At 70.7% G+C, this 55417-nt stretch carries 56 protein-coding genes and 1 pseudogene (2 of these 57 only partly in view); 28 read left to right on the top strand and 29 right to left on the bottom strand.

Going from position 1 to position 55417, the window contains the following annotated elements:
- From ABZ906_RS25180 to ABZ906_RS25165, 4 genes are all read right to left on the bottom strand, one after another.
- Positions 1–228: the 5' portion of a trypco2 family protein gene (locus ABZ906_RS25180; RefSeq protein WP_361386169.1), read on the bottom strand. The gene continues 72 nt to the left of window position 1, outside the view; the window shows 228 of its 300 coding nt (coding positions 1–228); it begins with the start codon at positions 226–228; the stop codon falls past the left edge of the window.
- A 103-nt stretch (positions 229–331) separates the two neighbouring features.
- The gene (locus tag ABZ906_RS25175; protein ID WP_361181818.1) at positions 332–739 is read right to left on the bottom strand and encodes a rodlin; all 408 of its coding nucleotides are present in this window, start codon (positions 737–739) and stop codon (positions 332–334) included.
- Between the two features lie 113 nt (positions 740–852).
- Complete coding sequence (locus tag ABZ906_RS25170) at positions 853–1758, bottom strand: LCP family protein (protein WP_361386166.1); 906 nt, start codon at positions 1756–1758, stop codon at positions 853–855.
- 629 nt (positions 1759–2387) lie between these two features.
- A complete protein-coding gene (locus ABZ906_RS25165; RefSeq protein WP_361386163.1) occupies positions 2388–2798 on the bottom strand; it encodes a rodlin in 411 nt (136 codons plus the stop codon).
- A 205-nt stretch (positions 2799–3003) separates the two neighbouring features.
- On the opposite strand from ABZ906_RS25165, the gene ABZ906_RS25160 reads away from it, so the two are divergent.
- From ABZ906_RS25160 to ABZ906_RS25150, 3 genes are all read left to right on the top strand, one after another.
- Positions 3004–3414: a rodlin gene (locus tag ABZ906_RS25160; RefSeq protein WP_361181824.1), complete on the top strand. Its 411-nt coding sequence runs from the start codon at positions 3004–3006 to the stop codon at positions 3412–3414.
- 275 nt (positions 3415–3689) lie between these two features.
- The gene (locus tag ABZ906_RS25155) at positions 3690–3881 is read left to right on the top strand and encodes a chaplin (protein ID WP_361182474.1); all 192 of its coding nucleotides are present in this window, start codon (positions 3690–3692) and stop codon (positions 3879–3881) included.
- Positions 3882–3998: 117 nt separating this feature from the next.
- Positions 3999–4883, top strand: a complete 885-nt coding sequence (locus ABZ906_RS25150) for a chaplin (protein ID WP_361386160.1) — start codon at positions 3999–4001, stop codon at positions 4881–4883.
- A 246-nt stretch (positions 4884–5129) separates the two neighbouring features.
- On the opposite strand, the gene ABZ906_RS25145 is transcribed toward ABZ906_RS25150, so the two are convergent.
- Both ABZ906_RS25145 and ABZ906_RS25140 read right to left on the bottom strand, forming a co-directional pair.
- Positions 5130–6398: an NAD(P)-binding domain-containing protein gene (locus ABZ906_RS25145; RefSeq protein ID WP_361386157.1), complete on the bottom strand. Its 1269-nt coding sequence runs from the start codon at positions 6396–6398 to the stop codon at positions 5130–5132.
- A complete protein-coding gene (locus ABZ906_RS25140) occupies positions 6391–7671 on the bottom strand; it encodes an ATP-grasp domain-containing protein (RefSeq protein WP_361386154.1) in 1281 nt (426 codons plus the stop codon). The genes ABZ906_RS25145 and ABZ906_RS25140 overlap by 8 nt, the downstream gene beginning before the upstream one ends.
- Before the next feature lie 142 nt (positions 7672–7813).
- Here ABZ906_RS25140 and ABZ906_RS25135 point away from each other — a divergent pair, with 142 nt between their 5' ends.
- Positions 7814–9082 carry a glycosyl hydrolase gene (locus tag ABZ906_RS25135; RefSeq protein WP_361386151.1) on the top strand — a complete coding sequence of 423 codons (1269 nt, stop codon included), beginning with the start codon at positions 7814–7816 and terminating at the stop codon, positions 9080–9082.
- A gap of 26 nt (positions 9083–9108) precedes the next feature.
- Here ABZ906_RS25135 and ABZ906_RS25130 read toward each other — a convergent pair whose 3' ends face one another.
- From ABZ906_RS25130 to ABZ906_RS25095, 8 genes are all read right to left on the bottom strand, one after another.
- Positions 9109–10221 carry a GNAT family N-acetyltransferase gene (locus ABZ906_RS25130; protein ID WP_361386148.1) on the bottom strand — a complete coding sequence of 371 codons (1113 nt, stop codon included), beginning with the start codon at positions 10219–10221 and terminating at the stop codon, positions 9109–9111.
- Between the two features lie 5 nt (positions 10222–10226).
- Positions 10227–10895, bottom strand: coding sequence for a lipopolysaccharide biosynthesis protein (locus tag ABZ906_RS25125; protein ID WP_361181834.1), 669 nt, complete (start codon positions 10893–10895; stop codon positions 10227–10229).
- Positions 10895–12046, bottom strand: a complete 1152-nt coding sequence (locus ABZ906_RS25120) for a glycosyltransferase (protein ID WP_361386146.1) — start codon at positions 12044–12046, stop codon at positions 10895–10897. The genes ABZ906_RS25125 and ABZ906_RS25120 overlap by 1 nt, the downstream gene beginning before the upstream one ends.
- Complete coding sequence (locus ABZ906_RS25115) at positions 12043–12756, bottom strand: polysaccharide deacetylase family protein (RefSeq protein WP_361386779.1); 714 nt, start codon at positions 12754–12756, stop codon at positions 12043–12045. Before ABZ906_RS25115 ends, ABZ906_RS25120 begins: the two co-directional genes overlap by 4 nt.
- A gap of 61 nt (positions 12757–12817) precedes the next feature.
- Positions 12818–14536, bottom strand: a complete 1719-nt coding sequence (murJ, locus tag ABZ906_RS25110; protein ID WP_361386143.1) for a murein biosynthesis integral membrane protein MurJ — start codon at positions 14534–14536, stop codon at positions 12818–12820.
- Positions 14533–15798, bottom strand: a complete 1266-nt coding sequence (locus ABZ906_RS25105) for an O-antigen ligase family protein (RefSeq protein WP_361386776.1) — start codon at positions 15796–15798, stop codon at positions 14533–14535. The genes murJ and ABZ906_RS25105 overlap by 4 nt, the downstream gene beginning before the upstream one ends.
- A gap of 98 nt (positions 15799–15896) precedes the next feature.
- Positions 15897–17381 carry a sugar transferase gene (locus ABZ906_RS25100; RefSeq protein WP_361386140.1) on the bottom strand — a complete coding sequence of 495 codons (1485 nt, stop codon included), beginning with the start codon at positions 17379–17381 and terminating at the stop codon, positions 15897–15899.
- Positions 17378–18532, bottom strand: a complete 1155-nt coding sequence (locus tag ABZ906_RS25095) for a glycosyltransferase (RefSeq protein WP_361386137.1) — start codon at positions 18530–18532, stop codon at positions 17378–17380. The genes ABZ906_RS25100 and ABZ906_RS25095 overlap by 4 nt, the downstream gene beginning before the upstream one ends.
- Before the next feature lie 383 nt (positions 18533–18915).
- Here ABZ906_RS25095 and ABZ906_RS25090 point away from each other — a divergent pair, with 383 nt between their 5' ends.
- The 7 genes from ABZ906_RS25090 to ABZ906_RS25060 all read left to right on the top strand — a co-directional run bounded on the left by ABZ906_RS25090 (position 18916) and on the right by ABZ906_RS25060 (position 23507).
- A complete protein-coding gene (locus tag ABZ906_RS25090) occupies positions 18916–19155 on the top strand; it encodes a chaplin (protein WP_361181842.1) in 240 nt (79 codons plus the stop codon).
- Positions 19156–19345: 190 nt separating this feature from the next.
- Positions 19346–19996: a hypothetical protein gene (locus ABZ906_RS25085; RefSeq protein ID WP_361386135.1), complete on the top strand. Its 651-nt coding sequence runs from the start codon at positions 19346–19348 to the stop codon at positions 19994–19996.
- Positions 19997–20265: 269 nt separating this feature from the next.
- Positions 20266–20547: a hypothetical protein gene (locus ABZ906_RS25080; RefSeq protein WP_361181846.1), complete on the top strand. Its 282-nt coding sequence runs from the start codon at positions 20266–20268 to the stop codon at positions 20545–20547.
- Between the two features lie 286 nt (positions 20548–20833).
- Positions 20834–21337 (top strand): DUF5949 family protein, encoded by a 504-nt coding sequence (locus tag ABZ906_RS25075; RefSeq protein ID WP_361386132.1) that lies wholly within the window; start codon positions 20834–20836, stop codon positions 21335–21337.
- A 134-nt stretch (positions 21338–21471) separates the two neighbouring features.
- Positions 21472–22122 carry a vitamin K epoxide reductase family protein gene (locus ABZ906_RS25070; RefSeq protein WP_361386128.1) on the top strand — a complete coding sequence of 217 codons (651 nt, stop codon included), beginning with the start codon at positions 21472–21474 and terminating at the stop codon, positions 22120–22122.
- Positions 22123–22176: 54 nt separating this feature from the next.
- Positions 22177–22596, top strand: a complete 420-nt coding sequence (locus ABZ906_RS25065; protein ID WP_361386125.1) for a tyrosinase cofactor — start codon at positions 22177–22179, stop codon at positions 22594–22596.
- Between the two features lie 38 nt (positions 22597–22634).
- A complete protein-coding gene (locus ABZ906_RS25060) occupies positions 22635–23507 on the top strand; it encodes a tyrosinase family protein (RefSeq protein WP_361386122.1) in 873 nt (290 codons plus the stop codon).
- A gap of 68 nt (positions 23508–23575) precedes the next feature.
- Here the strand turns inward: ABZ906_RS25060 and ABZ906_RS25055 are convergent, their stop codons facing one another.
- The gene (locus ABZ906_RS25055; RefSeq protein WP_361181853.1) at positions 23576–23875 is read right to left on the bottom strand and encodes a chaplin; all 300 of its coding nucleotides are present in this window, start codon (positions 23873–23875) and stop codon (positions 23576–23578) included.
- Positions 23876–24034: 159 nt separating this feature from the next.
- On the opposite strand from ABZ906_RS25055, the gene ABZ906_RS25050 reads away from it, so the two are divergent.
- Positions 24035–24304, top strand: coding sequence for a hypothetical protein (locus ABZ906_RS25050; RefSeq protein ID WP_361181854.1), 270 nt, complete (start codon positions 24035–24037; stop codon positions 24302–24304).
- Between the two features lie 392 nt (positions 24305–24696).
- On the top strand, positions 24697–26811 hold the full coding sequence (gene fusA, locus ABZ906_RS25045; protein WP_361386119.1) for an elongation factor G: 2115 nt from the start codon (positions 24697–24699) through the stop codon (positions 26809–26811).
- Between the two features lie 36 nt (positions 26812–26847).
- Here the strand turns inward: fusA and ABZ906_RS25040 are convergent, their stop codons facing one another.
- Both ABZ906_RS25040 and ABZ906_RS25035 read right to left on the bottom strand, forming a co-directional pair.
- Positions 26848–27504 (bottom strand): response regulator transcription factor, encoded by a 657-nt coding sequence (locus tag ABZ906_RS25040; protein ID WP_361386116.1) that lies wholly within the window; start codon positions 27502–27504, stop codon positions 26848–26850.
- Positions 27501–28778, bottom strand: coding sequence for a histidine kinase (locus ABZ906_RS25035; protein ID WP_361386113.1), 1278 nt, complete (start codon positions 28776–28778; stop codon positions 27501–27503). The genes ABZ906_RS25040 and ABZ906_RS25035 overlap by 4 nt, the downstream gene beginning before the upstream one ends.
- Positions 28779–28979: 201 nt before the next feature.
- Between ABZ906_RS25035 and ABZ906_RS25030 the strand changes: the two genes are divergently transcribed.
- Complete coding sequence (locus tag ABZ906_RS25030) at positions 28980–30080, top strand: ABC transporter ATP-binding protein (protein ID WP_361386110.1); 1101 nt, start codon at positions 28980–28982, stop codon at positions 30078–30080.
- Entirely contained in the window at positions 30077–31123 is a 1047-nt protein-coding gene (locus ABZ906_RS25025) for a transmembrane transport protein (RefSeq protein WP_361386107.1), read from the top strand. Before ABZ906_RS25030 ends, ABZ906_RS25025 begins: the two co-directional genes overlap by 4 nt.
- A 63-nt stretch (positions 31124–31186) precedes the next feature.
- Here the strand turns inward: ABZ906_RS25025 and ABZ906_RS25020 are convergent, their stop codons facing one another.
- The 4 genes from ABZ906_RS25020 to ABZ906_RS25005 form a co-directional block, all read right to left on the bottom strand.
- A complete protein-coding gene (locus tag ABZ906_RS25020) occupies positions 31187–31870 on the bottom strand; it encodes a response regulator transcription factor (protein WP_361386773.1) in 684 nt (227 codons plus the stop codon).
- A gap of 26 nt (positions 31871–31896) precedes the next feature.
- The gene (locus ABZ906_RS25015) at positions 31897–33033 is read right to left on the bottom strand and encodes a histidine kinase (protein ID WP_361386770.1); all 1137 of its coding nucleotides are present in this window, start codon (positions 33031–33033) and stop codon (positions 31897–31899) included.
- A 35-nt stretch (positions 33034–33068) separates the two neighbouring features.
- The gene (locus tag ABZ906_RS25010; RefSeq protein ID WP_361386767.1) at positions 33069–33902 is read right to left on the bottom strand and encodes a CPBP family intramembrane glutamic endopeptidase; all 834 of its coding nucleotides are present in this window, start codon (positions 33900–33902) and stop codon (positions 33069–33071) included.
- A gap of 172 nt (positions 33903–34074) precedes the next feature.
- Complete coding sequence (locus tag ABZ906_RS25005) at positions 34075–34845, bottom strand: alpha/beta hydrolase (protein WP_361386104.1); 771 nt, start codon at positions 34843–34845, stop codon at positions 34075–34077.
- A gap of 490 nt (positions 34846–35335) precedes the next feature.
- On the opposite strand from ABZ906_RS25005, the gene ABZ906_RS25000 reads away from it, so the two are divergent.
- Together ABZ906_RS25000 and ABZ906_RS24995 are read left to right on the top strand one after the other, a co-directional pair.
- Positions 35336–35611 carry a hypothetical protein gene (locus tag ABZ906_RS25000; RefSeq protein WP_093723595.1) on the top strand — a complete coding sequence of 92 codons (276 nt, stop codon included), beginning with the start codon at positions 35336–35338 and terminating at the stop codon, positions 35609–35611.
- The gene (locus tag ABZ906_RS24995) at positions 35608–36015 is read left to right on the top strand and encodes a PIN domain-containing protein (RefSeq protein WP_361386100.1); all 408 of its coding nucleotides are present in this window, start codon (positions 35608–35610) and stop codon (positions 36013–36015) included. The genes ABZ906_RS25000 and ABZ906_RS24995 overlap by 4 nt, the downstream gene beginning before the upstream one ends.
- Positions 36016–36124: 109 nt before the next feature.
- On the opposite strand, the gene ABZ906_RS24990 is transcribed toward ABZ906_RS24995, so the two are convergent.
- Both ABZ906_RS24990 and ychF read right to left on the bottom strand, forming a co-directional pair.
- On the bottom strand, positions 36125–36409 hold the full coding sequence (locus ABZ906_RS24990) for a hypothetical protein (RefSeq protein ID WP_361386097.1): 285 nt from the start codon (positions 36407–36409) through the stop codon (positions 36125–36127).
- Between the two features lie 207 nt (positions 36410–36616).
- Positions 36617–37705 (bottom strand): redox-regulated ATPase YchF, encoded by a 1089-nt coding sequence (gene ychF / locus ABZ906_RS24985; RefSeq protein WP_361181864.1) that lies wholly within the window; start codon positions 37703–37705, stop codon positions 36617–36619.
- Between the two features lie 197 nt (positions 37706–37902).
- Between ychF and ABZ906_RS24980 the strand changes: the two genes are divergently transcribed.
- Positions 37903–38586, top strand: coding sequence for a DUF6542 domain-containing protein (locus ABZ906_RS24980; RefSeq protein ID WP_361386094.1), 684 nt, complete (start codon positions 37903–37905; stop codon positions 38584–38586).
- 63 nt (positions 38587–38649) lie between these two features.
- On the opposite strand, the gene ppgK is transcribed toward ABZ906_RS24980, so the two are convergent.
- Positions 38650–39405: a polyphosphate--glucose phosphotransferase gene (gene ppgK / locus ABZ906_RS24975; protein ID WP_361386091.1), complete on the bottom strand. Its 756-nt coding sequence runs from the start codon at positions 39403–39405 to the stop codon at positions 38650–38652.
- 36 nt (positions 39406–39441) lie between these two features.
- The gene (locus ABZ906_RS24970; protein ID WP_361386088.1) at positions 39442–40434 is read right to left on the bottom strand and encodes a 4-hydroxy-3-methylbut-2-enyl diphosphate reductase; all 993 of its coding nucleotides are present in this window, start codon (positions 40432–40434) and stop codon (positions 39442–39444) included.
- Between the two features lie 76 nt (positions 40435–40510).
- Between ABZ906_RS24970 and ABZ906_RS24965 the strand changes: the two genes are divergently transcribed.
- The 4 genes from ABZ906_RS24965 to ABZ906_RS24950 all read left to right on the top strand — a co-directional run bounded on the left by ABZ906_RS24965 (position 40511) and on the right by ABZ906_RS24950 (position 44423).
- On the top strand, positions 40511–41905 hold the full coding sequence (locus ABZ906_RS24965; protein WP_361386085.1) for an APC family permease: 1395 nt from the start codon (positions 40511–40513) through the stop codon (positions 41903–41905).
- Between the two features lie 153 nt (positions 41906–42058).
- Positions 42059–43270, top strand: a complete 1212-nt coding sequence (xseA, locus tag ABZ906_RS24960) for an exodeoxyribonuclease VII large subunit (protein WP_361181874.1) — start codon at positions 42059–42061, stop codon at positions 43268–43270.
- A gap of 150 nt (positions 43271–43420) precedes the next feature.
- Entirely contained in the window at positions 43421–43681 is a 261-nt protein-coding gene (locus tag ABZ906_RS24955; RefSeq protein WP_361386082.1) for an exodeoxyribonuclease VII small subunit, read from the top strand.
- A gap of 151 nt (positions 43682–43832) precedes the next feature.
- Positions 43833–44423 (top strand): malonic semialdehyde reductase, encoded by a 591-nt coding sequence (locus ABZ906_RS24950; protein WP_361181876.1) that lies wholly within the window; start codon positions 43833–43835, stop codon positions 44421–44423.
- 103 nt (positions 44424–44526) lie between these two features.
- Here the strand turns inward: ABZ906_RS24950 and ABZ906_RS24945 are convergent, their stop codons facing one another.
- Positions 44527–45045: a DUF4245 domain-containing protein gene (locus ABZ906_RS24945; protein WP_361181878.1), complete on the bottom strand. Its 519-nt coding sequence runs from the start codon at positions 45043–45045 to the stop codon at positions 44527–44529.
- A gap of 162 nt (positions 45046–45207) precedes the next feature.
- On the opposite strand from ABZ906_RS24945, the gene glpX reads away from it, so the two are divergent.
- Positions 45208–46245, top strand: coding sequence for a class II fructose-bisphosphatase (gene glpX, locus ABZ906_RS24940; RefSeq protein WP_361386079.1), 1038 nt, complete (start codon positions 45208–45210; stop codon positions 46243–46245).
- Between the two features lie 77 nt (positions 46246–46322).
- Here the strand turns inward: glpX and ABZ906_RS24935 are convergent, their stop codons facing one another.
- Together ABZ906_RS24935 and ABZ906_RS24930 are read right to left on the bottom strand one after the other, a co-directional pair.
- Positions 46323–46703 carry a WhiB family transcriptional regulator gene (locus ABZ906_RS24935; RefSeq protein WP_190086352.1) on the bottom strand — a complete coding sequence of 127 codons (381 nt, stop codon included), beginning with the start codon at positions 46701–46703 and terminating at the stop codon, positions 46323–46325.
- A 155-nt stretch (positions 46704–46858) separates the two neighbouring features.
- Complete coding sequence (locus tag ABZ906_RS24930) at positions 46859–47545, bottom strand: DUF1707 domain-containing protein (RefSeq protein ID WP_361181882.1); 687 nt, start codon at positions 47543–47545, stop codon at positions 46859–46861.
- A 190-nt stretch (positions 47546–47735) separates the two neighbouring features.
- Between ABZ906_RS24930 and ABZ906_RS24925 the strand changes: the two genes are divergently transcribed.
- Complete coding sequence (locus tag ABZ906_RS24925; protein ID WP_361386076.1) at positions 47736–49403, top strand: fumarate hydratase; 1668 nt, start codon at positions 47736–47738, stop codon at positions 49401–49403.
- A 69-nt stretch (positions 49404–49472) separates the two neighbouring features.
- Here ABZ906_RS24925 and ABZ906_RS24920 read toward each other — a convergent pair.
- A pseudogene (locus tag ABZ906_RS24920) lies at positions 49473–51035 on the bottom strand (ricin-type beta-trefoil lectin domain protein).
- Between the two features lie 122 nt (positions 51036–51157).
- Here ABZ906_RS24920 and ABZ906_RS24915 point away from each other — a divergent pair.
- From ABZ906_RS24915 to ABZ906_RS24900, 4 genes are all read left to right on the top strand, one after another.
- On the top strand, positions 51158–52570 hold the full coding sequence (locus ABZ906_RS24915) for a class II fumarate hydratase (protein ID WP_361386073.1): 1413 nt from the start codon (positions 51158–51160) through the stop codon (positions 52568–52570).
- 80 nt (positions 52571–52650) lie between these two features.
- Positions 52651–53337 (top strand): DUF402 domain-containing protein, encoded by a 687-nt coding sequence (locus tag ABZ906_RS24910; protein WP_361386070.1) that lies wholly within the window; start codon positions 52651–52653, stop codon positions 53335–53337.
- Positions 53338–53464: 127 nt separating this feature from the next.
- Positions 53465–54157 carry a class I SAM-dependent methyltransferase gene (locus ABZ906_RS24905; RefSeq protein WP_361181889.1) on the top strand — a complete coding sequence of 231 codons (693 nt, stop codon included), beginning with the start codon at positions 53465–53467 and terminating at the stop codon, positions 54155–54157.
- A 55-nt stretch (positions 54158–54212) separates the two neighbouring features.
- A protein-coding gene (locus ABZ906_RS24900) for a SpoIIE family protein phosphatase (protein WP_361181890.1) crosses the window boundary here: on the top strand, positions 54213–55417 show its 5' portion. 898 nt of this gene lie beyond the right edge of the window; 1205 of the gene's 2103 nt are visible here — the first part of the coding sequence; the start codon lies at positions 54213–54215; the stop codon falls past the right edge of the window.

Raw genomic sequence — 55417 nt, 5'->3', positions numbered from 1 at the left:
GCTGAGGGTGACGCGATGGGTGGTGCTGGCCGTCCGCTGGCCGGAGGCGCCTGCCTCGACGACCCAGAAGCGGATCCTGCCGTCCGCGGCCTCGGACCGCTGCACGGCGAACTCGGCCTCCAGTTGTACGGGACCCAGTTCGAAGCGCAGTTCCTCGTCCTGTGCCGCGGCCATGGCGGCGGCGAGTTCCCCGCGTAACTGCGCGATCATCTCGGCGAGTTCAATCACGCCGAGCCTCTACCCCGGGCGTGTCGCCTCCACACTGCGGAGGCGACACGGGGGCAGACCGAAGGGGCCGGCCGGCACGACGACGGCCGGCCCCTGCCGGGTCCTACTGGTTGGCCGTGCCGTTGCCCGACAGGACCGGGATGTCGGAGAGGATGTGCGACAGCGGCTCGTCGCCCTTGGCCTGCGTCGAGTTCTCGGTGCACTGCTGGTTCTGCGGGGCCGAGAGGATCGGGATGTCCTGGACGGCGATCGGCACCAGGCCGACGAGGGAGCCGACGTTCGCCTTGACCGGGAGGCCGACGCAGGGCTTGTTCAGGGTGCCCTGGACGAGGGTGAGCTGGGGGCTCTGGTTGCCCTTGGTGGCGGAGTTGCCGAACGCCGTCTCGGCGCCGTTGCCGCTCAGGGACGTGGTGCCCGAGTCGTCGCCGATCGCCAGGGCCTGGGGGGCCATACCGGCGGAGATTCCGGCGACGGAGGCGGCAATGGCCGCGGATGCCAGGAGCTTCTTCATTTTGATTCCCTTCAAAGAGCGGGCTCCATTGGCAGAGCCGGCGTGATGATCAACTGCCTGATCCGGGGATGGTTTCGACCTATGACCCGGTCGGCCTAGTAATCAGACGGCCGTCAACGGCACTCCAGGGTGTTGCCGCGAACGGTCACCGGGCTGCTGAAGCTCGGCGGATCACTCAGCCTGGCCGTCGAGTTGGGGGGCGTCAGGGGCCGGTCCCGGTTGAGGGCGCCGAAGACTTTCCCGGCCTTGGCCCTGTCCCATTCGAGGGCGCCGTTCAGCGAGCTGCTGAAGCCCTTGACCGGCACCGTGGTGAACTCCATGGACGACGACGGGATCCGCCCCAGATCCCCTGCGAGCGCCAGGAGTTGCCGCGTACTGAAGCCCCGGTCGGCCTGCGCTGCGCCGACCAGCGACCGGCTCAGCCGCGCCGCCCTGAGCGGGTCGGCCAGGACGTTCTTGCCGACCACGCTGCGCAAGGCGCCGACCAGGAAGCGCTGCTGGCGCTGGATCCGCCCGAAGTCGGCGCTGTTGTCCACGTGACGGGAGCGGACGTACTGCAACGACCGTCCGCCGCCGAGCCGGTGGGTGCCGGGCGCGAGGTTCAGCTTCGTCGTCTTGTCCCTGAGGGCGCGCGGCGTACAGACCTCCACGCCCCCGACCGTGTCCACGCTGTCCATGAAGCGCCGGAAGTCGAGCTGGAGGTACCGGTCGATGCGGACGCCGGTCATGCCCTCGACCGTACGTACGGACAGTGCGGGGCCGCCTTGCGCATAGGCGCCGTTGATCTTCCCCGGATGCGCCGGGCGCACCACCCCCGTGGATTCATCACGGTGGGCGGGGATCTCCGCGTACGAATCGCGGGGGAGGCTGACCACGCTGACGTGTTTTCTCGACTCGGAGACGTGGACCAGCATGAGCGTGTCCGTGCAGTCGCAGGCGATGCCGCCCGCGCGGTATTTCCGCTTCTCCTCCTGTGTGATGGTGTCACGGCCGTCCGTGCCCATCAGAAGGATATTCATACCTCTTCCCTCGTCCGGCCGATTCTTCATATGGCCGAATACGTCGACGCGTTGGACGGAAAGCGGCAACGCCGTCGCGTTTCCCATTCCGGCGGCGGCGACGACCAGAAGAACCCCGGGAACGGCGAGACGCAGCCTTCGTGCACGCCGGGATCCGGTCGGTGGGGAGAGGTGAGTGCGCAAGCTGATCTCCGCTGCGGGGGAACCGGGACGGAGAAAAGCTAAAGCGCCCGGCGGCAACGCGGGCGCGGCATCTTCGTGGCGCGCGCGAACAACAACTCGTTCGACCTAAGCCGTTCGGTTTCGCCGGATTGCGCAACTGGAACAGATCGCTCGACACACGCCCGTCGATGGCGAGGGAATATGGCTGACTTCAAGCAGCAATGGAGGCGTCAGGGCCTCATCCCCGTGAGCAGAAGTTCTCCGGAGCGCCGCGTCGAGGACCCCATCTACACGTCGTTGCTGGATTCCTGGGCACAGCAGGGAAAGACCGTTCCGGGCCGCCCCGATCAGGAATGGCAGGCCCTCATGTCACGCGATCCCTGGCCACGGGGCTGACGGCCGGACGCGGTTGCGCACGACAGCGGGCCGCCGGGGTACGGCGGCCCGCTGCGCGGTGCTCAGGGAGATCAGTCGTTGTTCGTGCCGTTGCCCGACAGGACCGGGATGTCGGAGAGGATGTGCGACAGCGGCTCGTCGCCCTTGGCCTGCGTGGAGTTCTCCACGCACTGCTGGTTCTGCGGGGCCGACAGGATCGGGATGTCCTGGACCGAGATCGGCACCAGGCCGACGAGGGAGCCGACGTTCGCCTTGGCCGGGAGGCCGATGCAGGGCTTGTTGAGCGAGCCCTGGATGAGCGCCATCTGCGGGCTCATGTTGCCGTACGTGGCGGAGTTGCCGTACGCCTGCTTGGCGCCGTTGCCGCTGAGCGACGTGGTGCCGTGGTCGTCGCCGATGGCGCTCGCCGAACCGGCTGCGGCGGCCGACATGCCGACGACGGAGACGGCAACCGCGGCTGCAGCCATACCCTTCTTGATCACAACTAATTCCCTTCTGGAGAAACCCCGTTCGCCGGAGCGCTCTGATTAACTCCACGCCCACCGCATAGTTGCTCCGCTTCACTCTGATGGCCCAATGAGAGCCCGATGGACGCCCAACCGAGTGAAGCCCCGAAACCCGGACCCGGACAGACGAGTTGGACCGGGGGCAGTGACTCGAGCGTCTGCCAGAAAAGGAACACGCAAAATGATGAAGAAGGCTATGGCCTCGGCGGCAGTTGCCGTTTCCGTCGTCGGCATGTCCGCGGCCGCGGCCGGTTCGGCGAGCGCCATCGGTGACGACCACGGCACCACCTCCCTGAGCGGCAACGGCGCCGAGCAGGCCTACGGCAACTCGTCGACGCACGGCAACATGAGCCCCCAGCTCTCGCTGGTCCAGGGCTCGCTGAACAAGCCCTGCATCGGCCTGCCGGCCAAGGCGAACGTCGGTTCGCTCGTCGGCCTGGTGCCGATCGCCGTCCAGGACATCCCGATCCTCTCGGCGCCGCAGAACCAGCAGTGCACCGAGAACTCGACGCAGGCCAAGGGCGACGAGCCGCTGTCGCACATCCTGAACGACATCCCGGTCCTGGCCGGGAACGGTCAGTCCAACGGCTGATCTGCCGGTGTGAGGCCGCTCGGGCTGTCTGCCTTCCCCAAGGCCTGGCAGCCCGGGCTGCTCCATTTCTCGGCTGCGGTAATTCGGGTGAATTTCCCGAACGGGAGAAGTCAGTGGTTTCTTCCGCATCTTTAACTCGTTTGCAGGTTGCAGGTCATGGTGCGAGACGTAAACAGAAGTTCTCGCTCGGTTTCGACTGCCAGATCGGCATGACCACAGAGAAGGGAACATCTGTGAAGCACAAGAAGAGCGCAACGATCGTCGCTGGTGTCGTGATGGCCATGGGCGTGGCGGCTCCCGCCTTCGCCGACGCGGGCGCCGAGGGTGCGGCCGTCGGGTCCCCCGGCGTCCTCTCCGGCAACCAGGCCCAGGTTCCGGTCCACGTTCCGGTCAACGTCTGCGGCAACACCGTTGACGTCATCGGTCTGCTGAACCCGGCGTTCGGCAACACCTGCGCCAACACCTGATAGCGCTCAGCCACCAGGCTGTTCATGGCCGGCCTTGGACCGTCACGTCGAGTCCAAGGCCGGCTTTCCACTGCTCAGAGGAAGACAACTAGATTGCGACAGGTCATTGGTAAAGGGATGCTCGCGACTGCGGCCGCCGCGACCAGCATCCTCTCCCTGTCCGGCTCGAACGCGTTCGCCGTGGACGGGAACGGGGTGGCGGCGGGTTCGCCCGGAGTCTTGTCGGGCAACAGCGTGCAGGCCCCCGTGGGCGTCCCGGTGAACGCCTGCGGCAACACCGCGGACGTCGTCGGTGCGGCCAACCCGTCGTTCGGCAACAACTGCGCGAACAACGAGGCTTCGGCGCACGAGCACGCGAGCGCTCCGGCACGGGTGCCCGCGCAGCAGCGGACGTCCGACAAGACGGAGCACCGCCCCGCCGGCTACGGCTCGCCCGATGATGATGCCCGGGCTCCTGCCCCCGCCCCGGCCCCGGCCCCGCACACGCACCAGGACACCCACCCGGGCAAGCACACGGGCACCCACTCCGTGGCCCACGGTGATGCCGTGGGGTCGCCCGGCGTCGGTACGGGCAACAACGCCAAGGCTCCCGTGGACGTGCCGGTCAACGCCTGCGGCAACACCGTTGACGTGATCGGCCTGCTGAACCCGGCCATGGGCAACGGCTGCGCCGAAGGGACGTCCACGCCGGCGTTCCCGGAGGACGAGGCACCTCCCGCCGGGCCCGAGGCGCCGCCCGCGGGGCACGAGACGCCTCCCCGGGCCGCCGAGCCGCCCGCCGACCGCGCCGTCACCGGGCCGAAGCACGCCGCCGACGCACCGCGTCACGTCGCGTCCTCGACCTCGGGGCGGGCACCCTCCGCCGACCACTCGGCGCCGCTGCCTCAGCTCGCCGCGACCGGAAGCAACGAGGACCTGCTCGCCGCGGCCGCCGCAAGCGCCGCCCTGCTGATCGGCGGCGGGATCCTCTACCGCCGCGGACGCGCCTCGTCGGGCCTCTAGTACGCCCGGAAACGCCGCTGGCGGGGAAGAGACTCCCAAGGGTCTCTTCCCCGCCAGTTCGGCAGGAGGGCCGGCCCGCGGTGGGGGTGTTGCCGACCTACGGCGAAGACGCCGACGGCTGGCGGAGGGCAACCAGGCCCGTCCCATGCCACCGAGTCCACCACTTCGCCCCCGCATCCGAAGAACCGATTCACCCGTTCGCCGACGGCATCACCTGATCGGGTCCCCGGCGGGCGGCATCCCCGTTCAGCGCTTGACGGCGCCCATGAGAGAGCGGCGGTTCCCCTCGCCGACCGGCACCGGGAGCACGGAGTCCGCGGGCCCGCGCCGCAGGCTCCGGCGCACCCCCCGTACCAGCCTGGCGGCCGTGTAGGACGCCCCGTGCACGAAGCGCATGGCCGGGCCGAAGCTGGACGCCGTCACCAGTCCGGCGAGGAACAGACCGGGGTACGAGGACTCGAACTCCCCGGAGACACAGGGCTCGTCGGCCGCGTTCACCGCGAGGCCGCCGCGCATCTCCGGGTCCAGCAGTCCCAGGCGTGCGCCGGTGGCCCTGAAGCCGGTGGCCGCGATGACGTGGTCGGTCTCGAAGTCCGGTCCGCCGCTCGCGTCGCCGACGGTCGCGAGCCGCACCCGGCCCGCCTCGGCCGACGCCGTGACCACCTCGTGGCCGAGCAGCACCTCCACGCCTGACTCGACCCTCTCGCGCACCCACCAGGCTCCCGCGGGGCCGAGCGCCGACGCCGAGATGCGGGCGCGCGTGGCCTCGGGAAGCCGCCGGAAGCCGCCGGGTACCTCGGCGTAGAACCAGTTGCGCCACCCGCAGCCCAGGCCGCTGTGCGGAGCGCGGGCGGACTCCCGCCACGGCCGCTTCCACGCCGGGGGCACGGTGTTCCAGTTCAGCCGGTGCGACCGGGCGAGCACCCGCACCCGCGTCCCCTGTTCGGCGAGGAGCGCGGCGGTCTCCAGGGCGGCCTGGCCGCCGCCGATCACGGTGACGTCCTTGTCGCGGAAGCGGTCCAGGTTCCGGTGGTGGCTGCTGTGCGAGGCGTGCTGCTTGCCGAGCCCGTGCAGGACGGAGGGGATCTCGACGAAGGGGATCACCCCGACGGCCAGGGCCACCTTGCGGCCGCGGATGGCCTGACCGTCCTCGGTGATCACCTCGAACCCTCCGGGGCAGGGGGCGACCGAGTCCACCATCCGCTGGTCGACGTCCGGCACGGCGTGCTGCGCGAACCACAGGCCGTACGAGGCGAAGGTCTCCACGGAGATCGGTTCGCCGTGCCTGGCCTCCATGCCGTTGCGCTTGCAGTACTCCGCGAGGCCGTAGCGGCCGCGGGGGTCGGAGAGGTTCGACGCCCAGGGTTCCGACTTCAGGAACATGCCCGGCGGCATGTGGTCGCGCCAGGATGCCATGGGCCTGCCGAAGATACGTACGTCCAGTCCGGCGCCGGCGGCGTGCGACGCGATGGACAGGCCGTAGGGACCGGCTCCGACAACCAACAGGTCATACATCAGCAACTGCTCGCTCTCTCTTCGTCGTTACGGGCGTCGCCGGCGCGGGGGGAGCCGACGGGCGCGCCTTCCGCCGCAACCGGCCGAGGAGCCGTCGTGTCACATGGCGGCACCACAGCACCCACATGGCGAGGGCGGGCGCCATGTCGTCCCTGGCGTGCCAGGCCAGCTCGCGGCGCCGAACCGCGGTGGATGCCGGGCCCGGCGTCATGACGGCGCGCAGCGCGGTCAGCGGCGAGTAGTTCTCCACGACGAACGCCCGGCCCGGCAGGACGGCGCCGGCCGGCAGCGGCCGGTGTGTCATGTCCAGGTGCTGGGCGCGCACCACGTCGAGGTCGGCGCCGTCGGCGAAGAGGCGGAACTGGGCGCCCGGCCGGGGGTTGAAGTCGAGCAGGCAGTGCTCGCCCGTCGCGGCGTCCACCCGGAAGTCGAGGTCGAAGATGCCGCGGTAGCCCAGCGTGTCGACCAGTCTGTCCACGCAGGACCGCAGGCCCGGATCGGGCGCCCACTCGCCCACCGCCGTCAGGCCCGCCCCGCGCGGCCAGGAGCGGTGCTTGCGGCCGGAGCCGCCGCTGCGCACGGCGCCCTTCCGGTCGACGTATCCGTGGACGAACCAGTCACGGCCGGGGCCGCCGGGCAGGTACGCCTGCAACAGCAGGCCGCTGCCCGCCTCCTCGCACCGCCCGTAGAGCTCAAGGGCCTCCCGCACCGACCGCACCAGGACCGTGCTGCGCAGGCCCGTCCCGCCGGGTACGAGCCACGGACGGCTCCACTTCGCCACCACGGGGAGCCCCAACCTGCGTACCGCGTCGGCCGCTTGGGCCGTGGACCGGGGCAGCAGCGTGACCGGGTGCGGAATGCCGGCCGACGCGCACAGCCGGGCCAGCGTCGCCTTGTCGGCCACCCGCTCCGCGAGTCCGCCCGCCTGGTCCGGCAGGAGATAGGTGGCGGCCAGTTCCTTCTGCAGGCGCCCGATCGCGAGTGCTCCCGCGTCGTCCATCGGAATGAGCACGGACGGCCGGGACACCCGGTGGGAGATGCGGCGCAGTACGGCGGCGATTTCCTGGAGAGAGGCGCCGGGCGGGGGCGGCGGGTGGGTCTGGTGCAGATATCTGGATCTGCGGACCGGGCTTCTCGCGGAATCGGCTGCCGCTACATGTACCTCCACTCCCGCACGGCCAAGCGACCGAACGGCTCCGAGCGTGCCGTGATGAAAGGGGTTCCGGTCGATCCGCAGCAGAACCGCGGGGACCCGGGTATCGAGAGTCAGCACTGCCGAATTCTCTCAATTCGCTCCTCCATGCGGGCGAAGGGCACGCCCGGAGGATTAGCGGCTCGATTGGCACATCAGGCATATATATGACTGAGTGTCAGTGGACGGAGGACCGGCATCAGGAACAGCACGAGGAGCGGCCATGGCTTTGCTAAGACGCCGGATCAGCAATAAACGGCTGGCATTCGCCGCCGGGGGAATCGTCGTGTCGGCGGCGCTCGCCGTGGGGCCCGGCTACGCCTGGGGTGCGGGCCAGGACCCCGAACCGCCGGCCGGCCCGTCCGTCGCGCCGACGACGGCGCCCACCCCCTCCCCGTCCGCGGCCACCCCGGACGGCACAGCCACCCCGGCGCCCCCGGACGGCACAGCCACTCCGGCACCCACGGACGGCACCGCCGCCCCGGCCGCCCGGAAGCCCGCGTTCGGCGCCTACCTCACCTACGGGCCCGACGGCGTACGGCGCATGGCCGAGCTCAGCAAATGGCTGGGCGGCGCCGAGCTTCGCGTGGGGCACACCTACCTGCCGGGCGACCGGTGGAGCAACATCGAGGGGGCACCGGACTTCCTGGAGAGCTGGGCCAAGTGGCGGCGCGCGCAGGACGACCGGATGTTCGTCCTCAACGTCCCCATGATGGAGCGCAACGAGGACCACGTCGGCGACGACGAGGTCCGCGCACTGCTCCGCCGTGGCGCCGCCGGCGAATTCGACCAGCATTACCGCGCCCTCGCCGAACGGCTCGTGAAACTCGACGTTCCCGATACGGTCCTGGTGCTCGGCTGGGAAATGAACGGCACCACCTACACCCATCGGTGCGGTCCCGACCCGGAGGCCTGGAAAACATACTGGAAACGCATCATCACGACGATGCGTTCGGTGCCGGGCCAGAAGTTCAAGTTCGATTTCACGCCGAACAGGGGCCGGGACGCCATTCCCTGGACGGAGTGCTATCCGGGCGACGACGTCGTGGACATCGTCGGCATGGACTCCTACGACCAGCCGACGGGCACGGATTTCGACCGGCAGGTCAGCGAGCCGTACGGCCTGAAGCAGCACGTGGAATTCGCGAAGGCCCACGGCAAGGAGATCTCCTATCCGGAGTGGGGCCTCTTCCGCAACGGCGACAACGAGGAGTACATGCGGAAGATGCTCGCCTGGATGGACGAGCACAAACCGCTCTACAACACCGTCACCGACTACTGCCCGCACGGCGTGTGGCAGTGCGAGGACAACCCCAAGTCGTCCAAGGCCTACCGGACCGCGCTCTCTGGCCGGACGGGCACCGAGCCCGCTCCAGAGCCGACCGCGCCCGAGACACCGCCGAACTGCTCCCCGCTGAACCTCGGCGAGTGGGCCGAGAAGTGGCTGGGCGGCAAGCTGTGCATGAGCGTCGACTGGCACAAGTACAAGTAGCCCCGGTCAGGTACAAGCAGCACCCGTCAGGACCGCTCCCGGCGTTCCCGGCGTTCCCGCTGCTTGCGCAGGAACTCCTTGCCCCGGCTGCGGGCGCCCGCGTCCCACGCGGCGGCCCGCAGCACGGGGGCGGTGCGTCTGCGGGCAAGGAGCAGCCGGTGGTTGGTGACCGTCTCGGGCCGCCAGTGGTGCTTGTACGGTTCGTTGCCGCGCAGCAGGCTCAGGACCCGGCTCCGGTCGCCCTCGGCGTGCTCCGTGCACGCGTTCAGGAGCATCGTCGCCACGTCCACCTTGCGCTCGCGCAGCCGGGGGTGCGCTCCGTACAGATAGCCGCCGACGAGGTGCGGCGAGAGCAGGGTCAGATCGGCGGCCACCACGTCGTCGTCGAGCCGGAACTCGGTGACCACCGCGTCGCCCGCCCTGACCATGAGCCCCACCGACCTGATCAGGTGCTCGGAGAACCGGGGCTGGAGGTGCTCGGACGTCACCTTCCGGCCCTGCCACTGGAGTTGGTGCAGGTGCAGCAGCGTGCGCACCGACGCGTCCACCTCGTCGTGCCGGACGACCCGCCGCTGGACGCCCAGCGCGTCCAGCTTGCGGATCTTGGCGCGCGCCCGCTGGGCCCGTGGCGCGGGCAGCCTGCCGAGCAGCTCCTCCATGGACGCGGCGGGCAGCTCAAGGCAGAGCGAGTCCGTCAGGCGCAGGCGGGGTCCGCGCCAGCGTTCGTAGATGCGCTCGACGGCGGCTCCCGACCGGACCTCGCGGAAGTCGATCAGGGCGCCGCGCGCGAGCTGCGACAGGCCTTCGGCCAGCGCCCGGGCGGCCTCGTCGGCGCAGTCGTCGTCGAGCAGTACGTCGGTGAAGTCGGAGATCGCGCCGCCGAGGGGCACGAGCGCGGGGAGCGGGACGTGGACGCGCATCAGCGGCGCCGCCGCGACGAGTTCGCCGCCCCGGCGCACGAGGACCACGCGGAGCCGCCCGCGGGTGCCGTAGGAGAGCCACCAGGAGTGCAGCCACGCGTGGCTCTGGAACGGCGTCGCCGTCCGGCACCGGCGGTGCAACCGGGCCCACTCCGTGGCGAGGCCCTCGAACTGCGTCTCGTCGGTGCAGAGTTCGGCGGTCAGGGAGCTGTCGGCCACCCCCGTCACCTCTCCCGGTCGACGTCGGCGGACTGCGCGGGGCCGGGCACAGTGGCCGCCGCCGCGTCGTCGTCCTGGCCGCGCCGGGGTCGTACGAGAAGGGTGAGCCCGCCGAGCAGGCCTCCCGCGCAGGCGCCCACCAGGGTGGTCATGCCCGCCGAAGCCGACGCGGGCTCCTGGGGCTTGACCGCGCGCGAGAGCTGGAGGAGGCGCACCTGCGTGCTCTCCTTGGTGTGGTTCGCGTTGCTGGTCAGGGAGCGCGAGACCGCGTTGGCGATGTCGGCCGCCTTGCCCGGCTGGGCCGCGGACGCCGAGATGGAGATCATCGGGGCGTCGGGCGAGGTGGCCGCCTGCACGCTCTCGCGCAGCGTCCGCGGCGAGACGCCCGACTCCACCTGGGCGTCGCCGAGCACCGCGAGCTGCGTGGCGACCCGGCCGTACGCCGTGGCGAAGCCGAGGGCGGCGGTGGGGTCGGAGTCCTTCTGCGGGACCGCGATCACGTAACTCGTCGCGGTGTACTCGGGTGTCTTCACCGCGCCGTAGATGCCGCCGGTCAGGGCGCCGACGGCGGCGCCCGCGGGCAGGATCCACCAGACGGGCAGTCGCTTGACGCGGGCAAGGACCGGGGCGGGGAGACCGGACGGGCGCAGCCGCCTGCTGAGGGTTTCGGTCATCAGGAACTCACTCTCGGGGTCGAGCCGGAGGCAGCTGCCTCGTAGACGTGCATCAGCTGTGCCGCGCTGCGGGTGATGCCGTAGCGGTGCGCGGCCGGCGGGGCGAGGCGCGGCCGTGCCCCCGCGGCCCGGATCCGCAGCAGCGCCCGCGCGAAGGAGTCCGGGTCGCCGGTGACGCGCTCGGCGCCCGCGGTCTCGTCCCGCGGCAGGTCCTCGACGGCGGGGCACCGGACGTAGAGCACCGGAAGACCGGCGGCGAGGCCTTCCACCACGGCGAGGCCGAACGCCTCCTCGGGCGAGGGCGAAGCGAGGACGTCCATGGCGGACAGGAGCGCCGGAAGATCGGTCCCGCCCGCGGACGGGTGGGTCTCGCCCTCGGAGAGATAGGGCCGCTCCCCGGCGAAGACCACCCGGTCCGCCGTGCCGAGCCGCGCGGCGCTCGCCCGCAGCCCCGCCTCCTCTGGCCCGCCGCCGACCAGCAGCAGGCGTACGTCCCCCGGCAGCGCGGCCACCGCGTGCAGCAGGACGTCGAAGCGTTTGCCGGGGGCCAGGCGCCCGACCCCTCCCACGACGAACGCCTCGTCGGGGAGCCCGAGGCGGCGGCGGGCGGCGGTGCGGGCCGGCGGGTCGAAGCGGAACCGCTCCACCTCGATGCCGTTGGGTACGACGTGAATACGCTGCCGGGGCACTCCCCACCGGCTGAGCCGCTCGGCGACGGACGGGGACACCGCGACCGTGGCCCGGCCCAGGCGCTCCCCCGTCAGGTACAGCGCGCGGACGCCCGGCGTCAGCGGCCGCCCCTCCATCTGCGATTCGCCGAGGGAGTGTTCGGTGGCGACGACGGCGCGCGTCCCGGCGAGCCGGGCGGCGATGCGTCCGTAGAGGCAGGCGCGGTACAGGTGCGTGTGCACGAGGTCGTACCGCCCGGCGCGGATGAACTTCGTGAGGCGGGGCACCGCGCCGAGGTCGCGGTTGCCGGACATGCCGAGGTGGACGACGCGCACGCCGTCCGCCGTCAGGCCTTCGGCGACCGGGCCCGGGTTGGTGAGGGTCACGACGTCGCAGGTGGCGGGCAGATGGCGCAGGAGGAGGCGCAGTTGCTGCTCGGCGCCGCCGACTCCGAGGCCGGTGATGATGTGCAGGGCTCTCATCCGGCCACCGCCGGTTCGCGGACCGCACGGCGGCGCAGCCGGTTGAGCCGGAGCTTCAGCCGGAGCCGCAGGGCGGTGTCCCGCTGCCCGATGTGGAAGCGGGGCAGGGCGTGGACGCCGGTCAGCCCGCCCGGCGAGATCGCGCAGGCGTAGCGGTAGCCGGCCGCTCGTACGGTGTCGACGACGCGCTGGTCCACGGTGCCGTACGGATAGCAGAAGCCCTCCACCTCGCGGCCGATGAGGTCGGACAGGGCGACCCGGCTGCCGCTGGTCTCCTGCCACAGCAGCCGGTCGTCCGCCCGGGTGAGGTCGACGTGCGTCAGTCCGTGCGAGGCGACCTCCACCCCCTCGGCGGCGGCACGGCGGATGCCGTCGGCGCCGAGCAGCGGTTTGCGCGGGCCCAGCGGGTCCCAGGCGTTGTCGCCCGCGAGGCGGCCCGGCAGCACGAAGAGGGTGGCGCCGAAGTCGTAGCGGTGCAGGAGCGGCAGGGCGTGGTCGACGAAGTCGGCGTACCCGTCGTCGAAGGTCAGGCCGACCAGGCCGCGCCCCTCGCCGCGGGCCCGCGCCGTGAGGAGCCGGGACATGCTCACCCCGCGCAGGCCCCGGCGTCTGAGCAGCCGCAGTTGGGCCGCGAGGCGTTCGGGCGTGACGGTGATCTCGTACGGGTCGTCCGCGCAGTCGTCCACGGAGTGGTACATCGCCACCCACATCGGGGGCTGCGGCAGCCAGGGGCGTGTGTGCCGCGAGCGGTGGGTCTCGCCGGGTGCTGTGTCAACGGACATGCGTGAGCTTTCGTGTGACGGATGAGACGGCGGATGTGACGCGGGGTGCGAGGGACCGGCGGACGGGTTCGAAGGACTGTGCCTTCAGGGCCCAGAGCACGAGGACGAAGACGGCCACGACGGCCGGTGACCCGGTGGCGAGGGCGACGAGCGGCGAGCCGAAGAGCCCGGCGACGGCCCAGCCGACCGCGGTGGCGCACACCGCGGCGGCGACCGGCTTGGCCAGTTCGCCCACCACCTTGCGGACCCGGATCGGCACATTGCGCGGTCCCATCCCGCGCAGCAGCACACAGGCGGTGACGCTGATCCCGGCCGCGTTGGCGAGCGCGATGCCGCGCACGCCCCACAGGTCCACCGTCCAGCTGCCGATCCCGGCTGTCGCGGCGATCCCGGCCGCCATCGCGCCGAGGGGGAACCAGGTGGGGCGCCCGGCGGAGAAGTAGGAGCGCACGAGCGCCCCCACCAGCGTGTGGCCCAGGAGTCCCAGGGCGTACACGCGCATCACGGCCGCGGTGGCTTCGGTGTCCCGCACCGTGAACGCGCCGCGCTGGAAGAGGAGTTGGATGAGCTGGGGGGCGCAGGCGATCACCAGAGCGGTGCCCAGGAGGACCACGCAGCCCGCAAGGCCCAGGTCACGCTCGACACGCGACCTGGCCCGTTTGACGTCCCCTTCGGCCAGGGCACGGGCGACGACAGGGAGCGTGACCGTGCACAGCATCAGGGAGAGGATCATCGGCACCTGCGCGACTTTCTGCGCGTAGTTGAGGTGCGAGATGGCCCCCGAGGGCAGCGACGACGCCAGGAAACGCTCGATGAGCACCTGCGACTGGCGGCACAGCGCGAAGAGCAGCACGGTGGCGATGAGGGCGGTGCTCATCAGCGCCGGGGCCGACGGGCCCTTCTCCTCGTCGTGCGGCAGACCGGCCGTGTCCCGGGTGAGCTGCCGCCACAGCGAGGGCGCCTGGACGAGCACCATGAATACGCCGCCGACCGCGACGCCCATGGCCGCTGCCCGTACGCCGTAGCGGGGGGCGAGGACGAACACCGCGGTGATGATGCCGATGTTGTAGAAGACGTAGATGGCGGCGGGCGCCACGAACCGGCGGTGGGCGCGCAGGGCCGCGCTGCAGTACCCGGCGAGGCCGAAGGTGAAGACGCAGGTGGCGGTGAGCAGCGTGCAGTCGACGGCGAGCCGCGGATCGGGCAGGCCCGGCGCGAGGACCTCCACGACCACCGGCGCACCGGCCATCAGGATCAGCGCGACGACCCCGGACGCCAGCATCAGGCGCGGCAGGGACGCGGCCACCAGGGCGCGGACCGGGTCGCGGCGCGCGCCCGTGCCGCGGCGGGCGAGCGCCATACTGAAGGCGGGGACGAGGGCGAACGCGAGGCCGTCCTCGATGAGCAGCGTGGTGGCCACCTCGGGCACGGTCCACGCGACGAGGAAGGCGTCGGTCTCGGAGCCCGCCCCGAAGAAGTGGGCGAGCGCCTGGTCGCGCACGAGCCCGAGCACCGATCCGGCCACCGTGAGGACGGCGGTGACCAGGGCGGCCTTGGCGAGGAAGCCGTTGGAGGGGTCGGAGCCCCCGGCGGGTGCGGCCTCGGTGGCGGCGGGCGCGGGCACCTTGTCCGCCGTGCCCGCGTCCGCCGTGCCCGTGCCCGTGCCCGCGTCCGCGTCCGGGTCCGCCGGATGAGTCGTCGGGGTCATCGCGGGACCTCCCCCGGCACGGGCGCGCGAAGGGCACGGTCGGACAGCGCCCACCAGGCCACGAGCCCGAGAGCCACGGCCATGAGCACCGTCGACGGCCCGCCGATGTCGGCGTACGAGAAGTCCACGAGCTGCCACACCAGGAGACCGCACGCGACGAGCGCGCAGTCCGTGCCCGCTCCCCCGCGCACCCGGGCGAGGCGCCGCAGGCCGAGCAGCAGGAACGCCGCCCAGCTGCCCACCAGCGTGCACAGGCCGAGCAGCCCCTGCTCGCCGAGCACGAGCAGATACATGTTGTGCGGGGAGAGCAGCGGCTGGCGGCTGAACCCCACGCCCGCGCCCGCGGTGTCGCTTGCCGAGGAGAGGGCCAGCGAGGCGTGGCTGTCGCGGTGGTCGGGGAAGGCCTTGAGACCGACGCCGGACACCGGCTCGTCCTTCCACATGTCCACGGCAGCCGCCCACATGGTGTACCGGTCGGTGACCGACTGGTCGGGAGCGTCGGTCACCTGCGTGATGCTGCTGATCCGCTCCTGGAGCAGCTGCGTGCCGATCCCGAAGCCGCCCACCAGGACCACGGCCGCGGCGGCCGCCGCGGCCAGGGCCCGCAGCGCGCGCCGCACCCCCGCGAGCCCCAGCTGGGCGCCGCACGCCACGACGGTGGCGATCCAGGCGCCGCGGCTGAAGGAGAGCGCGAGCGGGACGACGAGCAGCAGCGCGCACACGAGCGCCGCCTGACGCTGCCTCGGGGATGCCGGGCCGAGGGCGAGCGCGAGGGCGCACACCACTCCGTACGACACCACGGTCGCCATTCCCATGACGTCCGTCGGGCCGAAGGTCCCCACGGCCCGGACGTCCGAGCCCATATAGCTGGCGCCGGTCCCCGTGACGTACTGGTGGACGCCGATCGAGCCCTGGAAGAGGGCGAGCGCGATGAGCGACCACGCCACCAGGCGGAAGTCGCGGCGGTCGCGGACGAGGAGCAGGACCGCGGCCGGTACGAGGACGAAGATCTGCAGATAGCGCACCAGGCCGGTGGCCCCCGCGGACGCGGTGCTCGCGCCGACCGCCGCGACCGCGATGCCGACGACCGGCAGACCGAGTACGACGGCGGCGGTACGCGTCAGCGGCCGCCGCGCCCCGCGCACGGTGCGGGCCACGCACCAGAGCACCACGAGGGCGGAGACGGCGTCGGCGGCCGTGCCGCCCGCGGAGCCGTTCTCGCCCGGCGGCGCGGGCAGCGCGAGCAGGGCCACCAGGGCCATGACGGGCAGTACGGGTCTCGCGCCGCGGAGCGCCGACGCGAGCGCGGCGGCCGGTGAGCCGGGCGGAACGAGCGTGATCGGGGCACCGTTCACCGGCGTCAGCTCCCCGTCGGGCGTACGAGCGACGCGGCGGTGCGCAGCAGGATGCAGAGGTCCTGCCAGATCGACCAGCTGTCGATGTAGGCGTTGTCGAACCGGCACCGGTCCTCGATCGAGGTGTCGCCCCGCAGGCCCTGGATCTGGGCGAGCCCGGTGATGCCGGTCGGCATGCGGTGGCGCTCGCCGTAGCCGTCGTACTGCTGGCTGAACTGGGCCACGAAATAGGGGCGTTCGGGGCGCGGTCCGACCAGGCTCATGTCGCCGCGGAAGACGTTCCACAGCTGCGGCAGCTCGTCGAGCGACGAGCGGCGCAGGAACTGGCAGAAGCGGCTCATGTGCTGCTCGCCCGCGACGGTCCACCGGGTCGCGGACTCGTGCGGGTCCGCGGGTCGGTGCGTGCGGAACTTCAGCAGCGTGAACGGCCGCCCGTCCCTGCCGATGCGCTCCTGCCTGAAGATCACGCCGGGGCCGTCGGTGGCCCGCAGGACGGCGGCGCAGGCGAGGAGCACGGGACTGATGAGCAGCAGCAGGATGCCCGAGGCCACCAGGTCGAGGGCGCGCTTGCTGACGCTGAAGTGCCTGCGCCCCGCGGGCAGGAGCTGCCGGCAGGGGAACCCGGCGAGCAGCCACGACCTGGACCGGCGCCCCGGCGCGTCATAGCCCGGCGGCTGCGTCGCGTCGACCGCCCATACGTCGAGCCCCGAGCCGCTCAGCGTGCGCAGCCAGCCGATCTGTTCCGGTCCCGGCACGGGTCCGACGACCAGGACGGTGCGCACGGAGTTCTGGATGACCGCGCGGCGCAGCTCTTCGAGCGTGGAGAGCACCGGCAGTTCGGCCCCCTCCGTCTCCGTGCGCTCGGCGGGCGCGTCCCCCACGATGCCCACGGGCCGCACCCCGGCCTGCGGATGCCGCAGGACCGCCTCGGCCACGCGCCGGGCGACGGCGCCGGGGCCGACCACCAGGGCGGGGCGGGGCTGGCGCAGCGTCGCCCGGCGCGCCCACCAGTACAGGGCGCCGCGGCCCGCGCCGCCAAGGCCGCTCTGCAGTGCCGCCGCCGCGCACACGGTGGTCAGGGAGATCGGGGTCAGGGCGGGCAGGCTCGCGGCCACGAGTCCCGCGGCGCACCAGCCGAGCACGGCCTGCCAGGCCAGCGACGGGAGTTCGTCGAGGGCGCGGGGCACGGCGATCGGGCGGTAGAGACCGGCGCGCGTGTTCAGGACGCTCACACAGACGAGGAGCAGGACCATCAGCAGGGGGTGGCGCTGCGGACCGGTGAGCAGCACGGTGCCGAGCAGGGCGGCGCCGCAGTCCACGGCGAACAGGGCGAAGGCCGCCGGTGAGCGGCGTGCCGATGTCCCCCGGCCGAGGCTCGTTCTGCGCCCCCGCCCGGCCCTGCGCGGAGGGATGACCGAGGCGGTGGCCCTGGCATGGTCGGTCGCCCGTGGCTGCGCGGCAGCGGTGGCGACGGTTCGTTCCGCACTCACGGGTTGCTGGACTCCCTGCACTTGATGGGCCCCACGCCCAGTAGCTCGCGGTACACGGCCGCGACTGCGTCCGCGGTGTGCCGCACATCGTGGGTGTTCAGAACGTGGCGGTGCGCCGCGCGGCCGAGGGATTCCCGGAGCGGCGGATCGCCGAGGAGACCGAGGACGGCCCGTGCCAGTGCCCGCGGATCCTCCGCGGGGACGAGGCCGTGCGGCACGAGTTCCGGCGGCAGGCTCTCGCGCGCGCCGTCCACATCGGTGACCACCACGGGACGCGCGCACGCCATCGCCTCGAGCGGTACGAGTGCCATGCCCTCCCAGCGGGAGGGCAGGACCACGAGGTCGGCCGCGCGGTACCAGGGGGCGGCGTCCCGTACGTCTCCGGCGAACAGCACGGAGTCGGGCGCCCGGTCGCGGAGCCCGGCCGCGTCGGGCCCGTCGCCGACGAGCACGAGACGGGCGAGCGGCATCCGTTCGGCGACCCCGGCCCAGGCCCGCAGCAGGACGTCCTGCCCCTTCTGCCGGCACAGCCGCCCCACGCACACCACCAGCGGCCCCTGCTCCGGCAGCCCGAGGGCGGTGCGCGCGGCCTGCGCCGCCACCGGCCGGAAGCGCTCGACGTCCACCCCGTTGGGGATGACGGACCAGGGGGCGTCGATCCCGGCCCGCTGTCCGGTGCGCCGCTCCGCCTCGCTGACGCAGATCACGTGCGTGGCCCAGCGCGCCCCGTAGCGCTCCCAGCGCAGGGCGAGTCTCGCGGTCACGCCGCCGACGGCCTCGAAGGACCACGCGTGCGGCTGGAAGACCGTGGGGACCCTGCCGCGCAGGGCGAGCCGGGCGGCGAGCCCGGCCTTGGCGCTGTGCGCGTGCACGACGTCGGGCCGCAGCCCGTCGATGATGCGGGCGAGGCGCCGCACCTCGTCCGGCAGGCCGGGGCCCGGGGACCGGGCGGCCGCCCACGGGCGGATGCCGAGGCCCGTGCCGCGCACGGCGTCCGGCAGGCCGCCGCGGTCCGGACAGGCCACCTCGACCCGCATCCCGGCGGACAGCTGGGACGTCACCAGGTCGGTGACCACGCGGGCCACTCCGCCGTCGACGGGCTGGGCGACATGGAGGACGCTCATCCGATGGTCAGTTGATGACAGTTGCATGCACGGCGCCTTGCTCAGGGCCCGGGGAATGACGCATGACCGGCGTTGGCCTTTCGTGAAAGGTCCGCACCAGGAGGGAGATATGAAATGCGACAGTCACACTCGGCTCGTAACTTCCTCGCACTTGTTCTTTCAAATGCCTTCAGGAGGTTCGCCACACTAGCCGTTTTCTCTATTTTTCCAGGAAGGCTGACAAGTGTGTCGGAAACGTGAAGTGCGTAACGCCCCGGGCCGTCCGGGAGCACGGCCGAGGGGCCATCGGGTAAACCCCGCGCCAGCAGATCACCCGTATGGGCCCACAACCCTTGTGGGCGAACTCCGTTGATCCAGGGGCCGGGCACACCGCCCTGCCGATGCACCAACTGACCAAGGAGCAACTCTCCATGTCGCGTACCGCGAAGGCCCTCGCCCTCTCCACCGTTGCCGTGGCCGCCATGGCCGGCAGCGCCGGCATCGCCGCCGCCGACGCCGGCGCCCAGGGGGCCGCCACCAACTCCCCCGGCGTCATCTCGGGCAACGCCGTCCAGGTCCCGATCCACATCCCGGTCAACGCCTGCGGCAACACCGTCAACGTCATCGGTCTGCTGAACCCGGCGTTCGGCAACACCTGCGTCAACGCCTGACATACCGGCAGCACGCGTTCAGCGACGGCCGTTCTCCCCCGGATCTTCCCCGGGGAGGACGGCCGTCCTGCGTTCCCGCGCGTCCCCCGAACGGCCCTCGCGCCCCCGAATGGCAGTCGCTCGGTTGCGGTCGGTGTCCGCCGCTTTCACGGTGAACACAAGATCCGACGCATCACCGAAGGGAACATCCATGCACGCCCTGCCCGTACGGCGTATCGCGACGTCCGTCCTCTGTGCCTCGCTCCTCATCGGGACGGCCGGCCCCGTCGTCGCAGCCGAGAGCGACACTCCGCACGGCACCACCAGAGAGGCCCGCGCGCCGGTCCCCGGAGCCGAGGCGCTGATGACCCGGGTCACGTCCATGAGCGACGCGGGCCGCGTGATCACCCCCGTCACCGACCTGCTCTCCGCGGTCCTGAAGGCCGACAAGGGGCAGCTGCCCGCCGCGGAGGCCGCGAAGCTCGCCGCCCCGGTGAAGGAGGCCGTCGACAAGGCCGCGGCCCAGGCGCCCAAGAGCCCGGCCGTCCCCGCGACTCCGGCGGTCCCCGAGGCTGCCGTCCCCGAGACTCCGGCCGTCCCCGAGGCCCAGACGCTCCCGAAGACCCCGGCGCTCCCCAAGTCCCTCCCGGCCCCGGACGACCTCGCGGCGGACCCGAAGTCCGACGCCCTGAAGGCCCTGCAGACCTCGGTCGACGCCCTGGTCAAGGCGGCCACCGGCGGCGACCCCACCAAGGTGGCCGCCGCGGTCCAGCCCGTGCTCACCAGCGTCACCGGCCTCGTCACCTCGATGATGGGCGCCGTCCCCGCCGCCAAGCTGCCGACCGGGGCCCCGGCGCTGTAGTCGCCATCGCCGCCCCGGTCCCAGGCCCCGGTAAAAGGCCCGTCGCGCCGTCCTCAAGGACCGGCACGGCGGGCCTTTTTACGTCCGTATCACCGGCCATCTCATACGAGAACCCGTGTCCATCTCATACGAGAATGAGACACCGCCTTCGTTCGGGTGGGTTCCGGGAATTTCCTCCGCACAGAGTTTCCGCCGCACAGAGCGCTCGTTACCCATGGCGAAGTGAAAATCCCCTCAGGCGACCGTCCGTCGCCGCAGAAAGGAACACGATGAAGCCCCTGAAGGCTGCAGCCGTCGTCGCCGGGTCCATGGTCATCGCTGGTGTCGCCGCACCCGCCTTTGCCTCCGACCTCACGCCCACCAGCCTGAACGGTGCACTGGACACGATCGCCGGCCAGACGGCGAACCTCGACGCGGCCCCGCTGGCCACGAACGCCCTCGACACCGAGAACAAGGACTCGGTCGTCAACGCCGTTTCCAACGCCGCGAAGGACCTGCACGCGGGCGGCGGCGCCGGCAAGCTGCTCGGTGGGCTTCCCGTCTCGCAGTAAAGCCTTCTTCTCTTCACCGCAGGAGTACTGCCGCGAGCACACGGCACGTGGCAGCGAGGGCCGGTTCGGCGGAATGCGTCCGCGGAACCGGCCCTCGGTCTTTTCCGGCCGGAGCCTCGAACTCTTCCGGCCGGAGTCCCAAATGCCGGTGCGCCCGCGCCAGTTCGACTCGGGCGTCCCGTAATTCGACCGGCGCGTGCCCCGATCGTGTGATCGCGCGCCCGAACTCACCCAGTCAAGTGACAGACCGGCTCGTGACACCGGAACGCATCGATACGGTTTCGGGATGACCTCGACATCGAGCGAAAACCGCACTTTCCGAGCCGCCGATCTGGGCACCCTCACCGTGGTCGCCTGGAGTGGTGAAAACCCCGAAGACGAACAGGACATGCCTTTCCTGCTCGCCTATTCGCTGGGCGACGGCGAAGGCGGTCCGGAGGCAGCGACCGAAGCCATCGAGCTCCTGCTGCGCAACACAGGACTCCCCATCGGCGGCCCCGTCGTGGAGGGTTCCCGCACCCCGTCTCTGCCCGTCACCCTCCTCGTCGAGGCGGGCCAGGCCGTACTGAACATGCCCTACCTCAACGCCAAGTGCGTCCCGCCGCCGGAGTGGCTCGCCGCGGTGGCCGAGCGGGGCCACGCCTATTTCATGTTCACCACGCGCCCCTGGCCCGAGGCCAAGCCCGGGGTTCCCCTCGACGAGGAGGCCCTCGCGGCCTTCGTGGGCGCCGAGGAGACCATGACCAACGCCGCGCACTGCACGCTCACCGCGAAGAGCCTGCGGGGCTGAACAGCCGCCGACAGGGCCTGCGGACGACGGGGCATGCGACCGGCCGTCCGCAGGTCCTGCCGTGCCGGGAGACGCACGACTATCGCAAAAGGGTGCCGGGCCCACCGCCCGCGCACCCGGTGAGGACCGCAGCGATGCGCACCAAGACACCCCTGCCCGAAGCCCGCAAGCCCGAGTCCCCTTCGGAGCGCGTGAACCCGCCGTCCGGCGCCACGGGCGGGAGCCGTGCGTTCGCGCTGCTTCTGGTGATCACGGGGGCGGCGGGGCTGCTGGCGGCGTGGGTGATCACGCTGGACAAGTTCAAGCTGCTCGAGGACCCGGACTTCACGCCGGGGTGCAGCCTCAACCCGGTCGTGTCCTGCGGCAACATCATGAAGAGCGAGCAGGCCTCCGTCTTCGGCTTCCCGAACCCGATGCTGGGCATCGCCGCCTACGCCGTCGTCATGTGCATCGGGATGAGCCTCCTGGGCCGGGCCCGCTTCCCGCGCTGGTACTGGCTCACGCTGAACGCCGGCACGCTGTTCGGGGTGGGGTTCTGCACCTGGCTGCAGTACCAGTCGCTGTACGAGATCAACTCGCTGTGCCTGTGGTGCTGCCTGGCCTGGGTCGCCACGATCGTCATGTTCTGGTACGTGACCTCGTTCAACGTCCGCAACGGCTTGTTGCCCGCGCCGTCCTGGCTGCGCACGTTCTTCTCCGAGTTCACCTGGGTGCTCCCGGTCCTGCACGTCGGCATCATCGGGATGCTCATCCTCACGCGCTGGTGGGACTTCTGGACCAGCTGACGGCGCCGGGCAAGGCCGGTCGACGACTCGTATCGAACTCCCGGGGAGGCAGCGGTGGGCAACGCGACGGCGGACGAAAGGCCGGGCGAGGGGCGGTTCACGCGCCGGGTCACGATGCGCGGGCTCATCGCGTTCGGTGCCGCGGCGGTGACGGCGCCCGCGGCCCTTCTCTGGTCGACCCGGCAGGCGGCCGGTGACCGTACGACGACCGACGACCTCGGCGAAGGCGCGTTCGACGAGGTGTACGAGGGACGGCACATCCGCGGGTCCAGAGCGTCCGCGGGCCATCAACACGACGGCCCTGCCTGGGAGATCACCGTCGACGGCCGTCCGCTCCACCTCATGCGGCGCGCCGACGGCGGCTATCTGAGCATGATCGACCACTACCAGTCGTATCCGACGCCCCTCATCGCCACCCGCAGAGCAGTGGACGAACTCGGCCGCGGTCAGCGGCTGCGCCGCGACAACGCCTGACCACTGCCCCGCACATCGCACCGGAGGAGCGACCCGAAGTGGTCCACACGCGCAAGAACCAGGCCCGGCTCACCCGCACGGAGAAGCGCCGCTTCGTCAACGCACTGCTCGAACTCAAGCGCAAGGGCGAGTACGACGAGTTCGTCCGCACGCACATCGAGCACTACGTCTCCGACGGGGAGGCCGGTCTGCGGGTGGCCCACATGACGCCCTCCTTCCTGCCCTGGCACCGCAGGTTCCTCCTGGAGTTCGAGCGGGCCCTGCAACGGGTGGACTCCTCGGTGTCCGTCCCGTACTGGGACTGGACGGCGGACAGGAAGCCGGGCGCCTCGCTCTGGGGCAGCGGCCTCATGGGCGGCAACGGGCGGCGCTCGGACCGGAAGGTCATGACCGGTCCGTTCGCCCGCGGGAACGGGCACTGGACCATCAAGGAAGGGGCGAGCGGCGGTGACTTCCTGATGCGCGACTTCGGCCGCCCCGCCAACCCGATCGAGCTGCCCACCAAGGCGGAACTCGCCCGGGCCATGCGCGACCCCGTCTACGACACACCGCCCTGGGACTCCACCTCCGCCAAGGGCTACCGCAACAAGCTGGAGGGATGGACGTCCGGCACCGGCAACGACAGGTGGCGCAACCACAACCGCGTCCACCGCTGGGTCGGCGGGCACATGCTCGGCGGCGCGTCGGTCAACGACCCCGTCTTCTGGCTGAACCACGCCTTCGTCGACCTGCTGTGGGACCGCTGGCAGGAACGGCATCCCCGCTCAGCGCCCTATCTGCCCGACGCGCGGCCGGACGCGGACAACGCGCCGCTGCACGGTCGCGTCGCCGCCCTCCACGAGCCGATGCCGCCGTGGGGCGTGACACCGGCCGAGCTGATCAGCCATCGCGGCATCTACCGGTACGGGTGACGGCCCGCCGCCGCGCACGGAAAAGCCCCCGGCGGTCACGGACCGCCGGGGGCTTTCGCAGGTGGGACTCAGCCGCCGTAGCCGGCCGGGCTACCGGGGTTGCCGTGGTGGCCGCCGTGGTGGTTGCCGTCGCTGTTGACGCAGGTGTTGCCGAACGCCGGGTTCAGCAGCCCGATGACGTCCACAGTGTTGCCGCACAGGTTGACCGGGACGTGGACCGGGACCTGGACGAGGTTGCCGGAAAGGACGCCGGGCGAGCCGACGGCCGCACCCTCGGCGCCCGCGTCCGCCATGGCCATTCCGGTGCCACTGAGCACCACGGCGCCGGTGCCGAGGGCAACAGCGGCTGCCTTCGCGATGCGAGACATCACGTTCTCCTTTGAATTGACGACTACCGCCGCACGTACGCGGCCGTACTGTCCCTTCAACGGCGCCACGGTCGCCAGGTAACGGCACTGATCGGTACATCATTGGTGAAATCGTCTGGAAGACCGTGTCCCGTGCTGTTCCGAACCGTTGCGCAGCACATGATCTCAACACGACGCATGGCCGCCGCCTTCGCTCTCGCCGTCGGTGCCACCGCCCTGGCCGCCCCCGCCGCGAGCGCCGCCATCTCCCCCACCGACATGGTCGACTCGCTCGCGATGAGCGGGATCCCCGAGGAGCAGCAGGACGAACTGCCGACCGTGACCAGCCAGCTCAACGGGCTGAACGAGCTCCAGGAGCTGAACCAGCTGCACCAGCTGACCGACATGGCCGCACCGGTCATGGGGCTGCTGCCCGCGATCCAGCCGTAGCCGCACACGCGCCGGACGCGTACGCGTCCGCGGACACGTACGCGCCGCGGACACATACGCGCGAAGAGACAGGGCCGGACCCCCGGGGGTCCGGCCCTGCTTTTATTCCGATGACCGCGCCCGGTACGGCTCACTAGACTCGCCCCGCAGTCTTCGATCAGTCAGCCGAAACGAGGGGAGCCGGGCCATGCGTCACCGCACAGCAGTCCGTGCTCCCCGGTCGCGGTTCGACGTGATCCTGGTGTCTTCGCGCGTGCGGTGGCGGCTGCGCGGCCGTCACTGATCCTCCGCGGCAAACGCCGGACCGTACGCACTCACTCGCCGGTCCCTTCTCGAGCCACGCCCGGACATCGCGCTGCCCCGCCCCGCATCACACCGAAAGGCCCCGGGCCGTGCGCACCAACACCCGACACCTGTCCGCCCGTTCGTCCGTCTTCTCCGCCGAAGTCCGCAATCTCGGCATCCTCGCCCACGTCGACGCGGGGAAGACCACGGTCACCGAACGGATCCTGTTCCTGACCGGCGCCACCCACAAGAGAGGTGAGGTCCATGACGGCACGACCGTCACCGACTTCGACACGCAGGAACGCGACCGCGGGATCACCATCTTCGCCGCTGCCGTCAGCTGCACCTGGGACGGCCACCGGATCAACCTGATCGACACGCCCGGTCACGTCGACTTCGCCGACGAGGTCGAGCGCTCGCTGCGGGTGCTCGACGGCGCGGTGGCGGTGTTCGACGCCGTCGCCGGGGTCGAACCGCAGAGCGAGTCGGTGTGGCGGCAGGCCGACCGGTACGGCGTGCCGCGGATCGCGTTCGTCAACAAGCTGGACCGTGCGGGCGCCGATCTCGACACGGCGGTCGCGTCGATACGGGAGCGCCTGCACACGGTTCCGCTGGTGGTGCAGCTGCCGATCGGGCAGGAGGACGAGTTCACCGGCGTCGTGGACCTGCTGGGCATGCGTGCCCTGGTCTGGAACGCGGTCAGTGGCACGCACTTGGGTGGCACGCACTCGGATGACGCGTACTCGGGTGACGCGTACGAAGTGGTCCCGATACCCGGGGCCCTGCGCGAGGAGGCGCTGCGGCGGCGGCACACGCTGGAGGAGACGGTGGCCGAGCTGCATGCCGCGGCCATGGAGGAGTACTGCGCCACGTCGGCGCTCTCCACCCCGGCCCTGGTCTCGGCGCTGCGCGACCTCACGCTCGGCGGCGAGGGCACGGTGGTCCTGTGCGGGTCCGCCTACCGCAACCGGGGCATCGAGCCGCTCCTTGAGGCCGTCGTGTCCTATCTGCCGTCACCGGTGGACGTCCCCGCGGTGCGCGGAACCGCGGGCGACACCGTGCAGGAGCGCCCGGCCGACCCGGCGGCGCCGTTCGCCGGGCTCGCCTTCAAGGTGAACGCGACGGCGACGGGACGCCTCACGTATCTGCGCGTGTATTCGGGAACGATCACGAAGGGAGACACGGTGATGGACGCCGGTACGGGCCGCACCGAACGGATCGGCCGGATCCTGCGCGTGCAGGCCGACCGCCACGCGGAACTCGACCGGGCGGCCGCCGGGGACATCGTGGCCGTGGTGGGCCTGAAGACGGCCCGCGCGGGCACGACGCTGTGCTCCCCCGCGGCACCCCTGGTGCTCGAACCGCCCGCGGTGGCGGCATCGGTGGTCTCGGTGGCGGTGGAGGCCCACAGGACCGTGGACACCGGCCGGCTGTCGTCGGCCCTTGCACGCCTGGTCGAGGAGGACCCTTCGCTGGCGGTACGGGTTGACCGCGAGACGGGTCAGACGGTCCTGTCCGGCATGGGCGAACTGCATCTGGAGGTCGCCGTGGAGAAGGTCCGCCGTGCCCACGGCATCGAGATCGACGTGGGCCGACCGCAGGTGTCGTACCGCGAGACGGTCGTCCGGGGAGTGTCGGGTCTGGTCTACCGGCACGTGAAGCAGGACGGCGGCGCGGGGCAGTTCGCGCATGTGGTCGTCGACGTCGAGCCACTGGAGGAAAACACGTTCGCTTTCACCTCCACGGTCACCGGGGGCCGCGTTCCGCAGGAGTACGTCCGCGCGGTGGAGGCCGGTTGCCGCGACGCGCTCGCCGAGGGTCCGCTCGGTGGCCATCCGGTGACGGGTCTGCGGGTGACGCTGACCGATGGGTCCACGCACCCCAAGGACTCCTCGGAGATGGCGTTCCGTACGGCGGGCAGGTTCGCGCTGCGCACGGCACTGCGCGAATCCGTCATGCAACTCCTGGAGCCGGTCGTCGAGTTGACGGCGACGGTGCCGGACGACGCGGTCGGCGGCGTGCTCGGCGACCTGGCGGCACGCCGCGGCCGGGTCACGGACTCGACCACGCGTGCCGGGACGGCGGTGATCACGGCGACGGTGCCGCTGGCGGAGCTCTTCGGCTACGCGTCCCGCCTGCGCAGCCGTACGCAGGGCCGGGGCACGTTCACGACGCGGCCGACGGGTTACGCGGCGGTTCCGGCCGGGGTCGCGGCCAGGTAGCAGGTAGGGGTAGGCGCCGCTCTCCCGAGCGGGGGCCTACCCCCGCCCGTCGACCAGGCCGGACTCCCAGGCCCAGGCGGCGATCTCCACGCGGTTGCGGGCGGACAGCTTGCTCTGCACATTGGCGAGGTGCGTCTTCACCGTGCCCACGGAGATGACCAGTTCGCCCGCGATCTCGGCGTTGGTCAGCCCTCTGGCCACCAGGCGCACCAGGCCCTTCTCCCGTTCGGAGAGCGCGGTGTGCGGCTCCTTGGGCGCGGGCACGGCGCTGTTGAGGCGCCGCAGCAGCCGAACGGTGATGGCCGGGCTCACCAGCGCCTCTCCGGAGGCGGCGGCCCTGATGGCCTCGACGAGCAGGGCGGGTCCGGAGTCCTTGATCAGGAAGCCGGACGCGCCCTCGCTCAGGGCGCGCTGGACGTACTCGTCGTCGTCGAAGGTCGTGACCACGACGACCTTCGGCGGATTCACGGTGCCGGGCCGCGTCAGTCTGCGCAGCGCCTCCAACCCGTCCATGCGGGGCATACGGATGTCCATGAGGACCACGTCGGGCCGGTGCCGCTCGGCGAGTTCCACGGCGTGCAGCCCGTCCGCGGCCTCCCCGACGACGTCGATGTCATCCTCCGCTTCGAGGATCATCGTGAACCCGGCACGGACCATGGCCTGGTCGTCGGCGATCAGTACGCGGATGCTCATGACACCGCCTCCGCCAGGCTCGCGGACGGGGGCGCGGTCGCGGACGGGGGCGCGGGGAGCGTCGCCTCGACGCCCCAGCCGCCGGACGTCACCGGGCCGGCCTGGACGCTTCCGCCGATCAGGCCCACCCGCTCGGCCAGACCCTTGAGGCCGAAGCCGCCCGCGGAGACATGGCGCGGCGGCCGTCCGTCGTCGCTGACCCGTACGGTGAGGCGGTCTCGCGAGCGCTCCACGCGCACCCGCACCTCGGTGCATCCGTGGGCGTGCTTGCGTACGTTGGTGAGGGCCTCCATCACCACGCGGTGCGCGGTGGTGGTCACCTCCACCGGCAGGTCGTCGAGGGTTCCTTCCAGATCGAGCCTGGCCCTGGCGCCGCCGACTGCGGAGAACTCCCCGACGAGCGAACGTACTTCCTCGATGCCCGACAGCGGCGTCAGCGCCACTTCTCCGTCGCCGTCGCGCAGCATCCCCACCATGTGCCGCATGGAGGTCAGCGCTTCCGAGCCCGCCTGTTCGATGCGCTCAAGCGCGGGCGGCACCAGTTCGGGCTTCCGGCCCGCGATCGCCCGGGCTCCCTGCGCCTGTACGACGATGCCGGTCACGTGGTGGGCGACGAAGTCGTGCAGGTCCCTGGCGAACTCCGTCCGCTGCTCGAGGCGGAGGGCCGCCGCCTGCCGACGCCGGTCCGCAAGGAGCAGGCGCATTCCGAGGCCGATGCCGAGCGCGGTGACGGCTGCCAGGGCCCAGAGCAGCGCCATGATGAAGGTCGACTGCCGCAGCGCGGTCGACACCGGCCGGACCACGATCGCCATGCCCAGCAGGGGGACGGCGAACGCCGCCCACGACGGCTTGCCCCGCCGGGCCACCACCAGCAGGAGCCACGTCAGCGCCGCCGGCTCGGCGAATCCCATCGCCAGGCCGCTCGCCCGCATCTCCAGATGCATCCAGAACGACACACACAGGGACACGCCTACGAGTACGCAGGCGGCCACCGGCAGCGCCCGGCTGTCGAGGCGGGGTGAAACGGCGACGACTCCGACGGCCAGCAGAGCGCCGATCAGCTTTCCGGGGCCGTACGACTCGATGTAGTAGAGACCGCCCACCGAGTCGAGCACGACGAGACCGACCAGGCCCCCGAACAGCAGCAGCCACAGCGATGCGGGCAGCCGCCGCGAGAGTCCCTTGCCTTCCGTGGCTGTTGCTGTGGCTGTGTTCGTGCCTGTGTCTGTGGCTGCATCCGTGGCTGTGGCCGCTGTCTTCGCCGCCTCCAGCATCTGTCTCACCATCCCTGTCGCGGACCGGCCGAAAGTCGGAGCCGGCCGCGCATGATCTGTCTTTCGCCCGATCCGCCGCACGTCGCGGCAGAGGAGAGTCGTATCCGCCGGGCGGCGCTCGCCCTCATCGCACGACTCATCCTTCACCGCACGAGGAGCATGTCATGGTGCCCTGCTCCTCCCCACGCACAGGAGCCACAGATGCACGACGCTGAGACGCACCACGGCGGCGGTCCGGGGTTCGGGCCGCCTCCCGAAGGGTTCGGGGCACCCGCCGGAGGTTTTGGGCCGCCCCCCGGTGGGTTCGGGCCTCCCGTCGGCGAGGCGGCGATCGAGGCGTACGGGGTCGGGAAGCAGTACCGGCGCGGCTGGGCGTTGCGGGACGTTTCCTTCCGGCTGCCGCGAGGGCGGGTGTGCGGCCTCGTGGGCCCCAACGGCGCGGGCAAGAGCACGCTGATGGGCCTGGCCACCAACATGATCCGGCCGTCGACCGGCGAGCTGCGCGTGTTCGGCGCGGAGCCGGGGTCGACGGAGGCGGTCCTGCGTACCGCGTTCCTGACGCAGGAGAAGCCGCTGTTCAAGCGCTTCACCGTGGCCGAGACCCTGCGCCTTGGCCGCGAGCTCAATCCCCACTGGGACCAGGCGGTCGCCGAGGGCATCGTCGACGCGGGCAATGTGCCGATGCAGGCGAAGATCGGGACCCTGTCCGGCGGTCAGCGCACCCGCGTCGCCTTCGCCCTGGCCTTCGGGAAGCGCCCTGACCTGCTCATCCTCGACGAGCCGATGTCCGATCTCGACCCGCTGGTCCGCCGTGAGCTGATGGCCGTACTGAAGGCGGAGGCCGCGCAGCACGGCACGACGGTCCTGGTGTCCTCGCACATGCTCGCCGAGCTTGAGCACATCTGCGACTACCTCGTCGTCATCGCGAACGGCACCCTGCGGCTTGCGGGCGAGGTGAACGAACTGCGCAACGCACACGCTCTGTTCGCCGCCCCGTTCACCGATCCGGGCGGGGGCTTGATTTCGGGCGGCGGCTCGTCTTCGGGCAACGCCACGCACCCCGCCCTCGCACCGCACACGGTCGTCGAGACCCACGGCCCCGGCGACGGCAGGCCCGGCGTCCTGGTGCGGCTGAGCGGACCGATCCAGTACGGCGGGCAGGCCGAGCCCCCCACGCTGGAAGAGCTGCTGCTCGCCTATCTGCGTTCACCCGACGCGCCCCCGCTGATCGCCCCCGGCGCCCGGGTCGGCGACATCCACGACATCATCGCCCGCGACCGGCAGAAGGCTGTGACCGCATGAGCACCCTCACCCACGACCCGGCGGCCCGCACGACGTCCGCCGGAAACCCGCAGAACGGACGGGGCTCCCGGCAGGCGGGCCCTCGGCTCAGCGGTCTGGCCTGGCTCGTCTGGCGCCAGCACCGCGCGGCGTTCTGGACCATCATCGCCGGCACCGTCCTGGGCGTGATCGGCATGATCGTTCTGCGCGGGCAGATGACGGACTACCTGAGCATCCTGGAACCGACCCAGAAGAAGCCCGGCAGCATGCCGCCCGACTTCGAGAAGTACGGCGACCTGATGACCGACATCGGGGGCTATCTGAGCTACTTCCCCATCCTGGCGGGCGTCCTCCTCGGCGCCCCGTTCCTCGCGGGCGACCTGGAGACCGGCACCGCCAAGCTGGTGACCTCGCAGTCCGTCAGCCGGCTGCGCTGGCTCACCATGAAGCTCGCCATGCCCGCCGCACTGGTCGCCCTGTCCACCGGCGTGCTCGGGGCCGTCTTCCACTGGTGGTGGAGCCCGGTCAAGGGGCTTGTCACGCAGGCGGAATGGAGCAGCGGCTCGATCTTCGACGTCACGGGGCTGATGCCGGTGGCCTACGCCCTGCTCACGTTCACCCTGGGTGTGGCGGTCGGCCTGCTCCTGCGCCGCACGCTGGTGTCGATGGTGGTCACGCTCGGCATCGTCGTGGCGATCGGGTTCGTCTGGGGCGAGCTCCGGTCGAGCCTGGGACACGTCATGACGGTGAGCACGGACCAAGGCGTCGGCCCCGGCGCCAGGCTGCCGGAGCTGCCTGACCTGGCCATCCAGCAGGGGCAGGGCACCTACTTCCTCACCGGCTCCGGAGACCGCCTGGACTGGACGACCTGCCTCGACAAGATCGACGACGACAAGGCGCACACCGCCTGCCTGGAGTCCAAGAACGTCGTCGGCCGGAGCATGGACTACCTCCCCTTCGAGCAGATGGCCACGATGCAGTGGCTCGGAGCGGGCATCATGCTCGCCGTCACCGCCGCCGTCGTCGCCTTCATCGTCGTCTGGGGCCGCAAGCGCCTCCTGTGACCGGGTCAGGTCAGGCCTGTCATGTCGTATCAGGTCAGGCCAAGCCTTTCATGTCATATCAGGTCAGGTCACCAGGCCCTGGCGGTACGCGTAGACGACCGCCTGCACGCGATCGCGCAGCCCCAGCTTGGCGAGGATGCGGGAGACGAACGTCTTGACGGTCTCCTGGCTCAGCAGGAGGGCCGCGGCGATCTCGCTGTTGGAGAGGCCGTCCGCGATGAGACGCAGGACCTCCAGCTCGCGGGGGGTCAGCGGGTTGTCGCGCGGGGTGTCGTCGGCGGGCCGGATCCGGGCGGCGTAGCGGCCCACGAGCTGCCGCGTCACCTCGGGGTCGAGGAGAGCAGCGCCGGTGGCCACAGTCCGTATCCCGAGCAGGAGTTGGGCCGGGGGCGCGTCCTTGAGCAGGAACCCGCTGGCCCCCGCGCGCAGCGCCTCGTACACGTACTCGTCGAGGTTGAACGTGGTGACGACCAAGACCTTCACGGGGTGCCGCACCCCGGCACCGGCGAGTCTGCGTGTGGCCTCGATGCCGTCGAGGACCGGCATGCGTACGTCCATCACCACGACGTCCGGACGCAGCCGTTCGACGAGGTCGACCGCGGCCTGTCCGTCCCCGCACTCGCCCGCGACCTCCAGGTCGGGCTGGGCGTCGATGATGGTCACGAGGCCGGTACGGATCAGTACTTGGTCGTCGCAGACCAGCACCCGGATGGGCTCGGGCGGGACGACGGGCTCGGGCCGGACGATGTGCCCGGGTCGCACGACAGGCTCGGTCACGACGCGCTCCCGGCCGGTATCCGGGCCCGTACGAGAAAGCCGCCGCCCTTCTGCGGGTCCGCGCTGAAGTCGCCGCCCAGGACGTCGACCCGTTCGCGGAGTCCGGCAAGGCCGCGCCCGCTGCCGCCGGGGGACGCGGCCGACGAGCCGGAGCCGTCCGTGCCGACCTCCACGGTGATCTCCCTTCCGCCGTGGCGCACCTGGACCGAAGTGCGGCTGCCGTGGGCGTACTTGAGTGCGTTGGTGAGTGCTTCCTGCACGATCCGGTAGGCGACGAGGTCGGCGCTGCCGGTCGATTCGGCCGGTGTGCCTTCCTCGGTGAACTCCACCGGCTGCCCTGCCCGGCGGGTCTGCTCGACGAGGGTGCGCAGTTCCCCGGCGGCGGGGGTCCTGGCCTCGGTGCCATGGCCTGCTCGCTGATTGCCGTGGTCGGGGTTGAGGAGGTCGAGCAGGTGCCGCAGGTCGGTGATGGCCAGGCGGCCGGTGTCGGTGACGGCGGTCAGGGCCTGGTCGAGACGGTCGGGCGCGGCGGTCAGATAGCGCGCCGCCTCGGCCTGCACGACCATCGCCGTCACGTGATGGGTGACCACGTCGTGGAGCTCGCGGGCGATACGGGAACGCTCGGCGGCGAGGGTCTCCTCGGCGACGCGGCGGCGGCGTTCGGCCTCCGCGACGCGGTTGTTGCGCAGCCACACGCCGATGCCCCACGCGAGGGCGAGCGCCAGATAGAACGTCACGAACTCGATGAGCGGATCGCCCGTGCCCTGCCGGTACAGCGCGATCGACACCAGTACGAACGCGCCCGAGAAGGCGAGCACGGTGGCGCGCCGGTGGTTTTCGAGCCGGGAGCCGACGGTCAGGAGCGCGATGGGCAGCGCGCTGCCCGCGAACGAGTGGTAGCCGCGGAGCTGGTCGGCGGCGAAGCCGACGGACACCAGGGCGAGGCAGATCACCGGCCACCGCCTGCATACAAGGAGCGGCAGGGATTCGAGAAGGATCGCGGCGACGGCCAGGGCGTCGAAGGTGCGGTCAGGCACGCTGCCGAGCACCGTCCCCTGGCTGTGCAGCGCCGGTACGAACGACGCCACCAGGAACAGCAGGCCGAGCGCGGGGTACCAGACCGCGGGCCCGATCCGGCGCCACTGCTCCGGAACCCACCGAGGAGTGATCACCGGGAGAGTGTAAGAGCGGCGTCCGCGCGGTCGGCACGTCGGCGGGGCACCAAGTGGCCGCGGCGGCGGGCCAGCCACAGGAACGCGAGGGTCACAAGGACGCCGAACAGCACCGAGTACACGCTTCCTTCGGGGCCGAACTCGCCGCCGGTGATGAGCTTCGGCCCCGATGTCGTCGAGTCGAGGAGCCCTTCCGAGGTGCCGTTGCCCGAGACCTCGGTACTGAAGATGCCCGCGGCGGCGAAGTTCCAGCCGAAGTGCAGGCCCATGGGCACCCACAGGTTGCGGGTGGCGATGTACGCGGCGGTCAGCATGCCGCCGGCCTCGACGGCGATGGCGGCGGCGCCGAGCACGCTGGCATGGGGGTTGAGCAGATGGGAAGCGCCGAAGAGAACGCCGGTCAGCACCAGGGCTATCCCCGTACCGGTCCACTCCTCGACAATCCTGAACAGGACCCCGCGGTACATCACTTCCTCGGTCACGGCGGCGGCGGCCATGAACCCTATGAACCCCACCGCGCCGCTCGCCGAGCCGATGCCGTCGACGTCGTAGTACCCGGAGGCGAACAGGTTCGTCATGACGGCCGCTAACAGCGCGACGCCGATCAGCGTCCCCCGCCCGAAGGCGGGCCCTGCCCCCTCCCACGCCATCTCCGTGACGGGCCGGCGCTCGGTCCGCCCCACGACCCACCGGTAGACGAACACCGAAAGGGCCGCAGTCGCCAGCCCGACGACAAGCGTGAGCCACGGCTTCCCGTCGACTGCCGCGATGCCCTGCCCGCCGACGAACGCGACAGCTATGACGGCCAACAGTTGCCAGACCAACCTCAGCCTCAGCCTCATGAACAGCCCCATCAACACTCCTACGCCGGATCCGCGGACGGTGCGCCGCGACTGCGTCGAACCTATGAATCCGGCGACGGGAATACGTCACCACCGGGGGGACACTTGCGTGTAGCTCGCACGGGGGACAGACGTCATGGGCCGCCGGAATTCCCGCTGTTCAGTGGTGGCGGGCGGCCTGCGCGGTGACGCGCGTGATGGCCTTGACGGCGATGTCGGGGCGGTCGACATGCACGTAGTGGCCGCTGCCGGCGGCGGTGCTGATGCTGCTGCGGTGGGAGAGCGCGAGCCACTGACGCTGGCCGTCGGCCCACATCCGCTCCAGGGCGGGCCCGTAGCCGGGGACTTCGGAGTACTGGGACTCGTGCTTGATGATCTGCACGGGAATGCTCCCGACGGAGCGAACCGCGGCATCGGCGATGACGAATCTCTCCGGGTTCTGCCCCTCGTTCACCGCGATGGTCTGATCCCGCAGGTCGGCCGCCATGCCGGTGGCAGAGGCGGGGATGGCCTTGTTGATCCCGGCGGTGAGGGCCGGAATCGTGGCGTCCATCAGCACGAGCCCCTTGACCCGGTCCCGGTGGTCGGGGGCGTACCGGGCGGCGATCAGCCCGCCCATGGAGTGCCCGGCAAGGACGACGGGCCGCTTCCCGACGACCCGGTCGAGCACCCCGCTCAGAATCCGACCACTGTCATCGATGCTCTGCAGCCCCTGCGGCTTGTCGCTCTCCCCCTCACCAAGCCGGTCGTAGGAACAGACCCGCCCCTTCTTGCCGAGGCTCTTCTGCAACGGCCGCATGGTCTCAAGCCCGTCCCCGCCACCGGCCATCAGCATGACGACGGGCTCGCGCCCCACCGCTCGCCCGGAACAGGAGACGTTGACGGAATACCCGCCGACGCGAATCGTCTGTCCCCCGGAAAACTCCTGCACCCCAGCGGACTCCTGCCCCCCGGAGGACTTCTGCGCCCCGGCGGCAACACCCCCGTACCCGAGGACCCCCGCCCCGGCGACGGCACAGAAGGCGGCGGCCACAACGGTTGCCTTGAACGAGCGATTCACGGGGACCCCCAAGAGAGGAAGGGTAGATGCCGAAGCCCGGCGACGACACCCCGAACGCTACGAATCCCCCACCCCCGAATCATCACCCCACGGAGCCCACTCCCCTGTGGCTCCCCAGAGGGACAAGACACAACAATGGGGCCGCCCCCGAAAGGGAGCGACCCCATCTGACCTGCGCTTACGTCAGACGTTGCAGCGGGATTCCACCACAACCACTCTGACCTGCGGTTATGCAGCCACATCCCAGCACGGGAGCCGCGACAAAGTACAAGAAGATCCAATGGCGCCGAGACTGCGTCGCCGGATGCGGGCCGCACAGCATTCCAGCCGATGTAATAGTTTCTGTACTAGACTGGTCCCCATGAAGTCACCCCGCCCCGGAGGCACGGAGAACATCTCCGTCTCGATGCCCTCGGAACTCCTCGGTGCTCTGCGCACGCGCACCGGCAAGCGTGGCGTGTCCGCGTACGTGACTGCGGCGGTCCGGCACCAGCTGGCGATGGACGGCCTCGCCGAGATCGTGGCCGCCTACGAAGCCGAGCACGAACCGTTGAGCGAAGCCGAGGTCCAGGCTGCACAGCGCGAGTTGTTCGGTGACGCACCGGCGCCGTACGCCTCTGGCGACAGCGCCGCATGAAGGAACCCGCGGCCAGGTCCCTGGTTCTGGACTCCCAGGCACTGTCGCTGCTCCTGCGCAACGATCGCCAGATGGTCACCCGGATCGAGGCGTCCCGGCGCGTGGGTGTGCCCGTCCTCGTATCGGCCCTGACGGTGGTGGAGGCCGTCTACGGGAAGACGGACACCGCCCGGCTGCGTTGGGTGCTCTCCCGCCTTCAGGTCCAGGACGTCACCCAGGCGGACAGCCTCACCGCCGTGCAGTTGCTGAGCGACGCCGGTGATCTGCACGGCCACAAGTACGCGATTGATGCCCTCGTTGCCGCAATGGCGCTCCGCTCCCCGGCACCCGTACTGGTGCTGACCTCGGACCGCGACGACTGGTCGAAACTGTGCGGCGGCCGCGTACAGATCAAGGACGTCTGAGCTTTCTGTTCGCGCCTCTTAGGCAAAGGCAGGTCGCGCCGTCGGCCTCACAGCTCATCGCCAACTACGCACCGATGCTCGCTGTCGAGGACCAGTGTCCCCTCGCGACTCAGCCGGCGGCGGGCCACTCTGCCTCCTCGGCGAGCACCTCGTCGAAGACCTGCCCCGCCCGCTGACGAGCCGGCTCGGAGACCGGCCCCTTGCGGCTCTCGTAATCCGCCAGGTATTCGTCCAGGACCTGCCCACGCAGCTCACGCTCGACCGCCTCGGCGATGAACGCGGAGAACTCCCGCTTCCCCACCCGCGCCCGGATCGCCTCCGCGGTCCCCTCAGGAAGCGACAGGCTCACCCGCGTCGCCGGGCCTTCGCCGATGCTGTACGTCGTCTCAGCCATGACCCGATCGTGTCGAACGAGTAGGAAAAGCGCCACGGCCTGGAGCTGCGCGGGGCCCAGACGCAACGCCCGATTCCCAGCACAGGCGCCCCACATCATCCCAGCACAACCCCAGCACGGGAAAAGACCAAGGGCCCGACCCCAAAGAGCCGGACCCTCTCTGACCTGCATGTTCGCCAGATCAGCGACGTGGTGTCACGTCAGCCGCTAGACGTTGAAGCGGAACTCCACCACATCCCCGTCCTGCATCACATACTCCTTGCCCTCCATGCGCGCCTTGCCCTTGGCGCGGGCCTCCGCGACCGAACCCGTCTCCACCAGGTCCTCGAAGGAGATGACCTCCGCCTTGATGAAGCCCTTCTGGAAGTCCGTGTGGATGACTCCCGCTGCCTCGGGGGCCGTGGCGCCCTGGGGGATCGTCCAGGCGCGGGATTCCTTCGGGCCGGCCGTGAGGTACGTCTGGAGGCCGAGGGTGCGGAAGCCCACGTGGGCCAGGGTGGCGAGGCCGGGTTCTTCCTGGCCTACCGACTGGAGCAGCTCCAGGGCCTCTTCCTCGTCCAGTTCCGCGAGGTCCGACTCCAGCTTGGCGTTGAGGAAGATCGCCTCCGCGGGGGCGACCAGCGCGCTCTGGGCCGCCTTGAAGTCGTCGTCCGTCAGCTCGTCCTCGTCCACGTTGAAGACGTAGAGGAAGGGCTTCGTCGTGAGGAGGTGCAGGTCGTGGAGGAGCTCCTCCTTGCCCGAGCCCTGGACGATGCCCGCCGAGAAGAGCGTGTCGCCCTTCTCCAGGATCGCCTGGGCCTCCTCGACCGCCTTCACCTTCGGGGCGATGTCCTTCTTGATGCGCGATTCCTTCTGGAGGCGCGGCAGGACCTTCTCGATCGTCTGGAGGTCCGCGAGGATCAGCTCCGTGTTGATCGTCTCGATGTCGTCCTTGGGCGAGACCTTGCCGTCCACGTGCACGACGTTCTCGTCCTTGAAGGCACGGATGACCTGGCAGATCGCATCCGACTCACGGATGTTCGCGAGGAACTTGTTGCCCAGGCCCTCGCCCTCGCTCGCACCGCGCACGATGCCCGCGATGTCGACGAAGTCGACCGTCGCCGGGAGGACCTTCTGCGAGGAGAAGATTTCCGCCAGTTTCGTGAGGCGGGGGTCCGGGACTCCCACCACGCCGACATTCGGCTCGATCGTGGCGAACGGATAGTTGGCTGCAAGCACGTCGTTCTTGGTCAGGGCGTTGAACAGGGTCGACTTGCCGACATTGGGCAGACCGACGATTCCGATCGTGAGCGACACGTTGCGACTTCCCGTACGTGAGGGCTGTGGGTGGACGGCCCGGAGGGCCGGACTGACCTTGGGGCGATCCCCCAGTCTACGGCGTGCGGGCCACGCCCTCGTCGGCGTATCGCTCTCCTATCGAACGCATGGCCAAGGTCGGCCAAAGGGCGTGTCCCGTGCCGGATTATCGGTATGGCTCGACCTAGGTTGGTCCGGTGGAGCAACACAGGACGCGTCCCCCTCAGCCTCCGGCCCGGCCGCGACGCACCGCACCCCTGCCACCGCAGGGCAGGCCGGGCCCCCCGCAGGGCAGGCCCGCCGAATCGGCGGCCGTCTACCGCGCCGCTTCCCACCCCCGCCGCCCCGTCCCGCCCTTCATCCGCAAGCTGCGCGCGCTGCCGCTCTACCGCTCGCTGCGCGCCATGCCGAACCCCCGCCTGACGGGGCTCGGCAGCGGGCTCTTCTGCGCCGCCGTGATGTTCCTGCTCGCCTGTCTGCTGTGGCTGCTCTTCGGCGGTTCGATCGTCGCGTACGGGGTGCTCTTCCTGCCCGTGAGCGCGCTGACCGCACTGTGGGTGCGCCCGGCCGACCTGGTGACCGCGCCGGTCGCCGTGCCGATCGCGTTCGCCGTCGGCCTGCTGCCCATCTCGGACAGCAGCGAAGGCTTCGGCGGTCACGTCATGGGGCTCGTCACGTCCCTGGCGCTGCACGCGGGCTGGCTGTACGGCGGGACGCTGGTCGCCGGTCTCATCGTGACCGTGCGCCGGATCAAGCTCCTGACGCAGCGGCGGCGGGCTCGGGCCCTCGGGGCCGGGGCGGCGGCCGGGGCAGCTCCCGCCGGGCCGCGGGGGGCCAGGGGGCGGATTCCGACCGCCCAGCGGCGCACTCCTGCGGAGTAGCGGAGCCCCGTCGCATAGCGGTGCCCCGCGCCGATTAGCGGGGCCCTGCCGAGCAGCGGGGCCCTACGCCTTGCGTGCCGTCTCCGCCGCCGCCATCGCCGCGCCCACGATGCCCGCGTTGTTCTGGAGCTGCGCCGGGACCAGCTCGGCCCTGATGCCCTTGATCAGCGGCAGGAACTTGTGGGACTTGCGGCTCACGCCGCCGCCGATGATGAAGAGCTCGGGCGAGAACAGCATCTCCACGTGCGCCAGATACTTCTGGACGCGATGCGCCCAGTGCTCCCAGCTGAGGTCCTCGTCCTCCTTGGCCTTGGACGAGGCCCGCTTCTCCGCGTCGTGCCCGTGCAGCTCCAGGTGGCCCAGCTCGGTGTTCGCGACGAGGCGGCCGCCGGTGAACACGGCGCTTCCGATGCCGGTGCCGAGGGTGAGCAGGATGACCGTGCCCTTACGGCCGCGGCCCGCGCCGAAGTGCATCTCGGCCACGCCCGCCGCGTCCGCGTCGTTCAACACGGTGACCGGGGCGTCGCCGCCGAGCCGGTCCGCGATCAGGCCCTCGATGTTCGTGCCGATCCAGCTCTTGTCGACGTTGGCGGCCGTCCGCGCCGTACCGCCCGTGATCACGCCGGGGAACGTGGCGCCGACGGGACCCGTCCAGCCGAAGTGCTCGACGACCTCGCGCACCTTGTCGGCCACGCCATCGGGCGTGGCCGGCTGCGGGGTGAGCACCTTGTGCCGCTCTTTTGCCAGGTCACCACGGTCCAGGTCCACGGGAGCGCCCTTGATCCCCGAACCGCCGATGTCCACACCGAAGATCTGCATGAGACCCACCGTACGGCCAGCGCATGACCTCTGCAGTTACTTCTGTGACAGCTCCGCGGCCTCGGCACGCAGGTCGCGGCGGAGCTCCTTCGGCAGCGAGAAGGTGATCGACTCGTCGGCCGTCTTCACCGTCTCGACGTCTCCGTAACCCCGCTCGGCGAGCCATTCGATGACGCCGTCCACCAGGACGTCGGGAACGGACGCACCCGAGGTGAGGCCGACCGTGGTCACGCCTTCGAGCCACGCCTCGTCGATCTCCTCGGCGTTGTCGACGAGGTGCGATGCGGGCGCGCCCGCGTCGAGGGCGACCTCGACCATGCGGATCGAGTTCGAGGAGTTCTTGGAGCCGACGACGATGACGAGGTCGGCGTCCTCCGCCAGCTTCTTCACCGCGATCTGGCGGTTCTGCGTGGCGTAGCAGATGTCGTCGCTCGGCGGGGAGATCAGGCCGGGGAACTTGGTCTTGAGGGCGTCGACGGTCTCCATGGTCTCGTCGACCGAGAGCGTGGTCTGCGAGAGCCAGACGACCCTGTCCGGGTCCCGGACCTCCACGTTCGCGACGTCCTCGGGGCCGTCGACCAGCGTGATGTGGTCGGGCGCCTCACCGGACGTGCCGATGACCTCCTCGTGGCCCTCGTGGCCGATGAGGAGGATGTCGTAGTCGTCCTTGGCGTACCGGACGGCTTCCTTGTGGACCTTCGTGACCAGGGGGCACGTCGCGTCGATCGTCGCCAGTTTCCGCTCGGCGGCCTCCGCGTGGACCGTCGGCGCCACTCCGTGCGCGGAGAACATGACGATGGAGCCCTCGGGGACCTCGGCCGTCTGGTCGACGAAGATCGCGCCCTTCTTCTCCAGGGTCTGCACCACGTACTTGTTGTGAACGATCTCGTGGCGGACGTAGATCGGAGACCCGTACTGCTCAAGGGCCTTCTCGACGGCGATCACGGCACGGTCCACACCCGCGCAATAGCCGCGGGGGGCGGCGAGCAGGACTCGGCGGGCAGGAGTCGAAGCAGTCATACCCCCCATCGTAAGGCCGAGCCCAGCGCGTCAAAGATCGCCTTCTTGGGGAGACTGGAGACCTGCGTTCACTTACGGAGGCATGATGTCCGGTTACTCCGGCAACTCAGACACGACGGCCGGTGGCGCCCATCCCGGCACCGCTGCCGAAGGCGACGGCCTCCGGCGCAGTCTCAGCTTCCGTGACCTCGTCGTCTACGGACTGCTGTTCATCGCCCCGATGGCGCCCGTCGGCGTCTTCGGGACGCTCGACGCCAAATCGCACGGCGCGGTGGCGCTGGTCTACATCATCGCCACGATCGCGATGGCGTTCACCGCTTTCAGCTACGCCCAGATGGTGAAGGTGGCCCCCCGCGCGGGCTCCGTCTTCGCCTACGCGCGCGTGGGGCTCGGCAACGGCCCCGGGTTCATCGCCGGGTGGATGGCGATGCTCGACTATCTCCTCATCCCGGCCGTCGCCTATCTCTTCTCCGGCATCGCGATGGAGGCCCTGGTGCCTTCGGTGTCCCGGTGGGTGTGGACGGCGATCGCGGTCCTGGTGACGACCGCGCTGAATCTGTGGGGGGTACGGGCCGCCGCGCGGGTCGGGTTCCTGGTGCTCGCGATGGAGATCGTGGTCCTCCTCGTCTTCGTGGTGTCGGCGATCGTCGTCCTCGCCACGGACGGGGCGCAGCGGGACTGGCTCTCGCCGCTGAGCGGGGACGGCACGCAGGGCGCGTTCGCGCTGGGGGCCGTGGTGGGGGCGGTGTCGGTGGCGGTGCTCTCCTATCTGGGCTTCGACGCGATCGCCTCGTTCGCGGAGGAGGTGACGGGGGGATCGGCGAAGGTGGCGCGGGCGGTGCTGTGCTGTCTGGCGCTTGCCGGTGTGCTGTTCATCGCCCAGACGTATCTGGTCGCTCTGCTCGAACCGATGTCGTCGGCGCAGCTCGCCGCCGAGCCCGCCAAACAGGGGTCCGCCTTCTACGACGCGGTCGACTCGGCGGTCGGGGACTGGCTCCACGACCTGGTGGCCGTCAGCAAGGCGATCGGCGCGGCGTTCGCCGCGCTCGCCGGGCAGGCCGCGGCGGGGCGGCTGCTGTTCGCCATGGCGCGGGACCGGCGGCTGCCGGGGGCTCTGTCGCGGACGGATGCGGGTACGCCTCGGCTCGCCTTGCTCTGTGCGGCCGTCGTGACGCTGGTGGCGGCGGTGTGGGCGGCTCGGCGGGACGACGGGATGGATCACCTCGTTTCGGTGGTGAATGTGGGTGCCTTGACCGCGTTCGTGTTGCTCCACGCGAGCGTGGTGGGGTGGTTCGCCGTGCAGAAGCGGGGCGGGGCGGTCAGTTGGTGGCGGCACATCCTGGTCCCCTTGCTGGGGGCGGCGATCACTATTGCCGTGATCGTTGAGGCTGCGGGGTCCGCGCAGGTGGTGGGGTTGGTGTGGTTTGTTGTGGGGCTTGCTGTGCTGGTTGCCCAGCGGGCTCGTCGTGGGGAGTCCTAGACCGCCGCTTCGCGGCGGATCTCTCCCGCCCGCCCACTCGAAACTCCGGGTCCAGTCGTCGACGTAGGAACCGGGGGGGCAGGGCTGGGCGCGCTCGTCCCCTCGCCGGGAAGGAAACCCGGTCGTGTCAGAGGGTGCCGATACGCTCGGTGCATGGCCTTGAATACGTCCGCTGATGCTCCGCTGCCCGTCGGTGAGGTGTCGCGGCTCATCGGTGGGTGGATCGACCGTCTCGGTGCCGTGTGGGTCGAGGGGCAGATCACGCAGCTGTCCCGCAGGCCCGGCGCCGGCGTGGTGTTCATGACGTTGCGCGACCCCTCGCACGACATCTCCGTCAGCGTCACCTGCTACCGCCAGGTGTTCGACGCCGTCGCGGACGTCGTCTCCGAGGGCGCCCGGGTCGTCGTCCACGCCAAGCCCGAGTGGTACGCACCGCGGGGCCAGCTGTCCCTGCGGGCCGTCGAGATAAAGCCCGTCGGGGTGGGAGAGCTGCTCGCGCGCATCGAGCAGCTGAAGAAGAGCCTCGCCGGGGAGGGTCTTTTCGCGCCCGACCGCAAGAAGGCGCTGCCCTTCCTGCCGCAGCTCATCGGGCTCGTCACCGGCCGCGCATCCGCCGCCGAGCGCGACGTCCTGGAGAACGCCCGGCACCGCTGGCCCGCCGTCCGCTTCGAAGTGCGCAACGTCCCCGTCCAGGGCGTGCACGCCGTGCCGCAGGTCGTGCAGGCCGTGAAGGAGCTCGACGCGCTCGACGCCGTGGACGTGATCATCGTGGCCCGCGGCGGCGGCAGCGTGGAGGATCTGCTGCCGTTCTCGGACGAGCAGCTCGTACGGGCCGTCGCCTCCTGTCGTACGCCCGTCGTCTCCGCGATCGGCCACGAACCCGACAACCCCCTCCTCGATTACGTGGCGGACCTGCGCGCCTCCACCCCGACCGACGCCGCCAAGAAGGTCGTGCCGGACGTCGGCGAGGAGTACGAACGCGTGCGGTGGCTGCGGGACCGGGCCCGGCGCTGCATGGACGCCTTCCTGGACCGCGAGGACCGCGGCCTCGCACACGCCCTGGCCCGCCCCTCCATGGAGAATCCGCACCGCATGATCGAGGAGCGCGAGGAGCAGGTGTCGGCGCTCGTCGACCGCAGCCGCCGCACCCTCGGGCATCTCCTGGACCGCGCCGAGTCGGAGCTGACGCACACCCACGCGCGCGTGGTGGGCCTCTCCCCCGCCGCGACGCTCCAGCGGGGTTACGCGGTGCTCCAGAAGACCGACGGCTCGGTGGTGCGGGCCGCGGACGAGGTGACCGCCGACGAGGAGCTGCGGGCCCGGGTCGCCGAGGGCGAGTTCACCGTACGGACAGTGGATCCGTAACAGCCGCACGCGGGAGATCCGTAAAAGCCGCGCGCGGGAGATCCGTAGAAGCCGCACGCAGGAGTTCCGCGCAAACCGCGCACCGCATGCATGCACGCACGCACAAACACTCCGCACAAGCCGTACGAACCGACATTTAGGGTGGGGCACATGACCAGCAAGACGGCCGAGGCCACGGGCCCGGCGGACGCACTCGGCTACGAGCAGGCGCGGGACGAGCTCATCGAGGTCGTCCGCCGCCTGGAGACGGGCGGCACCACGCTCGAGGAGTCGCTCGCCCTGTGGGAGCGCGGCGAGGAGCTGGCCAAGGTGTGCCGCCGCTGGCTCGACGGCGCCCGCGCCCGCCTGGACGCGGCCCTCGCGGGGCCCGACGGGGACAGCGACGAGGACGAGTCCGCGGCCGACGACTGAGCCGGCGGACGAGCGGGACCCCGCCCGCGACCTGGTGCGTTGTGAAGCGGATCACCTAACGCCGGATTTGGTTGAAACTTAAACCGCAGCGTCGTACGGTCGGTACCGCAAGCTGATCCACGCCCCACGCACGCACCGAGAAGGTTGATCCATGTCTCTCGTCCTTGACCCCGCCGCACAGGACCTGCTCTTCCGCGAGGCCCGCACCGCGAACTCCTTCACCGATGAGCCGGTCACCGACGAGCAGGTGCAGGCGATCTACGACCTGGTCAAGTACGGCCCGACCGCCTTCAACCTGTCGTCGCTGCGCGTCACCCTGGTCCGCTCCCCCGAGGCCCGCGAGCGCCTCGTCCAGCACATGGCCGAGGGCAACCAGCCGAAGACCGCGAGCGCCCCGCTCGTCGCGATCCTCTCCGCGGACAACGAGTTCCACGAGGAGCTGCCGGCGCTGTTCCCGCACTTCCCGCAGGCCAAGGACGTCTTCTTCTCGGAGCGCCCGGCCCGCGAAGGCGCCGCGCACCTCAACGCCGCGCTGCAGGCCGCCTACTTCATCATCGGCGTGCGCGCCGCCGGTCTGGCCGCGGGCCCGATGACCGGCTTCGACGCCGCCGGTGTCCAGAAGGAGTTCCTGGACGGCGACCACACCCCGCTGATGGTCGTCAACATCGGCAAGCCGGCCGAGAACGCCTGGTTCCCGCGCTCCCCGCGCCTTGAGTTCGACCAGGTCATCGAGACCGTCTGAGACCGAGAAAGCCAGGCTGCCAAGCAATAGGCAACAGGCGAGCAGTACGAGTGAGGGCCCCGGCAACAGCGCCGGGGCCCTCACTCGATTGTCCGCACCAGCGTCAGGACGTCTTCAGCGCCTGCGCCATCTCCGTCAGCTTGCCGAAGGACGCCGTGCCCGCGACCACCGTCGTCGCGCCCTTGTCCTCGCGCACCAGGGCGTCGTACGTCGACCCCTTGTAGCGGTGCCACGTCTTGCCGCCGATCTCCTCGGTGGCCTTCGTCCGCTCGGCCCGCTGCGTGGCCTCTTCGATGAACTTGGTGGGCTTCGCCGTGGACTGCTTGACCGTGACGTACTCACCGGACGGGTCGAGGTACCCCAGGTGCCAGCTGTCGCCCTTCGAGCCGTCGAACCGCACCGACGTCGGCTTCCACGCCTTGGCCAGGCCCTCGGGAGCGGCCACCGGGTAAGCCGCCGCCCTGCGCGCGGACAGCAGCTCCACGCGGTAGTCGACGCGCTTGACGGGGCTCTTGGAGTCGTCGTGCGGGATGAAGACGTACATCGCACCGGCCACGAGGACGATCACCGCCATCGACCACAGCATGTTCCGTACGGTCTGCTTGCCTTGTCTGCCTGCCACGCACCCATGTTCTCAGGCCGCCGGTACGACTCTGCCCCCGGTGGTCCCCAAGCGTCCGTTCCGCTCATGCGTGGGGCCCTCTGCTCATTTTGTCGGCCTGCCGATAGAGTCAGGGCACACCCTCATCCGGCCGTCGTCGTATCAGCAGAAAGGTGCGCTCCGATGACCGAGCATCAGCATCATCTTCCTTCCGAGCTCGAAGTCTCTCCCGAGGCTCCCGACCGCAACCTCGCCCTGGAGCTCGTCCGGGTCACCGAGGCCGCCGCCATGGCCGCCGGCCGCTGGGTCGGCCGCGGCGACAAGATCGGTGCCGACGGCGCTGCCGTCAGGGCCATGCGGACCCTCGTCTCCACCGTCTCGATGAACGGCATCGTCGTCATCGGTGAGGGCGAGAAGGACGAGGCCCCGATGCTCTTCAACGGCGAGCGCATCGGTGACAGCACCGGCGCCGAGGTCGACATCGCCGTCGACCCGATCGACGGCACGACCCTCTGTGCGAAGGGGATGCCGAACGCCATCGCCGTGCTCGCCGCCGCCGACCGCGGAGCCATGTTCGACCCGTCCGCGGTCTTCTACATGGACAAGCTGGTCACGGGCCCCGAGGCCGCCGACTACGTGGACATCAACGCCCCCGCGTCCGTCAACATCCGCCGCGTCGCCAAGGCCAAGGGCCGTTCGCCCGAGGACGTCACGGTCATGATCCTCGACCGCCCCCGTCACGAGGGCATCGTCAAGGAGATCCGCGAGACCGGCGCGCGCATCAAGTTCATCTCGGACGGCGACGTCGCCGGTTCGATCATGGCCGTGCGCGAGGGCACCGGCGTCGACATGCTCATGGGCGTCGGCGGCACCCCGGAGGGCATCATCTCGGCCTGCGCGATCAAGTGCCTGGGCGGTGTGATCCAGGGCAAGCTGTGGCCCAAGGACGACGCCGAGCGCCAGCGCGCCCTGGACGCGGGCCACGACCTGGACCGCACGCTGTCGACGACCGACCTGGTCCAGGGGGACAACGTCTTCTTCGTCGCGACCGGCATCACGGACGGCGAACTGCTCCAGGGCGTTCGCTACGCCGCCGAGACGGCCTCCACCTCGTCCCTGGTCATGCGCTCGAAGTCGGGCACGATCCGCAAGATCGACTCGGATCACCGGCTCGCGAAGCTGCGCGCCTACAGCGCCATCGACTTCGACCGCGCCAAGTAGGCTCAAACGCGCGCGAGTTGCGCACGACGGAGGGGGCGCCCCGTGCGGGGGACGCCCCCTCCGTTGTTTGTCCAGGGCTATCCGGCGGCGGCGATGGGCCCCGCGGACGTGTGTGCGGCCTTCTTGAGCTCCACCTCGCGCCGGCGCCGCCTGGCGAGCACCACCCGGCGCTCCGCGGCGGTGAGGCCGCCCCAGACTCCGTACGGCTCGGGCTGGAGCAGTGCGTGCTCCCGGCACTCGACCATCACGGGACAGCGGGCACAGACCCGCTTCGCGGCTTCCTCGCGGGAGAGGCGTGAGGCGGTTGGCTCCTTGGACGGGGCGAAGAACAGCCCGGCCTCGTCTCGTCGGCACACCGCCTCGGTGTGCCATGGAGCGTCTTGGTTCCTATCGCGCACTGGCACCCGCGGGGCCGGAACAGCGGCGACCTGCAGGGACTGATGCGACGGCTGCAGCACGGGTCTACTCCTGACGACGGCTTCGCGAGCGAGAGACGATGCAGCAAGCTCTACCCGCTGTGCATGCGCCTATGCACTGAGTTCCGATGTACGAAAGTTCGCGCCGTCCGTGACGGGGCGCGCCCCGGCGTGAGTGGCCGAATGCGCCCCCTCGTTCAGTGCCCCAGATGCTTGCGCAGCTGCTTGTGCAGGTCCCTGACGAGCTTGCCCCGCTTGGGCTTCGCCTCGATGTTGCCCAGGACCGCATAGCCGTCGACATAGACGACGGGGGCGTCCTGTTCGGCTGAATCGAGCATGTCCACTTCGAAGTTGCCGAGGACGCCGGTACCGCTGCCGCGCAGCGAGATGTTCTCCGGGACGCGGATCTCCACATTGCCGAAGACGGAGACCGCCTTGATGACGACCTGGCGCTGCTCGAAGATCGCCTCGCTGAGATCGATCTCCACGTTGCCGAAGATCGCGTACGCGTGCGTGCGGCGGCCCACGCGCCAGCGGCCCTTGCGCACGGAGCTGCTGAAGACCGCGACCAGGTTCTCGTCGGCGACCGGGGGCACCGCGCCGTCCGACGGCCGGATCGGGGCGGGCTCGGGCCGCGCCGTCGAGCGCCCCGCGCCGCTCGCCGCGGGCAGATCGCTGACCAGCGGCTCCAGCTCACCCATGGTCTTGGAGCGGTAGACCCCGTCGATCCGTTCGGCGTGCTCCTCCGCGGTGAGACGGCCCTCGGCGAGGGCCTCGCGCAGGATGTCCGCCGTGCGGTCCCGGTCGGCGTCCGACGCGCGCAGGCCCGCCGGCTGCGGTTCAGGGTCGGTCTGGGTCTGCTGGGGGCGCTTCTCTAGGTCCACACCACTCAGCGTACCCAAACGCGATAGATCGCGACTAGCCCCGGAACCCCCGGAAGCACCCGGAGATTTCCCCCGGGGCGGCCCTACTGAGCCTTACCTCACAGGCCCGTCCCGATGTGCGCGTTCTACGCTGGTTGGCGCGCCGCCAATGGAGGCCGCGCCGCCGTCTGCCGAGTGAGGAATGGCCGTAATGCCAGAGTTCGAGTACTCCGATCTGCTCCCCCTGGGAGAGGACACCACGCCGTACCGGTTGGTGACCTCCGAGGGCGTCTCCACATTCGAGGCCGACGGGCGGACGTTCCTCAAGGTCGATCCCGAGGCGCTGCGCACGCTCGCCGCCGAGGCGATCCACGACATCCAGCACTATCTGCGGCCCGCGCACCTGGCCCAGCTGCGGCGCATCGTCGACGACCCGGAGGCCTCGGGCAACGACAAGTTCGTGGCGCTCGACCTGCTGAAGAACGCGAACATCGCGGCGGCGGGCGTGCTCCCCATGTGCCAGGACACCGGCACGGCGATCGTCATGGGCAAGCGCGGACAGCACGTCCTCACCGAGGGCGAGGACGAGAAGGCGCTCTCCAAGGGCATCTACGACGCGTACACGAAGCTGAACCTGCGCTACTCCCAGATGGCCCCGCTGAACATGTGGGAGGAGAAGAACACCGGCTCCAACCTCCCGGCCCAGATCGAGCTGTACGCGACCGACGGCGGCGCCTACAAGTTCCTCTTCATGGCCAAGGGCGGCGGCTCGGCCAACAAGTCGTTCCTCTACCAGGAGACGAAGGCCGTCCTGAACGAGGCCTCCATGATGAAGTTCCTGGAGGAGAAGATCCGCTCCCTGGGTACGGCCGCCTGCCCGCCGTACCACCTGGCGATCGTCGTCGGCGGCACCAGCGCCGAGTTCGCCCTGAAGACCGCGAAGTACGCCTCCGCGCACTACCTGGACGAGCTGCCCGCCGAGGGCTCCCCGACCGGGCACGGCTTCCGGGACAAGGAGCTGGAGGAGAAGGTCTTCGAGCTGACGCAGAAGATCGGCATCGGCGCGCAGTTCGGCGGCAAGTACTTCTGCCACGACGTCCGCGTGGTGCGCCTGCCGCGCCACGGCGCCTCGCTGCCCGTCGCCATCGCCGTCTCCTGCTCGGCCGACCGCCAGGCCACCGCGAAGATCACCGCCGAGGGCGTCTTCCTGGAGCAGCTGGAGACGGACCCGGCGCGCTTCCTGCCGGAGACCGAGGACTCCCACCTGGACGAGTCCGCGGACGTCGTGAAGATCGACCTCAACCAGCCGATGGACGACATCCTCGCCGAGCTCACCAAACACCCGGTGAAGACCCGCCTCTCCCTCACCGGCCCCCTCGTCGTGGCCCGCGACATCGCGCACGCCAAGATCAAGGAGCGGCTCGACGCGGGCGAGGAGATGCCGCAGTACCTCAAGGACCACCCGGTCTACTACGCGGGCCCCGCCAAGACCCCCGAGGGCTACGCCTCCGGCTCCTTCGGCCCGACCACCGCCGGGCGCATGGACTCCTACGTGGAGCAGTTCCAGGCGGCGGGCGGCTCCAAGGTCATGCTCGCCAAGGGCAACCGCTCCAAACAGGTCACCGACGCCTGCGACGCGCACGGCGGCTTCTACCTGGGTTCGATCGGCGGCCCCGCCGCGCGCCTCGCCCAGGACTGCATCAAGAAGGTCGAGGTCGTCGAGTACGAGGAGCTCGGCATGGAGGCCGTCTGGAAGATCGAGGTCGAGGACTTCCCCGCCTTCATCGTCGTCGACGACAAGGGCAACGACTTCTTCCAGAACCCGGCCCCGGAGCCGACGTTCACGCACATCCCGGTGCGCGGCCCGGGCCTGGCGTAAGTACCGGGAAAGGCCCCTCCACGCGCGCGTGGAGGGGCCTTTCCGGGTCTGAAGCTCAAGTTCAGACGGTCAGGCGAAACGCTGGCCAGCCGCCCCCGTGCACTTCTGGAGCCGCAGCGGCTCCCTGTCCCCCGCCAGGGTCAGGCAGAGCCCGCTCGCAGCCGCGGGCCGCAGCGTCCCGGCGTCGCGGACGAACTTCTGGTTGCCGCCGCCGTGGCAGTTCCACAGGGTGACCGCGACGCCTTCCTTGTAGGCGCCGTCGGGCACGTCCAGGCAGCGGTCCTGGGTCAGGCCGGTGTGCAGCGAGCCCTGACCGCCGGGAGCGCCGTCGTACCACCAGGTCTGGTTGCGGTTGCCGGTGCAGTCTCAGCCCTGCACCTTGGTGCCGTTGCGGCTCTTGGACGCGTCGACGTCCACGCACGTCCCCGTGCCCGCGTTCTTCAGGGGCTTGTACGCGTCGTCCCAGGCACCCCCGTACAGCTTCGGGCTGCCCGTGCTCGCCGGGTCCGCGCAACCGGCTTCCCGCTGACCCGAGTTGTAGATCTGGGTCAGGCAGGACGCGAAGGCGGCGTGGCCGCGGGCGTTGGGGTGGAAGGACTGGCGCACCGAGTTGGAGTCCGGCGGGAAGGGGTTGGACAGGTCGACGTACAGACCGCGCGCCCAGGTGTCCTCCATGCAGACCTCGTGGCCCTGGAAGAGGCGGGAGTTGTCGAGGTAGACCGCGCCCGCGTTCCGCGCGGCCTTGCGCATGCCGGTCCCGAACGCGGGCACCGCGTAGTTGCGGCCCCACTCGGTGTCGGAGTCGTAGCCGAGGCCGCCGCAGACGAGCTTGCCGGGGAACTTCGGGTTGTCCCGGAAGTCGGGGCCGATCGGGCTCGGGTAGCCCATGAGGACCAGCTTGTAGTCGTCGCCCGCGTATCCGGCGTCCTTCATGACGGTCTTCAGGTCGCGGACGGACTGCTCGACCTTGGGCACGAGCGCGTCGACCCGCGCCTGCCAGCCCGCCGTGTACTTGCCCGCGCACGCGCCCTGGCTGAGCAGGAAGCGCGTCACGCAGTCGGTCATCACCGGCGAGAACTCGAGGTCGTCGTTGGCCCCGATGACCAGCATGACCGCCTTGATGCGGGTGTTGCGCGCCTTGATGGCGAGGTTGTCGCTCTGCACCAGTTCGTCGGCGTACTGCTTCTGGCCGCCGATCCTGATGTTGACGGTCTGCGCTCCCGAGCAGGCGACGTTGTACGTCTCGTCCGCGGGGATGCCGGTGCGGTGGATCGCGGCGTCCGGGGATCGGTGGCACCAGTTGTCGGGGCCGTCGGTGCCCGGTTCGTACGTGCCGACGCCCTCGCCCGAGATCTCGCTGTCCCCGAGCGAGATCAGCCCGGTCCTGCGTTCGGCCGGCGGGCGCTCTGCCGGGTCGCCGTAGAGCTCGGTCGCCTCGTCCGCCCGGATCTTCTCCAGTTCGGGCGACAGGGGCGTGGACAGGGGCGCGGTGCTCCCCCGGTGCTCCCGGTCCTTGCCGTCCGCCGCCTGCGCGGGCGTTCCCGCGACGGTGCCGAGCACCGCCGCCATCGCCACGGCCGCCGCGAACGTACATCGCGGCCTGCTCCGGCGGCCGTGTCTGATGCGCTTCATTGCGCCTCCCCGGTTTGGTGTTACCCACGGTTTTTACTGGCCGGTAAGAGCATTGGGAACACCTAGAACAAGACAAGTGCTCAACTTTTCGACGGGGTCCGACGAAGGAGTAGGTTCGAGGGATGACCAGCGACGCCAGCGCAAGCGACAGCGGTGAGTACCGGATCGAGCACGACTCCATGGGCGAGGTACGGGTCCCCGCCCACGCCAAATGGCGGGCGCAGACGCAGCGGGCGGTGGAGAACTTCCCCGTCTCCGGACAGCGCCTGGAGCGCGCGCACATCGCCGCGCTCGCCCGGATCAAGGCGGCCGCCGCGAAGGTCAACGCGGACCTCGGGGTGCTCGACAAGGACATGGCGGCGGCGATCGCGGACGCTGCGGGCGAGGTGGCCGACGGCCGCTGGGACGAGCACTTCCCGGTGGACGTCTTCCAGACGGGGTCCGGCACCTCGTCCAACATGAACACGAACGAAGTCCTCGCGACGCTGGCCACGGAGAAGCTCGGCCGGGACGTCCACCCGAACGACCACGTGAACGCGTCCCAGTCGTCGAACGACGTCTTCCCCTCCTCGATCCACGTCGCGGCCACCGGCGCCGTGACGCAGGACCTGATCCCGGCGCTCGAACACCTGGCGGCGGCGCTGACCCGCAAGTCCGAGGAGTTCGCCGACGTGGTGAAGTCCGGGCGCACGCACCTGATGGACGCGACGCCCGTGACCCTGGGCCAGGAGTTCGGCGGCTACGCGGCCCAGGTGCGCCACGGCGTCGAGCGGCTGCGGGCCTCGCTGCCGCGCCTGGCCGAACTGCCCCTCGGCGGCACGGCGGTGGGCACCGGCATCAACACCCCGCCCGGCTTCTCGGCGGCCGTGATCGACGAGGTGGCCCGGGTCACGGGACTCCCGCTGACCGAGGCGCGCGACCACTTCGAGGCGCAGGGCGCGCGGGACGGCATCGTGGAGACCAGCGGCCAGCTGCGGACCATCGGCGTCGGCCTCACGAAGATCGCGAACGATCTGCGCTGGATGGCCTCGGGACCGCGGACCGGACTCGCCGAGATCAATCTGCCCGACCTGCAGCCCGGTTCCTCGATCATGCCCGGCAAGGTGAACCCGGTGATCCCGGAAGCCGCGCTGATGGTCGCCGCGCAGGTCACCGGCAATGACGCGACGGTCGCCGCGGCCGGTGCGGCGGGGAACTTCGAGCTGAACGTGATGCTGCCGGTCATCGGCAAGAACGTCCTGGAGTCGATCCGGCTCCTGGCCAACGTGTCGCGGCTGCTCGCCGACAGGACGGTCGACGGCATCACCGCGAACGCCGAACGCGCCAGGGAGTACGCCGAGTCCTCGCCCTCCGTCGTCACCCCGCTGAACAAGTACATCGGGTACGAGGAGGCGGCGAAGGTCGCCAAGAAGTCCCTCGCCGAGCGGAAGACCATCCGCGACGTCGTGCTCGAAGGCGGGTACGTCGAGCGGGGCGAGCTCACGCTGACACAGCTGGACGAGGCGCTGGACGTGCTGCGGATGACACGGCCTTAGGGCGTAGTTCCCCTACGCACCGACAGGTTCTCCCGGACGCCTTCGGGGGGACCTGTCGGGGCGGCGACTAATATCTCTGCATGACAGACCTCACCACGCCGCCAACGACGAGCAGCGAAGCAGCACGCTGGGTTCCCGGCTCCCATGTGCTGTGGCGGTACAAGGACAACGCCGGGGACGGAATCCACATCTGCCGGCCCGTCACGGTCGTACAGGACACCGAAGAGCTGCTCGCCGTGTGGATGGCGCCCGGCACCGAGTGCGTGAAGCCCGTCCTCGCCGACGGGACCGCCGTGCACCGCGAGCCCCTCGCCACCCGCTACACCAAGCCCCGCGCCCTGCGCAGGGACCGTTGGTTCGGCACCGGCGTCCTCAAGCTCGCACGGCCCGCGGAGCCATGGTCGGTGTGGTTGTTCTGGGACCCGGGATGGCAGTTCAAGAACTGGTACGTGAATCTCGAAGAGCCGCGCGCACGTTGGGCCGGAGGCATCGATTCCGAGGATCACTTTCTGGACATCTCCGTGCGGCCCGACCGGACCTGGCAGTGGCACGACGAGGACGAGTTCGCCCAGGCCCAGCGCGCCGGCCTCATGGAGGCCGCAAAGGCGCGGGAAGTCAGGGCCGCCGGGCACGCGGCCGTCGATGTGATCCGTTCCTGGGGACGGCCGTTTTCGGACAACTGGCAGCACTGGCGCCCCGATCCGGACTGGGCGATTCCGCCCCTTCCGGATGACTGGGACCGCACGCCCGCGCATGTGACGTCATGAGACCCTTGATGCGCCCCCATGGTTCAAACGTAGGATCGTCCTCCGCAAGGGCGCACAGCAGCAACTCAGCAGCAACTCCCTGAGCTTGCGCGTTGCCTGACAGCATGTCATCGAGGGGCGGCAGAACGTGAGCGAGGCGAGCGAGCTCGACGGGTACGGCGCGCGAACCGGCGTGCGGCCCGACCGGACGGGTCAGGCCGAGGCCTTCGACGCCATCGGGGCGCACTACGACGACGCCTTCCCCCACAAGGACGGCCAGCTGGCCGCCGGGCGCAGGCTCGCCGACGCGCTGCCCTCCGGGTCGAGGGTGCTCGACGTGGGGTGCGGCACGGGAGTGCCCACCGCCCGGCAGCTCGCGGACGCCGGGCACCGGGTGCTCGGCATCGATCTCTCGTCCGGCATGCTCGACATCGCCAGGAAGAACGTTCCCGCGGACAACGCCGAGTTCCGGCAGCTCGACCTGGCCGCGCTGCGCGCCGAAGGCCCCGACGGCGTCGGCACGTTCGACGGGATCGCGGCTTTCTTCGCGCTCCTGATGCTGCCCCGCGCCGAAATCCCGTACGCTCTGCGGCTGCTGCACGGACTGCTGCGCCCCGGTGGCCTGCTCGCGCTCTCCATGGTCGAGGCCGACCTGGATGACGCGGGAATTCCGTTCCTGGGGCACACAATCCGGGTATCCGGTTACCTGCGGGACGAACTTCGGCAGGTAGTACGTGACGCGGGCTTCGACATCATCGACGAGGACACGTACTCCTACGCCCCGGCGAGTACCGACGTACCACCCGAACACCAGCTCTTCCTGCACTGCCGACGCGGCTGACCAAAGTAGCCACCGGACACCAAGGCGCAGCCCCGGACGGACGGATTCGAAACGCGTGACGGAGCACTCCATCCCCGACGAGGGCCGACAGCCCCGAGCTGCCCGGCCCGCCGCCCCCGCGGATCCCCGCGGGGCGCATGCGCGTGCCCGCAAGGCGCGGGACACCCAGGGCGCGCCCGCTTTCCCCGCACAGGCACAGTCCCGTTCGGGCGACCCCGCCGCAGGCCCCTGCGACGAGCACTCCCAGTCGTCCGGGCACTCGGGACAGCAGCCCGACCCGCACCGGCCGCGCCCCGCACCCGAGGGCGCGCCCGAACAGGGCCCCGACCCGATGGCCGCACGCGGCGGCGACCGGGACAACCACGACGGCGCCCCCTCGGGCGCCCCCGGCGGCGAGGAGCGGCGTACGGGACAACCACGACCGCCGGGCTCCGGCCCCGCGGCGATGCGACGCGACGGCGACCGGCTGCGCTTCGTGGGCGCCGCCACCCGGCGCATCGCCCGCGGCATCGACCTGGACGAGATCGTGATGGGCCTGTGCCGGGCCACGGTGCCGACGTTCTCCGACGCGATCCTGGTCTACCTGCGCGACCCGCTGCCGGTCGGCGAGGAGCGGCCCAGCGGCGCCCTCATCCTGCGCCTTCGCCGCACCGACCGGCTTCGCTCGATCGAGGAAGGCGCCGAGGAGCCCGACACCGACAGCGGCAACGCGCCCGCGCTCCAGGTGCAGAACGAACTGGTGACGACCGCCGAGCTGTGCGAGGTGCGCCCCGGCGGCGCCCTCGCCGAGGTCCTGCGCGGCGTCCGCCCGGTCTTCGCCGACACCCCGGCGGCCCGCGCCGCACTGCCCGAACTGCTCGGCGACGACCGCACCGTGCCCCTGGGCCAGCGCACGATCCTCGCCCCGCTGCGGGGCAGGCGCCGCGTGATCGGCGCCGCGGTGTTCCTGCGCCGCCCCGACCGGCCCGCGTTCGAGAACGACGACCTCCTGGTCGCCGCCCAGCTCGCCACGCACAGCGCGCTCGGCATCGACAAGGCCGTGCTCTACGGCCGCGAGGCGTACATCGCCGACGAGCTGCAGCGCACGATGCTGCCCGAGACCCTGCCGCGCCCGACCGGCGTGCGGCTCGCCTCCCGCTATCTCCCGGCCGCCGAGACGGCCCGGGTCGGCGGCGACTGGTACGACGCGATCCCGCTGCCCGGCAGCAGGGTCGCGCTCGTCGTGGGCGACGTCATGGGCCACTCCATGACCTCGGCGGC

The organism is Streptomyces sp. NPDC046925 (assembly GCF_040644915.1).
GTDB lineage: Bacteria > Actinomycetota > Actinomycetes > Streptomycetales > Streptomycetaceae > Streptomyces.
This window is presented reverse-complemented; position numbering and strand designations above follow the sequence as displayed.

Excerpts from the sequence above, each read along its gene's own strand:
- ABZ906_RS25170 (WP_361386166.1), bottom strand. The coding sequence starts at position 1,758 with ATGAATATCCTTCTGATGGGCACGGACGGCCGTGACACCATCACACAG.
- ABZ906_RS25090 (WP_361181842.1), top strand. The coding sequence starts at position 18,916 with ATGTCGCGTACCGCGAAGGCCCTCGCCCTCTCCACCGTTGCCGTGGCC.
- ABZ906_RS25115 (WP_361386779.1), bottom strand. The coding sequence starts at position 12,756 with ATGTGGGTGGCGATGTACCACTCCGTGGACGACTGCGCGGACGACCCG.
- murJ (WP_361386143.1), bottom strand. The coding sequence starts at position 14,536 with ATGACCCCGACGACTCATCCGGCGGACCCGGACGCGGACGCGGGCACG.
- ABZ906_RS25000 (WP_093723595.1), top strand. The coding sequence starts at position 35,336 with ATGAAGTCACCCCGCCCCGGAGGCACGGAGAACATCTCCGTCTCGATG.
- ABZ906_RS25125 (WP_361181834.1), bottom strand. The coding sequence starts at position 10,895 with ATGACCGAAACCCTCAGCAGGCGGCTGCGCCCGTCCGGTCTCCCCGCC.
- ABZ906_RS25120 (WP_361386146.1), bottom strand. The coding sequence starts at position 12,046 with ATGAGAGCCCTGCACATCATCACCGGCCTCGGAGTCGGCGGCGCCGAG.
- ABZ906_RS24965 (WP_361386085.1), top strand. The coding sequence starts at position 40,511 with ATGTCCGGTTACTCCGGCAACTCAGACACGACGGCCGGTGGCGCCCAT.
- ABZ906_RS25175 (WP_361181818.1), bottom strand. The coding sequence starts at position 739 with ATGAAGAAGCTCCTGGCATCCGCGGCCATTGCCGCCTCCGTCGCCGGA.
- ABZ906_RS25135 (WP_361386151.1), top strand. The coding sequence starts at position 7,814 with ATGGCTTTGCTAAGACGCCGGATCAGCAATAAACGGCTGGCATTCGCC.
- ABZ906_RS25105 (WP_361386776.1), bottom strand. The coding sequence starts at position 15,798 with ATGGCCCTGGTGGCCCTGCTCGCGCTGCCCGCGCCGCCGGGCGAGAAC.
- ABZ906_RS25145 (WP_361386157.1), bottom strand. The coding sequence starts at position 6,398 with ATGTATGACCTGTTGGTTGTCGGAGCCGGTCCCTACGGCCTGTCCATC.
- ABZ906_RS25095 (WP_361386137.1), bottom strand. The coding sequence starts at position 18,532 with ATGCAACTGTCATCAACTGACCATCGGATGAGCGTCCTCCATGTCGCC.
- glpX (WP_361386079.1), top strand. The coding sequence starts at position 45,208 with ATGACCGAGCATCAGCATCATCTTCCTTCCGAGCTCGAAGTCTCTCCC.
- ppgK (WP_361386091.1), bottom strand. The coding sequence starts at position 39,405 with ATGCAGATCTTCGGTGTGGACATCGGCGGTTCGGGGATCAAGGGCGCT.
- ABZ906_RS24955 (WP_361386082.1), top strand. The coding sequence starts at position 43,421 with ATGACCAGCAAGACGGCCGAGGCCACGGGCCCGGCGGACGCACTCGGC.
- ABZ906_RS25070 (WP_361386128.1), top strand. The coding sequence starts at position 21,472 with ATGCGCACCAAGACACCCCTGCCCGAAGCCCGCAAGCCCGAGTCCCCT.
- ABZ906_RS25075 (WP_361386132.1), top strand. The coding sequence starts at position 20,834 with ATGACCTCGACATCGAGCGAAAACCGCACTTTCCGAGCCGCCGATCTG.
- ABZ906_RS24950 (WP_361181876.1), top strand. The coding sequence starts at position 43,833 with ATGTCTCTCGTCCTTGACCCCGCCGCACAGGACCTGCTCTTCCGCGAG.
- ABZ906_RS24910 (WP_361386070.1), top strand. The coding sequence starts at position 52,651 with ATGACAGACCTCACCACGCCGCCAACGACGAGCAGCGAAGCAGCACGC.
- ABZ906_RS25025 (WP_361386107.1), top strand. The coding sequence starts at position 30,077 with ATGAGCACCCTCACCCACGACCCGGCGGCCCGCACGACGTCCGCCGGA.
- ABZ906_RS24990 (WP_361386097.1), bottom strand. The coding sequence starts at position 36,409 with ATGGCTGAGACGACGTACAGCATCGGCGAAGGCCCGGCGACGCGGGTG.
- ABZ906_RS25160 (WP_361181824.1), top strand. The coding sequence starts at position 3,004 with ATGATGAAGAAGGCTATGGCCTCGGCGGCAGTTGCCGTTTCCGTCGTC.
- ABZ906_RS25030 (WP_361386110.1), top strand. The coding sequence starts at position 28,980 with ATGCACGACGCTGAGACGCACCACGGCGGCGGTCCGGGGTTCGGGCCG.
- ABZ906_RS24915 (WP_361386073.1), top strand. The coding sequence starts at position 51,158 with ATGACCAGCGACGCCAGCGCAAGCGACAGCGGTGAGTACCGGATCGAG.
- ABZ906_RS25155 (WP_361182474.1), top strand. The coding sequence starts at position 3,690 with ATGGCCATGGGCGTGGCGGCTCCCGCCTTCGCCGACGCGGGCGCCGAG.
- ABZ906_RS25055 (WP_361181853.1), bottom strand. The coding sequence starts at position 23,875 with ATGTCTCGCATCGCGAAGGCAGCCGCTGTTGCCCTCGGCACCGGCGCC.
- ABZ906_RS24925 (WP_361386076.1), top strand. The coding sequence starts at position 47,736 with ATGCCAGAGTTCGAGTACTCCGATCTGCTCCCCCTGGGAGAGGACACC.
- ABZ906_RS25035 (WP_361386113.1), bottom strand. The coding sequence starts at position 28,778 with ATGCTGGAGGCGGCGAAGACAGCGGCCACAGCCACGGATGCAGCCACA.
- ABZ906_RS25080 (WP_361181846.1), top strand. The coding sequence starts at position 20,266 with ATGAAGCCCCTGAAGGCTGCAGCCGTCGTCGCCGGGTCCATGGTCATC.
- ABZ906_RS25150 (WP_361386160.1), top strand. The coding sequence starts at position 3,999 with ATGCTCGCGACTGCGGCCGCCGCGACCAGCATCCTCTCCCTGTCCGGC.
- ABZ906_RS24970 (WP_361386088.1), bottom strand. The coding sequence starts at position 40,434 with ATGGGGGGTATGACTGCTTCGACTCCTGCCCGCCGAGTCCTGCTCGCC.
- ABZ906_RS25085 (WP_361386135.1), top strand. The coding sequence starts at position 19,346 with ATGCACGCCCTGCCCGTACGGCGTATCGCGACGTCCGTCCTCTGTGCC.
- ABZ906_RS25050 (WP_361181854.1), top strand. The coding sequence starts at position 24,035 with ATGATCTCAACACGACGCATGGCCGCCGCCTTCGCTCTCGCCGTCGGT.
- xseA (WP_361181874.1), top strand. The coding sequence starts at position 42,059 with ATGGCCTTGAATACGTCCGCTGATGCTCCGCTGCCCGTCGGTGAGGTG.
- ABZ906_RS25040 (WP_361386116.1), bottom strand. The coding sequence starts at position 27,504 with ATGAGCATCCGCGTACTGATCGCCGACGACCAGGCCATGGTCCGTGCC.
- ABZ906_RS24995 (WP_361386100.1), top strand. The coding sequence starts at position 35,608 with ATGAAGGAACCCGCGGCCAGGTCCCTGGTTCTGGACTCCCAGGCACTG.